At 64.5% G+C, this 57,671-nt stretch carries 50 protein-coding genes (1 of these 50 only partly in view); 27 read left to right on the top strand and 23 right to left on the bottom strand.

The genetic code is table 11. The features are described 5' to 3' along the window. Positions 1-379, top strand: the end of a protein-coding gene (locus OCL88_RS03065; protein WP_264961578.1) for a DUF4192 domain-containing protein. 941 nt of this gene lie to the left of the window's left edge; the window shows 379 of its 1,320 coding nt (coding positions 942-1,320); its start codon lies off the left edge, out of view; it ends in the stop codon at positions 377-379. A 267-nt stretch (positions 380-646) separates the two neighbouring features. After that, positions 647-1,957 carry an RNA polymerase sigma factor gene (locus tag OCL88_RS03060; RefSeq protein WP_021473126.1) on the top strand — a complete coding sequence of 437 codons (1,311 nt, stop codon included), beginning with the start codon at positions 647-649 and terminating at the stop codon, positions 1,955-1,957. A 289-nt stretch (positions 1,958-2,246) separates the two neighbouring features. Here the strand turns inward: OCL88_RS03060 and OCL88_RS03055 are convergent, their stop codons facing one another. Next, entirely contained in the window at positions 2,247-2,468 is a 222-nt protein-coding gene (locus OCL88_RS03055; protein WP_021473125.1) for a hypothetical protein, read from the bottom strand. 255 nt (positions 2,469-2,723) lie between these two features. Between OCL88_RS03055 and OCL88_RS03050 the strand changes: the two genes are divergently transcribed. Then, entirely contained in the window at positions 2,724-4,832 is a 2,109-nt protein-coding gene (locus tag OCL88_RS03050) for a DNA gyrase/topoisomerase IV subunit B (protein WP_264961577.1), read from the top strand. Between the two features lie 18 nt (positions 4,833-4,850). Here the strand turns inward: OCL88_RS03050 and OCL88_RS03045 are convergent, their stop codons facing one another. Both OCL88_RS03045 and OCL88_RS03040 read right to left on the bottom strand, forming a co-directional pair. Next, positions 4,851-5,849 (bottom strand): M56 family metallopeptidase, encoded by a 999-nt coding sequence (locus OCL88_RS03045; RefSeq protein WP_264961576.1) that lies wholly within the window; start codon positions 5,847-5,849, stop codon positions 4,851-4,853. 11 nt (positions 5,850-5,860) lie between these two features. Then, complete coding sequence (locus tag OCL88_RS03040) at positions 5,861-6,241, bottom strand: BlaI/MecI/CopY family transcriptional regulator (protein WP_031216740.1); 381 nt, start codon at positions 6,239-6,241, stop codon at positions 5,861-5,863. Positions 6,242-6,515: 274 nt separating this feature from the next. On the opposite strand from OCL88_RS03040, the gene OCL88_RS03035 reads away from it, so the two are divergent. Genes OCL88_RS03035 through OCL88_RS03020 form a run of 4 tightly spaced genes read left to right on the top strand, consistent with a single transcriptional unit; the run spans position 6,516 to position 13,701 of the window. Further along, positions 6,516-8,120: a cytochrome ubiquinol oxidase subunit I gene (locus OCL88_RS03035; RefSeq protein ID WP_264961575.1), complete on the top strand. Its 1,605-nt coding sequence runs from the start codon at positions 6,516-6,518 to the stop codon at positions 8,118-8,120. Between the two features lie 15 nt (positions 8,121-8,135). Beyond that, the gene (gene cydB, locus OCL88_RS03030) at positions 8,136-9,212 is read left to right on the top strand and encodes a cytochrome d ubiquinol oxidase subunit II (RefSeq protein ID WP_264961574.1); all 1,077 of its coding nucleotides are present in this window, start codon (positions 8,136-8,138) and stop codon (positions 9,210-9,212) included. Between the two features lie 7 nt (positions 9,213-9,219). Continuing rightward, entirely contained in the window at positions 9,220-12,651 is a 3,432-nt protein-coding gene (cydD, locus tag OCL88_RS03025) for a thiol reductant ABC exporter subunit CydD (RefSeq protein WP_264961573.1), read from the top strand. A gap of 9 nt (positions 12,652-12,660) precedes the next feature. Continuing rightward, positions 12,661-13,701, top strand: coding sequence for a GNAT family N-acetyltransferase (locus OCL88_RS03020; protein WP_264961572.1), 1,041 nt, complete (start codon positions 12,661-12,663; stop codon positions 13,699-13,701). 4 nt (positions 13,702-13,705) lie between these two features. On the opposite strand, the gene OCL88_RS03015 is transcribed toward OCL88_RS03020, so the two are convergent. Then, positions 13,706-14,224: a DinB family protein gene (locus OCL88_RS03015; RefSeq protein ID WP_264961571.1), complete on the bottom strand. Its 519-nt coding sequence runs from the start codon at positions 14,222-14,224 to the stop codon at positions 13,706-13,708. 128 nt (positions 14,225-14,352) lie between these two features. Here OCL88_RS03015 and OCL88_RS03010 point away from each other — a divergent pair, with 128 nt between their 5' ends. Next, the gene (locus OCL88_RS03010) at positions 14,353-14,736 is read left to right on the top strand and encodes a VOC family protein (protein ID WP_021473116.1); all 384 of its coding nucleotides are present in this window, start codon (positions 14,353-14,355) and stop codon (positions 14,734-14,736) included. 59 nt (positions 14,737-14,795) lie between these two features. On the opposite strand, the gene OCL88_RS03005 is transcribed toward OCL88_RS03010, so the two are convergent. Continuing rightward, a complete protein-coding gene (locus tag OCL88_RS03005; protein ID WP_264961570.1) occupies positions 14,796-17,315 on the bottom strand; it encodes a DNA topoisomerase (ATP-hydrolyzing) subunit A in 2,520 nt (839 codons plus the stop codon). Between the two features lie 54 nt (positions 17,316-17,369). On the opposite strand from OCL88_RS03005, the gene OCL88_RS03000 reads away from it, so the two are divergent. From OCL88_RS03000 to OCL88_RS02985, 4 genes are all read left to right on the top strand, one after another. Further along, entirely contained in the window at positions 17,370-20,057 is a 2,688-nt protein-coding gene (locus tag OCL88_RS03000) for a bifunctional GNAT family N-acetyltransferase/acetate--CoA ligase family protein (protein ID WP_264961569.1), read from the top strand. 89 nt (positions 20,058-20,146) lie between these two features. After that, positions 20,147-20,872 (top strand): DUF5998 family protein, encoded by a 726-nt coding sequence (locus OCL88_RS02995; RefSeq protein WP_021473113.1) that lies wholly within the window; start codon positions 20,147-20,149, stop codon positions 20,870-20,872. Next, the gene (locus tag OCL88_RS02990) at positions 20,869-22,080 is read left to right on the top strand and encodes an alkaline phosphatase family protein (protein WP_201434711.1); all 1,212 of its coding nucleotides are present in this window, start codon (positions 20,869-20,871) and stop codon (positions 22,078-22,080) included. Before OCL88_RS02995 ends, OCL88_RS02990 begins: the two co-directional genes overlap by 4 nt. Beyond that, a complete protein-coding gene (locus OCL88_RS02985; RefSeq protein ID WP_166186167.1) occupies positions 22,073-22,777 on the top strand; it encodes a thymidine kinase in 705 nt (234 codons plus the stop codon). Before OCL88_RS02990 ends, OCL88_RS02985 begins: the two co-directional genes overlap by 8 nt. Positions 22,778-22,786: 9 nt before the next feature. Here the strand turns inward: OCL88_RS02985 and sepH are convergent, their stop codons facing one another. Beyond that, positions 22,787-24,154: a septation protein SepH gene (gene sepH / locus OCL88_RS02980; protein WP_264961568.1), complete on the bottom strand. Its 1,368-nt coding sequence runs from the start codon at positions 24,152-24,154 to the stop codon at positions 22,787-22,789. A gap of 332 nt (positions 24,155-24,486) precedes the next feature. Here sepH and OCL88_RS02975 point away from each other — a divergent pair, with 332 nt between their 5' ends. Then, positions 24,487-24,786, top strand: a complete 300-nt coding sequence (locus OCL88_RS02975) for a DUF4193 domain-containing protein (RefSeq protein WP_021473108.1) — start codon at positions 24,487-24,489, stop codon at positions 24,784-24,786. On the opposite strand, the gene OCL88_RS02970 is transcribed toward OCL88_RS02975, so the two are convergent. Continuing rightward, positions 24,783-25,280 carry a DUF3093 domain-containing protein gene (locus OCL88_RS02970; RefSeq protein WP_264961587.1) on the bottom strand — a complete coding sequence of 166 codons (498 nt, stop codon included), beginning with the start codon at positions 25,278-25,280 and terminating at the stop codon, positions 24,783-24,785. The two genes, OCL88_RS02975 and OCL88_RS02970, sit on opposite strands and share 4 nt — an antisense overlap. A 73-nt stretch (positions 25,281-25,353) precedes the next feature. On the opposite strand from OCL88_RS02970, the gene dut reads away from it, so the two are divergent. From dut to OCL88_RS02950, 4 genes are all read left to right on the top strand, one after another. Continuing rightward, positions 25,354-25,890 (top strand): dUTP diphosphatase, encoded by a 537-nt coding sequence (dut, locus tag OCL88_RS02965; RefSeq protein ID WP_264961567.1) that lies wholly within the window; start codon positions 25,354-25,356, stop codon positions 25,888-25,890. 125 nt (positions 25,891-26,015) lie between these two features. Beyond that, positions 26,016-26,738 carry a DUF3710 domain-containing protein gene (locus tag OCL88_RS02960; RefSeq protein ID WP_021473105.1) on the top strand — a complete coding sequence of 241 codons (723 nt, stop codon included), beginning with the start codon at positions 26,016-26,018 and terminating at the stop codon, positions 26,736-26,738. After that, positions 26,731-27,111 (top strand): hypothetical protein, encoded by a 381-nt coding sequence (locus OCL88_RS02955; protein ID WP_227471383.1) that lies wholly within the window; start codon positions 26,731-26,733, stop codon positions 27,109-27,111. Before OCL88_RS02960 ends, OCL88_RS02955 begins: the two co-directional genes overlap by 8 nt. Further along, positions 27,108-27,911, top strand: coding sequence for a DUF3159 domain-containing protein (locus OCL88_RS02950; RefSeq protein WP_264961566.1), 804 nt, complete (start codon positions 27,108-27,110; stop codon positions 27,909-27,911). Before OCL88_RS02955 ends, OCL88_RS02950 begins: the two co-directional genes overlap by 4 nt. Here the strand turns inward: OCL88_RS02950 and OCL88_RS02945 are convergent. Continuing rightward, positions 27,878-28,615, bottom strand: a complete 738-nt coding sequence (locus OCL88_RS02945) for a potassium channel family protein (RefSeq protein ID WP_062096184.1) — start codon at positions 28,613-28,615, stop codon at positions 27,878-27,880. The two genes, OCL88_RS02950 and OCL88_RS02945, sit on opposite strands and share 34 nt — an antisense overlap. Continuing rightward, complete coding sequence (locus tag OCL88_RS02940; protein ID WP_021473101.1) at positions 28,615-29,286, bottom strand: potassium channel family protein; 672 nt, start codon at positions 29,284-29,286, stop codon at positions 28,615-28,617. Before OCL88_RS02940 ends, OCL88_RS02945 begins: the two co-directional genes overlap by 1 nt. A 136-nt stretch (positions 29,287-29,422) precedes the next feature. Between OCL88_RS02940 and OCL88_RS02935 the strand changes: the two genes are divergently transcribed. From OCL88_RS02935 to OCL88_RS02900, 8 genes are all read left to right on the top strand, one after another. After that, positions 29,423-31,399: an APC family permease gene (locus tag OCL88_RS02935; protein ID WP_264961565.1), complete on the top strand. Its 1,977-nt coding sequence runs from the start codon at positions 29,423-29,425 to the stop codon at positions 31,397-31,399. Then, entirely contained in the window at positions 31,396-32,760 is a 1,365-nt protein-coding gene (locus OCL88_RS02930) for a class I SAM-dependent RNA methyltransferase (protein WP_264961564.1), read from the top strand. The genes OCL88_RS02935 and OCL88_RS02930 overlap by 4 nt, the downstream gene beginning before the upstream one ends. A gap of 218 nt (positions 32,761-32,978) precedes the next feature. After that, positions 32,979-35,786 carry an aconitate hydratase AcnA gene (acnA, locus tag OCL88_RS02925; RefSeq protein ID WP_264961563.1) on the top strand — a complete coding sequence of 936 codons (2,808 nt, stop codon included), beginning with the start codon at positions 32,979-32,981 and terminating at the stop codon, positions 35,784-35,786. Positions 35,787-35,971: 185 nt separating this feature from the next. Continuing rightward, entirely contained in the window at positions 35,972-37,945 is a 1,974-nt protein-coding gene (gene dxs / locus OCL88_RS02920) for a 1-deoxy-D-xylulose-5-phosphate synthase (protein WP_062096186.1), read from the top strand. Continuing rightward, on the top strand, positions 37,942-38,511 hold the full coding sequence (locus OCL88_RS02915) for a YgaC family protein (RefSeq protein ID WP_264961562.1): 570 nt from the start codon (positions 37,942-37,944) through the stop codon (positions 38,509-38,511). Before dxs ends, OCL88_RS02915 begins: the two co-directional genes overlap by 4 nt. Continuing rightward, entirely contained in the window at positions 38,508-39,068 is a 561-nt protein-coding gene (locus OCL88_RS02910) for a hypothetical protein (protein WP_021473095.1), read from the top strand. Before OCL88_RS02915 ends, OCL88_RS02910 begins: the two co-directional genes overlap by 4 nt. A 32-nt stretch (positions 39,069-39,100) precedes the next feature. Beyond that, positions 39,101-39,328, top strand: a complete 228-nt coding sequence (locus OCL88_RS02905) for a hypothetical protein (protein ID WP_021473094.1) — start codon at positions 39,101-39,103, stop codon at positions 39,326-39,328. A gap of 42 nt (positions 39,329-39,370) precedes the next feature. After that, positions 39,371-40,348: an aldo/keto reductase gene (locus OCL88_RS02900; RefSeq protein WP_264961561.1), complete on the top strand. Its 978-nt coding sequence runs from the start codon at positions 39,371-39,373 to the stop codon at positions 40,346-40,348. Positions 40,349-40,451: 103 nt separating this feature from the next. Here OCL88_RS02900 and OCL88_RS02895 read toward each other — a convergent pair whose 3' ends face one another. The 8 genes from OCL88_RS02895 to OCL88_RS02860 form a co-directional block, all read right to left on the bottom strand. Then, positions 40,452-42,596 carry a 3-hydroxyacyl-CoA dehydrogenase NAD-binding domain-containing protein gene (locus tag OCL88_RS02895; RefSeq protein ID WP_264961560.1) on the bottom strand — a complete coding sequence of 715 codons (2,145 nt, stop codon included), beginning with the start codon at positions 42,594-42,596 and terminating at the stop codon, positions 40,452-40,454. After that, a complete protein-coding gene (locus OCL88_RS02890; protein WP_264961559.1) occupies positions 42,593-43,858 on the bottom strand; it encodes a thiolase family protein in 1,266 nt (421 codons plus the stop codon). The genes OCL88_RS02895 and OCL88_RS02890 overlap by 4 nt, the downstream gene beginning before the upstream one ends. Positions 43,859-44,015: 157 nt before the next feature. Then, positions 44,016-45,341, bottom strand: coding sequence for an HRDC domain-containing protein (locus OCL88_RS02885; protein WP_264961558.1), 1,326 nt, complete (start codon positions 45,339-45,341; stop codon positions 44,016-44,018). Positions 45,342-45,400: 59 nt separating this feature from the next. Next, a complete protein-coding gene (locus OCL88_RS02880; protein WP_264961557.1) occupies positions 45,401-46,060 on the bottom strand; it encodes a DUF3000 domain-containing protein in 660 nt (219 codons plus the stop codon). Positions 46,061-46,120: 60 nt separating this feature from the next. Continuing rightward, on the bottom strand, positions 46,121-47,200 hold the full coding sequence (locus OCL88_RS02875) for a threonine aldolase family protein (RefSeq protein WP_264961586.1): 1,080 nt from the start codon (positions 47,198-47,200) through the stop codon (positions 46,121-46,123). Positions 47,201-47,273: 73 nt separating this feature from the next. After that, positions 47,274-48,641, bottom strand: a complete 1,368-nt coding sequence (locus OCL88_RS02870; RefSeq protein WP_264961556.1) for a DUF6421 family protein — start codon at positions 48,639-48,641, stop codon at positions 47,274-47,276. A gap of 187 nt (positions 48,642-48,828) precedes the next feature. Beyond that, a complete protein-coding gene (gene msrB, locus OCL88_RS02865; RefSeq protein WP_264961555.1) occupies positions 48,829-49,269 on the bottom strand; it encodes a peptide-methionine (R)-S-oxide reductase MsrB in 441 nt (146 codons plus the stop codon). Positions 49,270-49,283: 14 nt separating this feature from the next. Further along, positions 49,284-49,775, bottom strand: a complete 492-nt coding sequence (locus OCL88_RS02860; RefSeq protein WP_166186181.1) for a hypothetical protein — start codon at positions 49,773-49,775, stop codon at positions 49,284-49,286. Between the two features lie 89 nt (positions 49,776-49,864). On the opposite strand from OCL88_RS02860, the gene OCL88_RS02855 reads away from it, so the two are divergent. Next, positions 49,865-51,154 (top strand): alpha/beta hydrolase family protein, encoded by a 1,290-nt coding sequence (locus tag OCL88_RS02855; RefSeq protein WP_062096198.1) that lies wholly within the window; start codon positions 49,865-49,867, stop codon positions 51,152-51,154. Here OCL88_RS02855 and ybaK read toward each other — a convergent pair. Genes ybaK through OCL88_RS02840 form a run of 3 tightly spaced genes read right to left on the bottom strand, consistent with a single transcriptional unit; the run spans position 51,151 to position 53,074 of the window. Then, entirely contained in the window at positions 51,151-51,648 is a 498-nt protein-coding gene (ybaK, locus tag OCL88_RS02850) for a Cys-tRNA(Pro) deacylase (protein WP_264961554.1), read from the bottom strand. The two genes, OCL88_RS02855 and ybaK, sit on opposite strands and share 4 nt — an antisense overlap. A gap of 2 nt (positions 51,649-51,650) precedes the next feature. After that, positions 51,651-52,109, bottom strand: coding sequence for a SufE family protein (locus OCL88_RS02845; protein ID WP_264961553.1), 459 nt, complete (start codon positions 52,107-52,109; stop codon positions 51,651-51,653). A 38-nt stretch (positions 52,110-52,147) separates the two neighbouring features. Continuing rightward, positions 52,148-53,074, bottom strand: a complete 927-nt coding sequence (locus OCL88_RS02840) for a sulfurtransferase (protein ID WP_264961552.1) — start codon at positions 53,072-53,074, stop codon at positions 52,148-52,150. 210 nt (positions 53,075-53,284) lie between these two features. Between OCL88_RS02840 and zapE the strand changes: the two genes are divergently transcribed. Next, positions 53,285-54,322, top strand: coding sequence for a cell division protein ZapE (zapE, locus tag OCL88_RS02835; RefSeq protein WP_166186190.1), 1,038 nt, complete (start codon positions 53,285-53,287; stop codon positions 54,320-54,322). Here the strand turns inward: zapE and OCL88_RS02830 are convergent. The 3 genes from OCL88_RS02830 to OCL88_RS02820 all read right to left on the bottom strand — a co-directional run bounded on the left by OCL88_RS02830 (position 54,279) and on the right by OCL88_RS02820 (position 57,443). Beyond that, positions 54,279-55,523, bottom strand: a complete 1,245-nt coding sequence (locus tag OCL88_RS02830; protein WP_264961551.1) for a benzoate/H(+) symporter BenE family transporter — start codon at positions 55,521-55,523, stop codon at positions 54,279-54,281. The genes zapE and OCL88_RS02830 overlap by 44 nt on opposite strands. A gap of 147 nt (positions 55,524-55,670) precedes the next feature. Continuing rightward, entirely contained in the window at positions 55,671-55,904 is a 234-nt protein-coding gene (locus tag OCL88_RS02825) for an antitoxin (RefSeq protein ID WP_021473078.1), read from the bottom strand. 84 nt (positions 55,905-55,988) lie between these two features. After that, the gene (locus OCL88_RS02820; RefSeq protein ID WP_264961550.1) at positions 55,989-57,443 is read right to left on the bottom strand and encodes an amino acid permease; all 1,455 of its coding nucleotides are present in this window, start codon (positions 57,441-57,443) and stop codon (positions 55,989-55,991) included. Between the last annotated feature and the right edge of the window lie 228 nt (positions 57,444-57,671).

Below are 57,671 nucleotides of genomic sequence, written 5' to 3'. Positions count from 1 at the left end.
CCGCAGTCCCGAAGAGTCCGGAGCTACCTTGTTGGACGGGATGTCAGGGCTGCCTTCTTACGGCGGAGTCCTGCTCGGCGAGGAACCTGAAATACCTGACTGGCGCCTGTTGGACTCCTTGGGAAGGATCCTGTCCGCCCTGTCCTACGACGATGAGGAGGGTGGCCTCGCAGCGGCGGCACTCACGCTCCAGGGGTGGGTCGCGTGGGCCAAAGGAAACGGGTCGCTCGCCCATGCCAGCCTGCTCCGTGCCGCTGCGGCGCATCCGGGCTACCGGTTGGCTGACTTGCTGGACGATGTATTGGGGCAAGGTACCATCTGCGGCTGGGCGCGGCGGCCTGAGTCGGCATGGGGCACCTACAAAGCCTCGCGCAACTAGTCGCTCCGTACGGTGGCTGACGCTTTCGCTCTCCACAAAGGCGTACGATTCGCAAATCCGTGAGACAATGGATGCCGAGACCCGGTTGGGTCCGCGTTTGAATGCCCGTATTGCCCCCTTAATCAGGGAACAATACGGCGGCGCCGGCAGTTGTACCTAGAGACTCTGCAGGCGGCGATTGCGTTTGAAATTAATCGCGGACTTGACAGGGTCATAGTGGTGTTGCCCACATGGTGATTCCACAGACCGCCGCTAGAAAGGTTTTCTGTGACCCCGTCTTCCGTCGAGAAGGAACCCGCCGCCCAGGCCGAACTGTCCGCTGAGGAAAAGAAGGCGGCACCGGCCAAGCGTGCGGCGACACGCGCTGCCAGCAAAGCTTCAGAGGGTGACTCCGGCAAGCCGGCCCCCAAGAAGCGCGGGCCCAAGCCCGGTGGCAAGGCCGCGGCCGAGGCCGCCGGCAAGTCCCCGGATACCGAAGAGGACGCCGAAGAGTCGGTTGAGGACGAGGAATTCGATCCCTCGGCTGCTGAAGAAGTGGAAGTCGGCGACGACGACGTGGAAGAGGTCGCCTCTTCCAAGGACAAGCCTGCGCCCTCAGGCTCCGGTTTTGTCTACTCCGACGCCGATGATGACGACGCCCCCGTCCAGCAGGTCATGTCAGCCGGTGCCACTGCGGACCCCGTCAAGGACTACCTCAAGCAGATCGGCAAGGTAGCGCTCCTCAACGCTGAGCAGGAAGTCGATCTCGCCCTGCGGATCGAAGCCGGCTTGTTTGCCGAAGAAAAGATCGCTGCCGACGACGGTTCCATGGACCCCAAGCTCAAGCGCGAACTTGAGTTCATCATCCACGATGGCAAGAGGGCCAAGAACCACCTGCTGGAGGCAAACCTCCGCCTTGTGGTCTCCCTGGCCAAGCGCTACACGGGCCGTGGCATGCTGTTCCTGGACCTCATCCAGGAAGGCAACCTCGGCCTCATCCGTGCAGTCGAGAAGTTCGACTACACCAAGGGCTTCAAGTTCTCCACGTACGCCACATGGTGGATCCGCCAGGCCATTACCCGTGCAATGGCCGACCAGGCCCGCACTATCCGTATTCCGGTGCACATGGTCGAAGTCATCAACAAGCTCGCACGTGTCCAGCGCCAGATGTTGCAGGACCTCGGCCGCGAACCCACGCCGGAAGAGCTCGCCCTCGAACTGGACATGACGCCTGAGAAGGTCGTGGAAGTCCAGAAGTACGGTCGCGAGCCCATCTCCCTCCACACCCCGTTGGGCGAGGATGGAGACTCCGAGTTCGGTGACCTCATTGAGGATTCCGAAGCCGTGGTACCCGCGGATGCCGTGAGCTTCACCCTCCTGCAGGAACAGCTCCACTCCGTCCTGGACACGCTTTCCGAGCGTGAAGCAGGCGTGGTCGCCATGCGCTTCGGGCTCACTGATGGCCAGCCGAAGACTTTAGACGAAATCGGCAAGGTCTACGGAGTCACGCGCGAACGTATCCGCCAGATCGAATCCAAGACGATGTCCAAGCTGCGGCACCCCTCCCGCTCGCAGGTCCTCAGGGACTACCTGGACTAAGTCCGTATGCACGGTCATCAGCCCGGCAGGAATTTCCTGCCGGGCTAATGTCGTTCCAGGCACTGCCTCATCGCATCACTACCCGCCCCACGCGCCCCCGGCTACGGGTGCGGTCGGCGCGTAGGGGTGCGGTGTCGACGTGGAGTGGGTGCGGTTGGCGGGTAGGGGTGCGGTGCCGGCCCCGAGCCCAAGAGCCGGGCAGTGTTTAACGAAGCAAGGCCCCTCCCGCCGGGAGGGGCCTTGCTCTTTCATCTGCTCAACTCATCTGCGCAACCAAGGCGTGGTGCCCTCAGTCGACCGGAACAGGTGCCTTCTCGTTGAGGCGCTCGGTCTCGTCGTGCCAATCGGAGGTCAGGGGCCGGAGCGTGGCCTCGACTGCGCGGGCGTGGTGGCCGCAGAAAAGCAGCTCACCGCCGGAGGACTCGAGTACAACGCGGACATATGCTTGAGCCCCGCAACGATCGCATCGGTCAGCTGCGTTTAGCGTGCGGTCTGCAACTGCTGTTGTCATGTCGGCCTCCTTAGTAGTTCTGTACATCCATATAACCAGCATTCGAGGCAGAACCATGGCAAGGATGGGTCACTTTCGCTGTCCGCGTATCACATGTGCGTAACGTAACTTGGCTCTCGACGCCCGTTCGGGTGTGGCGGGCGGGTCCGGCAGCCACGCGCGACTAACCTAGTATGGGCAGTGTTTGCCTTGACCAACGTTGGCTTACAGCTGCTGGAAACACCCTGAGCTATACCCCGAAGGAGCACACCGCGAGTGGCACCGAGTTCTGAATACAACGCCCGGCATCTTTCCGTCCTGGAAGGGCTGGAAGCGGTCCGCAAGCGTCCGGGTATGTACATCGGTTCCACTGACTCCCGGGGACTCATGCACTGCCTCTGGGAAATCATCGACAACGCGGTGGATGAGGCACTGGCCGGGTTTGGCCACGACATCAAGGTGATCCTGCACGCGGACAACTCCGTGGAGATCCACGACGACGGCCGCGGCATTCCGGTGGACGTTGAACCGAAGACGGGCCTGACCGGCGTCGAGGTCGTGTTTACCAAGCTGCACGCCGGCGGTAAGTTCGGCGGCGGTTCCTACACCGCTTCGGGCGGCCTGCACGGCGTAGGCGCTTCCGTTGTCAACGCGCTCTCGAGCCGCCTCGACGTGCAAGTGGACCGCGGCAGCAAGACGTACCAGATGTCCTTCAGGCGCGGTGAGCCGGGACGCTTCCAGGACTCCGGCAGCAAGACCGGTCCCGACTCGCCGTTCGAACCGTTCGTCGAAGGATCCGTCCTTGACGTCGTCGGCAAGGCCAAGCGAGGGGTGACCGGAACCCGCGTGCGTTATTGGGCGGACCGCCAGATCTTCACTCCGGACGCGAAGTTCTCCTACGACGACCTCGTGGCGCGGGCGCGGCAGACTTCCTTCCTGGTGCCGGGCCTGCGGATTACCGTCCGGGATGAACGCAAGCTGGCGGGAACACCCGGTGAGAACGGCGTGCACGAGGAGGTCTTCCACCACGACGGCGGTATCTCCGAGTTCGTTGAATTCCTCGCCTCGGACTCCGGGGTAACGGACGTCTGGCGTTTGCATGGCTCCGGCAAGTTCAAGGAAACCGTTCCGGTCCTGGACGAGAACGGCCACAGCAAGATCGCCGAAGTCGAGCGCGATTGCGAGGTGGACATCGCCCTGCGCTGGGGGATCGGCTACGAGACCACTGTCCGCAGCTTCGTCAACATCATTGCAACGCCCAAGGGCGGGACGCACCAGGCCGGATTCGAGGCTGCCCTGCTGAAAACCTTCCGCAAGACCGTGGAAGCGAACGCAAGGAAGCTCAAGGCAGGCAATGACAAGATCGAAAAGGACGATGTCCTTGCCGGACTGACTGCCGTGCTGACGGTGAGGTTGGCCGAGCCCCAATTCGAGGGCCAGACCAAGGAAATCCTGGGCACCTCGGCAGTCCGCGCGATCGTCGCCAAGGTGGTAGAGGAGGAAATCTCCGCGAAGCTCGGCTCGGCGAACCGCAATGACAAGGCGCAGTCTGCTTTGCTGCTGGAAAAGATCGTCAGCGAGATGAAGTCGCGCATTTCGGCCCGCGTCCACAAGGAGACGCAGCGGCGAAAGAATGCGCTGGAGACGTCGTCAATGCCTACCAAGCTCGCCGATTGCAGGACCGACGATGTTGCCCGTTCCGAACTCTTCATCGTGGAAGGCGACTCCGCGCTGGGCACCGCGAAGCTGGCGCGCTCCTCCGATTTCCAGGCCCTGTTGCCGATCCGCGGAAAGATCCTGAACGTCCAGAAAGCCTCCGTGGGAGACATGCTGTCAAACGCCGAGTGTGCTGCCTTGATCCAGGTGGTGGGTGCGGGCTCGGGCCGCAGCTTCGACCTGGACGCTGCCCGCTACGGCAAGGTGATCCTCATGACCGACGCTGACGTCGACGGCGCCCACATCCGTACCCTGCTGCTGACGCTCTTCTTCCGCTACATGAGGCCGATGGTTGAAGCCGGCAGGGTCTTCGCTGCGGTTCCGCCGCTTCACCGCGTGGAGGTCATCAACCCGGGCCAGAAGGCCAACGAGATGATCTATACCTACTCCGAGGCGGAGCTCCATGTGCTGTTGTCCAAGCTCGCCAAGGAAGGGAAACGCTACAAGGAGCCCATCCAGCGTTACAAGGGCCTCGGCGAGATGGATGCCCAGCAGTTGGCTGAGACCACCATGGATCCCAGGCACCGCACCCTCCGCAAAGTGGGGATCGAAAGCGCCCAGCGGGCCGAGGAAGTGTTCGACCTCCTGATGGGATCGGACGTGGCGCCGCGCAAGGAGTTCATCATCGCCGGTGCTGCCACGCTGGACCGCGAGCGGATCGACGCGTAGGGAGCCGGGTCGGCGGAGCTAGCCGAGAAGTCCGGGGACGATCAGCAGGGCTGTCGGGACGGCCAGGAGAAGCGCGGACGCCACCAGGACGAGGCTTCGCAATGCTTTGCTGAGGGGAGGCTCCGGTGAGAGGAGGCGGCTGACGCGTGACGCCGTCGTGCGTGGCGAGTCCGCTCCACCGGTGGCACTGACCCGGCCGCCCTCGAGGATGGCACTTCCGGTGTGGAGTGCGTCGGCATTGAGGGCGGACCCTGGAGCCGGAGCGGTTGAGCCGCTGGAGACGATGGCGATGGCCTTGATGAGGGTGCTTTTACTTTCGGTCCTGAGGGCGACGTCGTCGGCGAGCATCTCGATCAGGGAGTTCACTGCTGTTTGGGCGAGCTTGGTGGTGGGGAACCATGGAAGCGCCTGGCGCCAGGCGGCGAACGCCCATAGCAACAGGTCGTGGCGCTGGGAAAGATGGGCCTTCTCGTGAATGACCACGGCCCGGAGTTCGTCCGGTTCCAAGGCCGCCATCAGCCCGTCGGAGAGGACCGTGACCGAGCGGGCGCCGCCGGGAAGGCAGTACGCGACGGGGGAATCGTGGTTGATGACCATGGTGGCTGACCCATCGGATGACGGTGAGGCAAGGAGCGCCAGGAGTTCCCTGTGGCGCCGGCGCTGCCGTTCGATCTTGTAATAGGTCAGCAACAGGGTGAAGACCAAATGGGCAGTAAGCAGCGCAGCTGCGGACAAAGCGAACAGGTGCCAAAATCCCAGCGCAGTGGTGGGCTCGTCGTTCAGGACCATCCCGGCAAGGCTTTTGAGCCCGGCCAGGAGGTTGTTGCCGATGGGTTCCAGGCCGTAGACCAGCATTGCGCCGATCATGGACAGGCCACCTGCCAGGGCGATGGCCTGCCACAGCACCATGGCCGTGAAGGGCGAGCGTGCCGGCCAGTGTGCCCGCGACAGCAGGACGGGCACAGGCCACGCCAGTATCAATGCCAGGACCGCCAGGAAGTATGAGGTCCAGAACATAGTGGCTAAGTTTAGCCGAGCATCTTGCGCAGGGCAGCAGCTTCGCTTTCCGAGACGGAACCGATGAAGCGGGCGAGGACGGCTTCGCGGTCCGGTGCCGAACCGAGAACCTCGTGCATCAGCTCCGCGGTGTGGTCAGCACGGCTGGATACGGCCTGGTAGCGGTGCGGGCGGGTGCCGCGTTCGCGCTCCACGAGGCCCTTCTTTTCCAGACGGGAGAGAACGGTCAGCACGGTGGTGACCGCCAGGTCCTTGCCTTGGTGGCCTGCCGAACCGTCCCCGGCTTCGGAGTCCTTGGCGAGCAAATCACGCAGTGTGTTCGCGGTAGCCGCCTCTTGGCCCGCCCAGAGCAGGTCCATTACTGCCCGTTCCAGTTCCCCAAGACTCGCCATGTGTACGTCCCTACCTTCCGCGCCCCGCTCATCTTTCGACGGGGAGCGATGATCCAACATTCCACGATAAATTTACCGCTTTTCAGTCTTTCATTCTACGCGAAGTAGAACTATCGGCGTGCCACGGTGCCGACCCGGCCCCTTGCGGGTGTGCAACGCCACTTGAACAATTGGACTGAGGCGCCCCCAGTTGTTCTACACTTTGTAGAAGTTAGTTTTCTACGAGACGTAGAACTATGCAGGCCCCCGAAGGGCCGCCGTACGAAGGACAGCCATGGAAGCTTTGGAAATTGCACGCTGGCAATTCGGAATCACCACCGTCTATCACTTCATGATGGTGCCCCTCACCATCGGTCTCGGCCTGGTGGTGGCCATCATTCAGACACTCTGGTACCGCACGGGCAAGCCGGAATACCTTCGGATGACCAAGTTCTGGGGCAAGCTGTTCCTGATCAACTTCATCATGGGCGTGGCCACCGGAATCGTTCAGGAATTCCAGTTCGGCATGGCGTGGAGCGAGTACAGCAGGTTCGTCGGAGACGTATTCGGCGCACCGTTGGCCCTCGAGGCCCTGCTTGCCTTCTTCGTCGAATCCACCTTCCTGGGCCTGTGGATCTTCGGATGGAAGCAGCTCAAGCGCGGCGTACACCTGGCATGCTTGTGGATCGCGGTGATCGGTTCAGTGTTCTCGGCCTACTTCATCATTGTGGCCAACTCGTGGATGCAGCACCCGGTCGGCGTGGAAATGGTGGACGGGCGTCCCGTCATGACCGACGCGTGGGCCGTCTTCACCAACAACACCGCGCTGGTCGCCGTCCCCCACACGCTCTTCGGCGCACTCGGCGTAGCCGGCGCATTCCTGCTGGGCATTGCCTGGTACCACCTCTGGCGCCGCCGCCATGACGGCATCGACGTCGTCCGCGCGGACGGCACCATGGTTCCCGGAGAGGCCGCCATCGCCGGCCGCGACAAGACCGACTACACGGTATGGATGCGTTCGCTCCGCATCGGCGCCGTGGTGGCCATGGTGTCCTTCGCGGGTACCGCGATCACCGGTGACCTGCAGGGAAAACTGATGTTTGAGCAGCAGCCCATGAAGATGGCGGCCGCGGAGGCTGCCTGCCACGACGGAACTGGTTTTTCGGTGCTGAGCGTGGGCAACCTCGGTGCCAGCAACTGCGATGACATTGTTGCCGTCATTGAAGTTCCGGGCATCCTTTCCTTCCTCGCCAAGGGCGATTTCACCACCGAAGTCAAAGGCGTCAACAGCCTCCTTGGCGAGTACAAGGAGAAGTACGGTACGCACCTCCCGGACAACCCCCTCTACGGCGAGCGGGCCGGCCAGGAAATCCAGTACGTACCGGTCATGGAAGTGACCTACTGGGGCTTCCGCATGATGATCGGCTTTGGTGGTATCGCCGCACTGGCTGCCCTCCTTGCCCTGTGGGTGACCCGCAAGGGCGTGGTGCCCGAATCCAAGTGGCTCATGCGCCTGGCGGTCTTCGGGATTTTGGCACCCTTCGGGGCGAACGCGGCCGGGTGGATCTTCACCGAGATGGGCCGCCAACCCTTCGTCGTGGCGCCCAACCCGGATATGAACGGGATCGACCAGGTGTTCATGTTCACCGCAGCGGCCGTCTCGCCCGGTGTCACAGCCGGCGAACTGATGACGTCCCTGGTGGTCCTGACTGCCATCTACGCCGTCCTGCTGGTGGTCGAGGTCAAGCTGCTCGTGAAGTACGTCCGGGGCGGCGTCGCCTCCGCCATGCCGGAGCTCACGCACGCGGCAAAGACAAAGAACGACGATCCGGATTCCGGCAAGGGCGACGGCGGCTCCGGCCCGGACACGTCCGACGACGTCCTGGCATTTGCCTACTAGAACGGGAGACCTGACATGGAACTGTTGCCCACCATCTGGTTCGTGGCCATCGCGGTCTTGTGGACCGGATACCTCTTCCTCGAGGGATTCGACCTTGGCGTAGGCATGCTCATGAAGCTCTTCGCCCGCAACAACACCGATCGCCGCGTCCTGCTCAACACGATCGGGCCGGTCTGGGACGGGAACGAGGTCTGGCTGCTCACGGCGGCGGGCGCTACGTTCGCAGCTTTCCCCCTCTGGTACGCCTCTCTGTTCTCCACGCTCTATGTACCGCTCCTCCTGGTGCTGGTGGCGTTGATCTTCCGCGCCGTGGCCTTCGAATACCGCGGGAAGGTGGACACGGAGAAGTGGCGCAATAACTGGGACTGGGCAATAGCCATAGGATCCTTCGTTGCAGCCTTCGGCATCGGCGCCGCCCTGGCGTTGACCACCACCGGCCTGCCGATCGATGCCAACGGCGACAGGAGCGGCGGGCCGCTGTCCTGGTTCAGCTGGCACGCCCTGCTGGGCGGATTCGGGGTAGTCGCTTTTGCGCTCGTCCACGCCCTGGCGTTCCTGGCGTTGAAGACCGACGGCGACGTGCGGCACCGTGCCCGCAGCTGGTTTGTGCGGTTGCTTCCCTTCGCGGTCCTTCCCATGCTGGGCTGGATGGTGGCTGTACAGTTCCTCAGCGGGAAGCCGTGGACGTGGGTCCTCGTCGCAGCGGCTGCGGTCGCCGTCGGAATCGCGTGGCGTGCGGCGAAAGCCGGCTCGGAGGGCATGGCGTTCGGGGCAACAGGTGCGTTCGTCCTCTGCGCCACGGCGTCGATCTTCGGGGCAGCCTTCCCGGTGGTCATCCCGTCCACGATCGACCCCGCTTTCGATCTGACCATTTCCAACGCTTCGTCCTCGGACTACACCCTGGGGCTGATGAGCATCGTTGCGGCCTTCGGACTGCCGCTGGTGATCGCCTACCAGGCGTGGACCTATTGGGTCTTCCGCCGCAGGGTCAGTGCCGCCCACATCCCTGAAGCCCACGGTTTCCTTCCGGCCATCGCCTCAAAGGTGCTTGCCGGAGACAAGGGACCCGGGTCCCCGCGGAGCGGGGCGTAGGAAGCCAATGAAACCCGCTTTTCCCTCCGGCCAGGCAACCCGGTCAGCCCTGTATGGCATAGGACTGCTTGCTGCCCTCAAAGCCCTCGCGTTGGTCCTCATGGCCCAGGCCGTGGCCGGGATGCTGGCCGGCCTCGCCGGCGGCGGTGCCGACTGGCGGAATGGCCTGGCACTGGGGGCGGCGGGCGCGGTGCTCCGGTCGCTCGCCGTCTGGGGTCAAGGTATCGCCTCGCGCCGGGCGGCCCTGGGAGTCAAAGAGGAACTGCGGGCGCAGCTGATCGATCGGGCACTGTCCGACGGCGGGTCCACCACGGGCAGCCTCAACGACGGCGGCCTGGCCATCCTGGCGACCAGGGGACTGGACGCCTTGGACAACTACTACACGCAGTACCTGCCCGCCTTGGTGAACTGCGCAGCCATACCCCTGCTGGTGGGCACCAGGATCCTCTTCGCGGACTGGGTCAGCGCAGTGGTCATCGTCCTGACCGTCCCCCTGGTTCCGCTGTTCATGGTCCTCATCGGCCGGCATACCGAGGACCATGTCAAGGACGCCCAAAGCACGCTCCGCAGATTGTCCGGGCACATCCTCGAACTCGCCAAGGGACTGCCCGTCCTGGTTGGCCTGGGCCGGGCAAGCGAGCAACGCGCAGCACTGGAAGAAATCTCCGAACAGTACCGCAACCGGACCATGGTGACGCTGCGGACGGCGTTCCTCTCCGCGCTCGCCCTTGAACTCATCGCAACCATTTCCGTTGCCGTGGTAGCCGTCTTCATCGGCGTACGCCTGGTGGGCGGTGACATGGCCCTCGAAGCAGGCCTCCTTGCCCTGATCCTGGCCCCCGACTGCTACCTGCCCCTCCGGGAACTGGGAACAGCGCACCACGCCAGCGACGACGGCCGTGAAGCGTTGCAAACGACCACCGAAGTCCTGTCCGCGCCCCGGTCCACACGAATCTCCGATGCCCCCGCCCACAGCGCGGCACCCGGCGAGGTTGTGGTCAGCGACCTCTCCGTACGCTTCGCGGGACGGAACGTTGCCGCCGTCGGGCCCTTGTCCTTTACGGCCCCTGCACGGATGGTGACCGCCTTGGACGGTGCCAGCGGCGCTGGAAAGAGCACCGTGCTGGGCGTGCTCGCGGGACTGGTGGGGGATGGGGCCACAGCCGGCGTGCAGGGCACAGTGGCCGGCGCAGGTCCCTGCGACGTCGCCCTGGTGCCACAGCATCCGGTGATCGCCTGCGATTCCGTGCAGGAGGAAATCGAGCTGTACCTGGGCGCGAGCGACGACGACGCCGTCGCCGGGATCCTCGAAGCGGTGGCCGCCGGCCATCTGGCGGCCAAGCATCCCGCCGAACTCAGCCCCGGTGAGTTGCGGCGCGTCGCGCTGGCGCGCGGACTGGCCCGGCTCCGGTCCGGCGCTTCCATCCTGCTGCTGGACGAGCCAACGGCCCACCTGGACCCCCTGACCGCTTCGGTAGTGCGCACCACCATAGAGTCCTTACGCGGGTCAGCGACTGTGATCCTTGTTGCCCACGACGCCGCAACCAAGGCACTTGCCGACACAACGGTGCATCTGGGGTCGTCCGGGCAAACCGGCGGTGAGCGTGGGACGGAGAACATCGGCGCCACGCACGCCGGTGGCCTGCCGGTTGCCCCAGCAGAGTTGCCGCGCCCAGCCATCGACGACGCCCCCGCCGCCCCGGCTCTTGACGCGGGTGGTTCCGGACGCTTCGCCGCAACCACAGCGCTCGCAGCCGTCCTGAAGCCGGTCGGCTGGAAGTTCACCGCCGCGGCCGCGGTAGGTGTCCTCGCCGCGCTCTTCGCAGTCGCCCTCTCCGGCCTCTCCGGCTGGCTGATCATCCGGGCCAGCCAGCAGCCCCCCATCCTCTACCTGCTGGGCGCCATTGTGGGAGTGCGGTTCTTCGGCATCGGCAGGGCCGTCCTTCGCTATTGCGAACGTTTGCTGACCCACGACGCAATCTTCGCAGCCATGACGACGCTGCGGGGTTCTCTCTGGGGAACGCTGTCCCGCCGGGCACTTGCCCTCCGCCGCCTGCTGCAGGGAGGCAACGTCCTGGGCGCCATCGTTGACGACGTCGACACGCTGCGGGACCTCCTGCCCCGCGTGGTCCTCCCGCCACTGACCGCAATCGGAGTCGGCGCGGCCGCCGTCATTGCAACCTCCATAGTGCTGCCGGGTGCGCTGCCGGCCACCATCCTTGCCGTGCTCTGCGGCCTGTTGGCAGCCCCGGCCCTGTCCCTTCTGGCAGACAGGAACGCCGCAAAAGCCGAGCAGAGGCTGCGGTCACAAGTGCTTGGTGGCGTGGCCGCCGCACTTGACGCCCGTGCCGACCTGACGGCCAACCGGGTAGCCGGACCGCTGCTCAAGGTTCTCCGCGACAAGGACCGGGCCGCCACCACAGCAGCGCAGCGATCCGCCTGGGCCGAGGGACTGGGACAGGCGGTCACCGTCCTCGGATGCTCCCTTGCCGCGCTGTGGACCGGCACCCTTGCCACCGGAACAGCAGTCCCGCCCGAACTTGTGGCAGTGATCGTCCTGATGCAGTTGGCGCTTGTTGAGCCCTATGCCGGGGTGGTGTCGGCCGTCCGGCAGGCCCCGGCACTTGCAGCCGTCCTTCAACGGGTCAGTGCCGCGGGGGCACTCGACGCCGCGGGAGGACTCGACAAGGAGCCGGAGGTCGGTACTGAACCGCGCACAGCAGCAGGGGAAGCGCACGACGACGGCAATGCGGTCGCGCCCGCACCACTTCCTCACGCCGGACTCCGGTTGGACGGCATTGCCGCCCGCTGGCCCGACGGGCCCACGGTGTTCTCCAACGTCTCGGCCGAAGCCAGGCCCGGACGGTGGCTTGCGGTCACCGGACCGTCGGGCTCGGGCAAATCCACGCTCCTGTCCGTGCTCCTCGGCTTCCTCCCTGTCACGGAAGGCACTGTCCGGCTGTCCGGGACCGTCGCATGGTGCCCCCAAGAGGCACATCTCTTCGACTCCACCATCCGCGGCAACCTTATGCTCGGCAGGCCCGCCGCCAACAAACCCGGCGAAGCGGAGATGTACAAGGCGCTGGCGGATTTTGGCCTGGATGCGCTCGTGGAGACCCTTCCCGGGAAACTCGATACGCGGATCGGGCCAGGTGGCGTGTTCCTCAGCGGCGGCGAACGGCAGCGGCTCGCCATGGCCCGGACACTCCTGACCGGTGCCCGGATCCTCCTGCTCGATGAGCCGACGGCCCACCTGGACGCCGGATCCGCGGAAACCATGATGACTGCCCTGCGCCGGGGTTTGAAGGACATCACCGTGGTTCTGGTGACCCATAACCCGGCCGACATCGATCCGGCCGACGCCCGCCTTGACCTGCCGGATCGGCAGACCCTCAGCGAAAGCGCGGCGGAACTGGTGGGACACCCGACTCGTCAGTAGCCTGTTTCCATGCCCGAGGAGACCCCGCCCCAGACCGTCCCCAACCAACAGCTTGCCGCCGACGCCTTTCCGGACCCCGCCGCGACCGGGCTGCGCTGGGAGCCTGCTTCCGCCGCGCATCTGGAGACGTGGGCCGCGCTCATCGCCCGGACGGCCGCCGTCGAGCATCCCTCCTGGTTCGAAAAGCCCGGCGACCTGGTCCACATCCTGGAGTCCACCACCAACGAGGCCAGGACCCATACCTTGATCGGCCTCGACACCGAGGGCGTGGCAAGGGCATATGGCCGCATCACCAAGAACCCGGAAGGTGACAAGGCAGCCGGCATGGGCTGCGTTGACCCGGAGTGGCAGCGCCGCGGAATCGGTACGGCCGTGATCGCCTGGCAGGAGGCACAAACCCGGAAACGCTTTGACCGGGACAAGGCTGCCGGGCACGCCACTGGCCGCCCCCGCCTGCGGATCCGGACTGAGGAACAGCACAGCCACCAGGCGCGGCTCCTGGAGAGCCTGGGATACGGCACCGTCCGCTGGTTCAACGAGATGCACAGGCCCCTGTCGCAGCCTCTGCCCGACGTCCCCGTGCCCCCGGGCTTCGAGTTCAAGGTACTGGAACCGGCCCTCTTTGAGTCCGTCCGCCTGGCCCACAACGAGGCATTCCAGGACCACTGGGGAAGTGAGCCACGGGACAAGGAATCGTGGCATTTCACCATGCACGAGCCCACGGCACGGCATGACTGGAGCGGAGTGATCCTGGACGCCGCCACGGGCGAGGTGGCAGCCTACCAGTTGGCCAGTTACGACCCCGACGCCGCAAAGGACCGCGGCTTCAAGGAGGGGTACACGGAACTCCTGGGCGTGCGGCGTGCCTACCGCGGCAAGGGCCTGGCCCAGGCCTTGCTGGCTGAAGCCATGCGCCGCTTCACCGGGGCAGGCATGGACGTAGCCTCCCTTGACGTCGACTCCGCCAATCCGACGGGCGCGCTCGCCTTGTACACAGGGATGGGCTATGCCCCGGTGAACCGCAGCATGACGTGGGAAAAGCAGTTGTAGGTGCCTAGCCGTCCACGTCGTGAAGGTGATGGACGACGTCGTGCAGGAAGTATTGGGAGAACGTCAGGACCGTGAATACCGAACCGTTGCTCCGGGTTCCGGTTCGTTGCCATTCGTCCTGGGTGACCCGGGCGAATGCCTCCGCCGCCTGTTCCCCTTCCGAAACGAGTTCATCCGAAACCTGCGCGGGGTCGGCTGAGGCGTAGTCGCCGTCGAGGGCCGCTTGATCCTGGTCCCAATTGTCGAACGCCGCGCCGTCCTGGGTGAGCATGAGGTCAAGGCGATGGCTGAAGAGGCTGAAAACGTCCCGCACGTGGCAGGCGTATTCCACCGCGGACCAAGTGTGGTCGTCGGGACGGACCATGGCGTCGCCTCGCCGGAGGACGGCACGCCAGCGGGGGAGCATGTTCAGGACGCTCCCCGGGACGGTGGCAGGGGTGACCGTGGAGGGATCGAAGCCGCACTCGGGGCAGGGCTTTGACGTTACCCAGGTCCAGTCTTTTTCATCCGGAATGATCGGCATGCGGACAGTCTATGCGGCTTCCCCGCCCCGGGTGTTTCAGTGCGGAAAATTTCAAGCCCAATGCCGATTGCTTCGTGTGGCCGCAGGAGTAGAGTTCGTTCCGGGGGGAGAGCCGGAAAGAGAAAACCATGCTCAAGGATCAACAAGTTGCTGCCGTTCTCCCGGCACAGGATCTGAACCGGGCCCGCGCGTTCTACAGCGAGAAACTCGGTCTTGACCCCGACAACCCGGAGGCGGAGGACAACCTTCAGTACACGTGCGGCGGCGGAACCGGCTTCCTTGTTTATCAAACACCGAACGCCGGAACGGCCAAGAACACGCAAATAGGCTGGATGGTCAGCGACGTGGCGGCCACAGTGGCCGAGTTGCGTGATAAGGGAGTGGTCTTCGAAGACTACGATTTCCCTGGACTGAAAACGGAAAACGGCATAGCCACCATGCCCGACGGCAGCGCCGCGGCCTGGTTCCTGGACAGCGAGGGGAACATCCTTAGCATCAACCAAACCGGCTAGCCGGAAATGACTGTGGGACCGGCGATGTGCCGGCCCCACAGTCATGCATCCTTTGGGCCCTAGTGGGCGGCGTCCCCTGATTCAGCCCCGGCCATGCTCGGCCCGATTGCTTCCACCGGCTGGGACAGCGGGACTCCCGAACCGTCCCGGCGTCCGTGCTCCACCGGCAAGGCCCTGGCTACGCCTGCCGCCGAGGAAGCTTTCGCCGGACCATGCCCGGCCCACGCAAGCAGCAGGGTGTCTTCGCCCTTGAGGAACCGGTGCGCGCGGACGCCACCAGTGGCGCGGCCCTTCACCGGGTATTCCTCAAAAGCCGTCACCTTGGCGGTCCCCGGCGCGGTTCCCGGCAGGGCGCCGTTGGTGCCGGCAATGGTCACCACGACGGCGGCAGGATCGCCGGCGCGGACCGCGCCGAAGTGGATGACCTCGTCGCCGGCGGCAAGCTTGATGCCTGCCATGCCACCGGCAGTCCTGCCCTGCGGCCGGACGTTGGCGGCACTGAAGCGCAGGAGCTGGGCCTGCTTGGTGATGAAGACGAGGTCGGTGTCGTCCTCCGGCGCGGGCTCGACGGCGAGGACGGCATCTTTGTCCTTGAGGGAAATGATGTCCCAGTCTTCCCGGTTCAACGGGTAATCGGGCTGGACGCGCTTGACCACGCCCTGCACCGTGCCGATGGCCAGGACCGCATCCAGCGGGACGAACGCCACAAGCGTCTCGCCCTTGAGCAGGGTAATGAATTCCTTGGCCGGTACGCCCCCGGCGAGGTTGGGCAGCCCGTTGACAGGCGGCAGGACGGGCATGTCCATCACCTGGAGGCGCAGCATGCGGCCAAGGGACGTGACGGCACCGATTTCACCGCGGGCGGTGGTCTTGACCACTGAGCGGAACACATCATGCTTGGTGCGCGGACCGGCCTCGGCCAGGGGTTCCTGGTTGGAGGTCCGGGCGATCTGCCCGGAGACACTGAGCAGCGCCCAGCAGGGATCATCCGGTATCTCCAGGGGCAGTGCTGCTGCCTTGCCCTTGGGGCCGGGCGCAGCCATCGACGCCGCGACCGTGGGGGAGACCGCCTCGGATTCCAGGAGCACAGTCCTGCGGGGTGTCCCGTACTTATCGGCAACGTCGGCGAGCTCACCCGAGACGAGCTCACGCAGGAGCTGGTCGGAACCAAGAATGGCTTCCAAGGCCTCGATCTCCCGGCGCAGCTCCTCCTGTTCCTTTTCGAGCTCGATCCGTGAGTACTTGGTCAGCTGCCGCAGGCGCAGTTCAAGGATGTAGTTGGCCTGGATTTCCGTGAGGTCGTAAATGGACATCAAACGGTCCCGCGCGGCCGCGGCTTCGTCCGAAGAACGGATGACCTGGATGACTTCGTCGATGTCCACGATCGCAATGAGCAAGCCCTCCACCAAGTGGAGGCGGTCCTTTTTCTTGCCGAGCCGGAAACTGGTCCGGCGCCGCACGACGTCCAGGCGGTGGTCCACGTAGACCTGGAGGAGTTGCACCAACCCCAGCGTCTGGGGCTGTCCATCCACGAGGGTGACGTTGTTGATGCCGAACGAGTCTTCCATCGGCGAGTAGCGGTAGAGCTGCTGCAGCACGGCGTTGGGGTTGAATCCGTTCTTCAACTCGATAACCAGGCGGAGCCCGTGGTTACGGTCGGTCAGGTCCACCACATCACTGATGCCGGTCAGCTTCTTGGCATTGACGGCATCCTTGATCCGCTCGATCACCTTCTCCGGGCCCACCATGTAGGGGAGCTCCGTTACCACCAGGCCCGTGCGGCGGGCCGTGAGTTGCTCCACTTCCACCTTGGCCCGCGTCTTGAAGGAACCGCGGCCGGTGGCGTACGCATCACGAATGCCGTCCAGGCCAACAATGCGGCCGCCTGTGGGAAGGTCCGGGCCGGGAATGAACCGCATGATGTCATCGAGGGTGGCATCGGGATTGGCAATCAGGTGGCGGGCAGCCGCGATCACTTCCACCAGGTTGTGCGGGGCCATGTTGGTGGCCATGCCCACCGCGATGCCCGTGGTGCCGTTCACCAGCAGGTTGGGGAAGGCCGCCGGAAGAACTTCCGGCTGCGTCAGCTGGTTGTCGTAGTTGGGAACGAAGTCCACCACGTTCTCGTCGAGGTGGTCGGTCATGGTCAGGGCCGCAGCCGCGAGCCGGGCTTCCGTGTAGCGGGGAGCCGCCGGGCCGTCGTCGAGCGAGCCAAAGTTGCCGTGGCCGTCGATCAGGGGGAGCCGGAGCGAGAAGTCCTGCGCCATGCGCACCATGGCGTCGTAGATGGCCGCGTCGCCGTGCGGGTGCAGCTTGCCCATGACTTCACCCACCACGCGTGCGCTCTTGACGTGGCCGCGGTCGGGGCGGAGGCCCATGTCGGCCATCATGTAGAGGATGCGCCGCTGTACGGGCTTGAGTCCGTCGCGGGCGTCGGGAAGGGCCCGCGAGTAGATGACCGAGTAGGCGTACTCCAGGAAGGAGCCCTCCATCTCGGAAGTGACGTCAATGTCGACGATCGTCTCGGTGAAATCGCCGAGCGGCTCGCCTTTGCGTGCGGAAGTTTGGCTGCGGGCCATGGGGCAGGTGGATCCTTAAACGTGTACTGCGGATGTTTTAGCTAGGCTAAGCCTATGGTGGATCAGCCCGGGGCCGGCATTTATCCGGAATATTGGGAGGCCGATGTCGTCCTGCGCGACGGCGGAACCGCCCACCTTCGTCCTATTCGGCCCGAGGACGCGGATGCACTCCAGTCATTCCACGCCGGCCAGTCACAGGCCTCCATCTATATGAGGTTCTTCTCCTTCAAGCCCAAGCTCTCCGGCAAGGAAGTCCGGCGTTTCACCGAAGTCGACCACGTCAATCGTGTGGCATTCGTCATCACCATCGGTGGAGAAATCATGGGCGTGGGCCGCTACGACCGGCTCGATGATCCCGCAGAAGCGGAGGTGGCCTTCAACATCTCGGATAAGCACCAAGGCCGGGGAATTGGTTCCATCCTCCTGGAGCACCTTGCAGTGGCCGCACGGGAGAACGGCATCCGGCGGTTCACCGCCGAGGTCCTCCCGGAAAACCGGAAGATGCTCATGGTCTTCGCCGACGCCGGGTACGACCTCACGCGGCAGTTCGACGATGGCGTGGTCAGCGTCGAATTCAACATCGATCCGACCGAAAAATCCCGGGCCGTCATGGAGTCCCGCGAGCACCGCGCGGAGGCGCGCAGCGTCCGCGACTTGCTGGCGCCGTCGTCGGTGGCTGTCATCGGTGCCAGCCGCAAGTGGGGAACAGTCGGCTACCAACTGCTGGAGCACATCATCGAGGGCGGCTTCAAGGGCCCGGTTTATGCGGTGAACCCGGAAGCATTCGAACTGGCGGGCATGCTGTCATTCGGCAAGCTGTCCGAGATTCCCGACCCGGTGCAGCTGGCCATCATCGCCGTGCCCTACGAGGAAGTGCCCGCAGTGGTGGCGGATTGCGCTGCCGCCGGCGTCAAAGGGCTCGTCGTGGCCACGGCAGGCTTCGCCGACGACGGCGAACGGGGCCTCGCGCGGCAGCACGAGCTGGTCCGGCAGGCCAGGGCGAACGGCATGCGCGTGGTCGGTCCGGAATCCCTCGGAATGCTCAACACGAACCCGGACGTTTCCCTCAACGCGTCCATGGCGCCGTCCATGCCGCCAAGGGGCGGCTTGGGCCTGTTCACGCAGTCGGCCGCAGTCGGGGTGGCCGTGTACGCGGCGGCGAGCCGCAGGCGGCTCGGAATATCCTCCTTCCTTTCCGCGGGGAACCGCGCCGACGTCTCCGGCAATGACGCCATGCAGTACTGGGAAGACGATCCCGATACCTCCGCCGTCGGCTTGTACCTCGAGTCAATCGGCAATCCGCGCAAGTTTTCCCGGCTGGCCCGTCGGTTGTCCCGCAGCAAGCCGGTGATCGTCGCCAAGTCGGACGTCACCGGGCTCCGCCTCCCGCCGGGTCATGAGGTGCGTACGACGCAGGCGCCCTCGGCCGCGTTGGATGCCATGATGCGCCAGGCAGGCGTCATCCGGGTGGACACGATCGAACAGCTGATGGACATTGCCCAGGTGGTCTCCACGCAGCCCCTTCCCAACGGTCCCGGAGTGGCGGTCTTTTCCAACTCGGTTGCGCTGGCCACCGTGGTGGCCGATACCGCCGTTCCGGCCGGACTGGACATTGTCCGGACGGTGACGGACGTGGATCTCGACGCCGGAATGTCCGTTGCGCTGCCGGCTTTCCGGGAGCGGGTGCGGGAGGTCCTGGCGGACGACCACGTCAATGCCCTGGTGGCCGCGCTGCTGCCTGCGCGGGGATTAACGGTGGAAGCATTGGCCGGTGTCCTGGCGGAGTGCGCCGAAGAGGCAGGCAAACCTGTGGTCGCGGCGTTCTCCGGAATCCTTGACGCCTCCATCCATGTGGAAGGCTTGGTGGGCGGGCCCGGCAAGCCCCAGCTCCCTTGCTACTCCAATTCGGGCTCGGCTGTGGCAGCGCTGGCAGCCATCGTCGAATATGCCCAGTGGGTGGGCAGGGACCATGGCCTGTTCGCCGAGCCCGAGGGGTGCGATGCCGATGGGACCCGGGAAACACTGGCCGCGATGCTGTCAGGGGTCACAGGCGAAAAGCTGAGGAAGCTCGACGCCGGTGCTGCCGCGACGCTGCTTTCCGGCTACGGCATCAACGTTGTGCCCACATTCGGCTTTGGCACGCCGGAGGAGGCCGTGGCAGCAGCCGAATCGATCGGCTGGCCGGTGGTCCTCAAGACGACCGATCCGGCACTAAGGCACAGGCTGGACCTCGGCGGCGTCCGGTTGGACATCCAGGACGCTGCCTCGCTCCGCCAGAACATCGACCAGATGCACCGGGCTTTGAAGCCCTATGGATCGCCGTCCCTGGAACTACAGGCCATGGCGCCGGTCGGCCAGGCGTGCACCTTCCGGGCCATGGAAGATCCCTTGCTTGGTCCGGTGCTGTCTTTCGGATTGGCCGGTGATGCGGTGAACCTCCTGGAAGACTGGGCCCACCGGGTGCCCCCGTTGTCCGCCGCCGACCTCCATGACATCATCCGGTCCCCGCGGGCCTCCCGGAAACTCTTCGGCTACCAAGGCCTGCCCCCTGTGGACGTGGGCGCGTTGGAAGACATCGCCGCCCGCCTGGCCAAGCTGAAGGACGACCATCCCGGGATCGCGTTGGTTGAGCTCAACCCGGTACTTGCAGGCCCAACAGGTGCCACCATCCTCGGTGCCGATGTGTGGATCGCCAACGCGGCCCAACGCACTGACAGTGCCCGCCGGGCGATGCGGGGCTGACTGCTGCCTGATGCGCGGGTAGACGCGCGGGCCCAGGGGGGTGGGGACAACGGTTAGGAAGTCCTTAGGCGATCTGTGAAAATGGGGGAATGAGCACCCAGTCCCCGACGCCTCAGTCCCGTCCGTCCAATACCGGCCACCATTCCGGGCATAACCACAGCTCACAGGGACAAAGCCTGGACCAGGCGCTGCAGCAGGCGGGCTTCTACCCCCGCCTTGTGGCCGACGTCGTGAACGACGCCCTGGATGGCAGGGACTGCCTGTCCCACCTGGTGCACTTGGAAACCCATTTCGACCGTGCCGAGGTCAGGCGCCACATCACCGTTCTGGTGCTCACCGAGGACATGCTGGTCATCACCCATGTGGACGACCAGCAGCTGGACGAAGCCGGTGAGCAGATTGTTGCGCAGATTTCCACCGAGTCCGTGCCCGTGGCGCAAATCCGGTCCGTGGTGCTGAGCTACATCTACGCCCAGCCGCAGGACTACAAACCGTCGGACCCCGTGCGGGAACTGACCGTGTCCATCGCCTGGTCCGGCGGACAGCGATTGGACATGGGGCCGGCCAGTTGCGGTGATCCGCAGTGCGAAGCGGACCACGGCTACACGGGCACCATCGCCCAGGAGGACATTGTCTTGCGCATCAGTGCAGAGGCCGACGGGCTCCAGGCAGTCCAGGACGCGAAAGTTTTCGCGAGGGCTTTGCGCGCTGTCAATACAGGCCAGCAAACACCGGTTCCGCACGCCGGCATCCCCGCTCCGCGGCCACGCTCAGGTGTCTTCAGCAACCGGCTAAGCCGCGGGCACCAGCGTTGAGCGTGGCTGCCCAACCCGATCCCCTTGCGGCGCCCGATCTTCCCTCACCGCCCCTTTTTGGCAGTAAATCCATAGCGGAAGTCTTCACCAGCGCGGCGGCAAGCCTGGGCCTTCCGGGGTTCAGCAACCACCTCAAGCTTCCCGCGGCGGACCGGGTTTGCGTGGTCCTGGCGGACGGCTTGGGCCGCGGGCTCCTGAAACAGAAGGCTTCACACACGCCCTTCCTCCGCTCAGTCGTCGCGGGCGGCCAAGGGAGCGTCCCAACCTGGATTGACGCGGCCTTTCCCAGCACCACGGCAGCATCGCTGGCCAGCCTGGGCACAGGCAGGCCGGCGGGACACCACGGGATGGTTGGGTACGACGTCCTGGACCCGGCCCAGGACAAGGTTGTCAATTTGCTGGGCAACTGGGATGCCCTGGTTGATCCCGCTGTTTGGCAGCCGCACCGCACGGTTTTTGAGCAAGTGGCCAACGAGGTCGACGTCGTTACGGTGAGCCTGCCCCAGTTTGGCAACTCACCCATGACGCAGGCCGCTTTGCGGGGCAGCCGCTTCGTCGGCGGGACCACCTTGCATGCACGCACCGCGTCCGCAGGCGAGGCAATGTCCGGCAGCCCCCGCTCCCTGATGTATTTCTACGTCAATGAACTGGACAAGGCAGGCCACCGCTACGGCTGCCAGTCCGCACGGTGGGAACATCAGCTCGAAGAACTCGACGCCACCGTGAAGCGGCTGTCGGCGTCCCTGCCGGCCGGTACCACCATTGTGGTCACGGGAGACCACGGGATGCTTGACGTCCCGGAGTCGCAGCGCCTGGACTATTCCGCGGATCCCGCGCTGGTGGCAGGTGTCCGGCACACAGCCGGCGAACCCCGCATGGTCCATCTCTACCTCGAACCGGACGCCGGGAATACCGTAAAGGAAGACCTCATCGCTGCCTGGCGGAAGCGCTTCGGGGAGCGCGTATGGGTATTCACCCGCGAGCAGGCCATAGCGGCCGGGCTCTTCGGCGAGGTCCAGCCCCAGGTTGCTCCCCGGATCGGTGATGTCATGATCGCGGCCCGGGACACCCTCGCGCTTTACGATGCCCGGCGCGTGCGCCCTGCCGCCATGGAAGTCGTGGGCCAGCATGGTTCCCTGACCAAAGCCGAAAGGGAAGTCCCGTTCCTTTGCTTTACGGCGACCGGCAGAAAAGGCGCCCGTGGCTGAGCTGGTTTTCTTCTCCGGAACGATGGACTGCGGAAAATCCACGCTCGCCCTGCAAATGGATTACAACCACCGGGCCAGGGGCAGGGGAGGGGTGAGGTTCAGCTGCAATGACCGCGCCGGGGACTCCACCATCTCCAGCAGGCTCGGCCTGCAGACGGATGCCGTTGAAGTGCACGGCAGCACAGACTTCTGGGACGAGGTAGTAGTCCGCAGAACCAGCGGGCTGCGCGTCGACTACCTCATCTGTGATGAAGCCCAGTTCTATGCCCCCGCCCAAGTGGAGCAATTGGCGCGCCTCGTGGACGAGATGGACGTGGACGTCTTCGCGTTCGGCATCACCGCCGATTTCCGGACCAAGCTGTTTCCCGGGTCCCAGCGGCTGATCGAGCTTGCCGACAGGGTCCAGGTCCTGCAGGTAGAGGCTCTCTGCTGGTGCGGCCGCCGTGCTACCCAGAACGCCAGGACCGTCAACGGCATCATGGTGGTGGAAGGCGAACAGGTGATGGTAGGCGACGTCGCTTCCAGCGGGAGCGACGCGGAACCCGCTGGCCTGGTGGGGTACGAGACCCTGTGCCGGCGGCACTACATGCGGAGGGTTACGGCCCATGGTGCCAACCTCATGGCCGGCTCCGACCAGACGTTGCCGTTCGACGTCGACGCGTGCCTGTGGCCCGGCGCGGGCGACATACGGGCTTAGTCGCCACGCTTAGTCGCCGCGGGCACCAAACACGATCTCGTCCCAGCTGGGGATGCTGGAGCGCTTGGGGCGTGAGGGCTGCCGTTCCACGGGTGCTTCGTCGCCTTTTGCTCCAGGGCGTTCCTTCGCCTCGGTGTCCTGGTGCTCTGTTGCCGTCTGCACGCGTGAGGTCCGGCTTTCCGCAGAGGCCGATCCACCCAACAGCTCATCCAGGCCGGGGCGCTTCACCGGAGCAGCAGGCTTGCCACTGTCCTTGGCTTCCTCTTCAGGGTGCGGCTCGCTTGGGGTCTTGCGACCCTCCAAAGGGGCCACAGGACGAAGGGGGCCGGCAACCACGGTGATTTCGCGGGTTTCCGTACTGACGCCGTCGTGCAGCCGGAGGGAATCTTCGGCGTCGTCGGAGTCGGAATGCCGCGGTGCGAGGCTGAGCCTGCTCAGCATTGACTGGCGGTTGTCCTTATTTGCCGCGGGAGCGTCCGCGGGGATTTCGACGGCGGGGTCCTGGCCGGTGTCCTGCGCGGATCCGTCTGCTTCGGGCCGTGGATGGGCTGCGGGGACGTTGCTGAGCAGGGCGGCCAGGGCGTCGTCAGCGTCCTCGTCCACGCCCAGGCGTTGTCCCCGGCGGGAGCGCAACATTTCCAGGAGGTTGTCCGAGTCCTTGGCAGCGGCGCGGCTGGCTGCATGGGCATCGGCTTCGAAGTCGAAAGGACGGTCCGAAACCGCCGTCAGGCGACGGGCCGGGACGGGGCCATCAAGAGGCTCAAGCTCGCTGAGTTGCTGTGCCCAACGGTTGGCGTTTTGCAGTGCCTTCCGTTGTGGACTGAAAGTCCACATGGCCGGCGGTTCCTCGCCGATGCTGCCGGCCGCGGCCGGTACGGCTTCAAAGCGCGCGACGACGGTCCATGAGCCGTCTGCCCGGCGCCAGGAATCCCATTCAACGGTCGAGGGGTCGATGCCGTGTGCCGACAGCCGGTGTCCGACCATCTCTTCAAGGGTGGCGGGGTTGTCCCCGAAGGCAGTGCGGTAAGCGTCGTGGCCGGGTACCGGGGAAGCGACTTCAACCTTGCGGGCTTGCTGGGCCACGTAGTCACGCTCAGCGAGGACAGGGCCTTCGTACCGCTGGACGTTGGCCAGGGGGAGGCCGGAAAGTTCGGCGACCTCCGCTGCGGTGGCGCCGCTGCGGATCCGGGCCTGGATGTCCCGGGGCGACATGGCCACGGGAGTGATCGATGCCCGCGCGGCAACCTGGGCAGGGGTCCGGCTCGCCGCGGCACGCAAGGCCTCGTCGATCGGAAGCTGGAACATCGCACCGCCGGGTCCGCTAAGGAGCAGATGCCCGCCGTCGTCGTGGACGCCTACCAGCCGTAGATCCTGCATAACACCCTCCACCACATGGCATAACTGACATTCGAAACTCTGCCACCCGAGCAGGCCTTTTCCTGTTAGGAGAAAGGGCGTGCCGTGATATTGGCGCTCAAAGCGGTGATATTGGCGGCCCATGCGTCGATCTTGGCGGCGAAGTGCGCCGTTTTTCCGGGTGCTCGGACCGGTTGCGGACCCTATGGACAAAGCCTGCCGGGAGGAGGAAAATCTGGCCGATAATCGGGCACAAAAACGCGGTGCCCGGCGTTACATGTGAACATCCGGGCGTGCCGCCCAGCGAACCGCCCGGTCCAAACCACTGCCTGTATTAAGGACGAAGAAGGACCATGGCCACGGACTACGATGCCCCTCGGAAGACCGAGGAAGACGTCAGCGAGGACTCCATTGAGGAGCTCAAGACGCGTCAGCCGGGAAAACAATCCTCGGCGGTGGATGTCGACGAGACTGAACTGGCCGAGGGCTTCGAACTCCCCGGAGCGGACCTTTCCGGCGAAGAACTGCTCATCCAGGTGATGCCGCCGCAGGCGGACGAATTCACGTGCTTCAACTGCTTCTTGGTGAAGCACCGTTCACAGATTGCTGCGGAGCGCAACGGGCACCTCTACTGCACGGAGTGCGAGGGCTAAGGGCGCTGTTCCCGGGTTTCGGTCAGGGGCCCGGTTTCGGTCAGGGCAGCCACCAGTTCTTCCGGCCTGCGTGACGACGTGAGCCAATAGGGGGTCCGGTCGGCCGGATCGGTGATCTGGATCTTCACCACGGGATCGATCCAGCCCCGGAAGCACATAAAGGCGAGTCCGTTCAGGCGCGGGCCGCGCTCGGCGGTGGCTTCGGCGCCCCGGAAGGATTCAACGGTCCCGACGAACTTGCGCTCGATGCTGGCCCGCCCGACGCGCAGGTTGGTGCCGGACACGGTGATAGTGGGCGTCGACAGGATCAGCAGCGTGGTGATGATCGTGAGCAGGACCAGTGCGGCGATGATGCCGGCGGCAGCGCTGATGGGGGAGAACATCAGGATTCCCGCACCCGAAAGCCCCACGGAGATGACCCAGATCCATGGTGAGGGCCAGAGTTTTTCCTTGAAGAGGAACTCCGGCGCCGAAGAAGCGCTCCGGGCAGGCATGGAGGCGGACTGGTCAGGCGTAGGCATGCACCCAGCTTATCCGTCGGCGTGGACCCACGTAGAATGGACGACTGTGAGCAACGAGACCGCAGTATTCAGCACAGACGCCGGCGCAAGCGGGGCGGGAACCGACAACCATGGGACGTATGGAGCTCCTACGCTCGAGGTCCGGTTGAAGATGCTTGACGAAGGACTCGAAGCACCGTCCTACGCCCACCCCGGTGATGCCGGCGCCGACCTCCGCGCCCGTGAAGACGTATATCTTGCACCGGGGGAACGGAAGCTGGTTCCCACCGGCGTTTCCATTGCCCTGCCCGACGGCTTCGTGGCGCTGATCCACCCCCGTTCCGGATTGGCCACCAAGCACGGTCTGACCGTCGTCAACGCTCCCGGCACCGTGGACGCAGGCTACCGTGGCGAAATCGCCGTGACGCTCCTGAACACGGACCAGCACAAGGCCATCGAACTGAAGCGCGGCGATAGAATTGCCCAAATGGTGATCCAGCGCGTCGAGTACGCGCGCTTCGTGGCCGTCGACGAACTGAGCGGGTCGGCACGGGGTGCCGGTGGCTTCGGTTCCACCGGAGGCTTCGCCACGCCCGTCGCCTGATCCGGGGCAGGCGACCCGCCAAGGCATACATTTCACGCGTGAAAGAGCAGCCCCTCCGGCATTGCCGAACTTTGACGCGGTTGCGGTTTACTGGGGGATAGACCACTACTAAGGAGACAACCCACATGGTTTTTGGGCGCAAGAAGTCCAAGGCTGACCGGCCTGAATCCGCAGACTCCGAGCTGGAAAGCACCGGCGGCTCCGCAGCGGGAGAACCCGGCAAGGGCGACCTCCGCCAGAGCAAGGGCCCGTGGGACATCGACGAAGTGGAGGACCGCGACGGCTACGTAGACCTGGGCGCCCTCCTGATCGCTCCCACCGAAGGCCTGCAGTTGCGGCTCGAGGTGGAGGAAGCCACGCAGCGCGTGGTGGCAGTCACCATGGACCTGGGCGGTTCGAGCCTCCAGCTCCAGGCGTTTGCCGCGCCACGCTCCGAGGGCCTCTGGGAGGAGATCCGGGAGCAGATCAGCCAGTCCGTGGCCAGCCAGGGCGGTGAATCGGAAGAGATCGAAGGCGCTTTCGGAATCGAACTGGTCGCCAAGCTTCCCGCCGAAGCTGCCGATGGCAGCCGCGGATACCGTGCTGCCCGCTTCATGGGTGTGGACGGCCCGCGCTGGTTCCTTCGGGGCGTTCTTGGCGGAGCTGCGGCCCTGGAGCGCGAGGCTGCTGCCCCGCTGGAGGATCTCTTCCGCCAGGTGGTGGTGGTCCGCGGTGGAAACCCGATGCCGCCAAGGGAACTGCTCCAGTTGCGCCTGCCCAAGGATGCCGCGGCCCAACCGCCGGCGCCCCAGGGCGGACCCGGAGTCCAGCGTCCGGAACGGGGCCCGGAGATCACCCAGATTGGCTGAATCACCAGGGCTGCCCGCCCGGGAAGGCCGCTCCGGGCCTTCCGGTCAGGGCATTAAGGACTTGCCGGTCCGCGGCAGGGCCACCTGTACGGGCTTTATTGAGTCCGTCACCCATCAGCCGCCCAGCGAGCAACCGTTCTTCTCCGCAATCGTGGTTGATGCGCTGGAGCATGGCTCATTGTTGGCGGGCAGGGGCGGCAGTTCCCGGAAGTCCTACCAGCGGCTGCGCGTCGTGTGGTTGGGCCGCACCCGGGTGCCCGGCATCGAAGCCGGGGTCCAGCTGCGTTTGAACGGCATGGTGGCCCCGGTCGGCGGGCTTCCCACCATGTTCAACCCCCGGTACGAAATACTTTCCCGTCAGGAGAACCAATGACCGTGGCCAACGGATCCGATCCCAAAGACGGCAACCCGCCACAGCCGCCCTCCGAAGGCACTCCGGCCGGCCAGGCTGCAGATCATCGGCGGGTTGCCCCTGAACCCGGAACCGCAAATCCTACTGTGGCGGACCTTGCAGCGGGCTACGCCAAAAAAGCGGGCCTGCACCGCAACAGCGCCGGCCATGTTGACATGCTGAAGTCGGCCGGCGGAATCCAAGGAATTGCCGAAAGTATCCTGCCCGGCTTGGTCTTCCTGGTGGCTTTTACCATTACCCGGGACCTGACCCTCTCCTTGGTCGGCGCCCTTGCTGCTGCCGCCGTCTTCACGGTGGTGCGGTTGGTACAAAAGCGGCCGTTGACCCAAGCGCTGGCCGGCGTGGTCGGCGTCGGTATTTCCGCGTGGCTGGCCAACAGCACCGGCAAGGCCGAAGACTTCTATGTCCTGGGCTTCCTGACCAATGCCGCTTACATAGCGGGCATGGTCCTGTCCATCATCCTCAAATGGCCCCTCGCCGGGCTGCTGTTCGGCTTTGTCCGGAACGAAGGGCTGGACTGGCGCAAGGACCCCGAACGCCTGCGGGTCTATCAGCTGGGCACATGGATTGTGGTGGCCGTCCTGGCCCTGCGCCTTATAGTGCAGGTTCCGCTGTACCTCATGGGTGAGGAAGGGCTGACCGCGCTTGCCACCACGAGGCTCCTCATGGGCGCGCCGCTGTACATTTTGGGACTGTGGGTTGCCTGGCTGGTCACCAAGCCTGCGCCTCAGCCGTCGAACCCGTCATCCTCCACGGACTGATCCGGGACCGGAACTGCTCCCTCGCGATGGTCGCTGCCGTCCGTTGACCCCGGGGAGAGCAGCGCGCGCAGCCCGTCTTCAGCCGCGATCGTGGTGACGAAGAAGAGCTCGTCGCCGCCGTCCAGGACGTCGTCGCGGCTCGGCGTGATGGGGGCTTGATCGCGGAGGATGGCCACCAGGGTGGCATCCTCCGGCCATTCGATGTCTCCCACCGTGCTGCCGATGATGTGCGAGTCATGCGGCACGGTGAACTCGACGATCGACGCCACGCCCGTCTGCAGCGTCAGGAGCCGGACGATGTCCCCGATCTCCACGGCCTCTTCAACCAGCGCCGTCATCAATTGCGGAGTATTGACTGCGACGTCCACGCCCCAGGAGTCGTTGAACATCCAGTCGTTCTTGGGATTGTTGACCCGGCCGACGGTTCGTCCCACGCCGAATTCGGTCTTGGCGAGCAGGGAAACCACCAGGTTCACCTTGTCGTCGCCGGTGGCGGAAACCACGACGTCGGCGTCCTCCAGTTTGGCGTCCTGCAGGGTGCTGAGTTCGCAGGCATCGCCCACCAGCCATCGGGCACCGCGGAGTCCGCTGCGGCCGATGACCTCGGGTTTCAGGTCGATGAGGAGTATTTGGTGGTTGTGGGCCAGGAGTTCGCGCGCAATGGAGGATCCAACGCTACCGGCGCCGACGATGACAACTTTCACTACGACTCCTTGGCAGGTGCTTTGGCGAGGACACGGCTGATCTCGGTTGTCCTGTCAACGCTGATCATCGCGTGGACGGTGTCACCCTCCTGGTAGGACGTTCCGGGCCCGGGAAGGAGGCCTTCCCCGAACCGGGTGAGAAACGCGATCCGGATGCCGGCTGCAGCCTCAATGGCGGCGAGGTTCTGGCCTATCCAACCGTCGTGGAGGTCCACTTCGGCCAGCACCAGCCGGCCGGACGGTTCCCGGTAGTCACCGGCAAGGTGTTGCTCGGGGAGGATGCGGCGCAGGACCTGGTCCGCGCTCCACCGCACCGCCGCCACGGTGGGGATGCCAAGGCGCTGGTAGATTTCCGCGCGGCCGGGGTCGTAGATGCGGGCCACAACGTGCGCGACGTGGAACGTTTCCCGTGCCACGCGGGTGGCCAGGATGTTGGAGTTATCGCCGCTGGAAACGGCCGCGAATGCGTAGGCCTCTTCAACGCCGGCTTGCTTGAGGGTATCGCGGTCGAAGCCGACGCCCGTTACTTTGCGGCCGGTAAAAGTGTTGCGGAGGCGGCGGAAGGCCCGCTCGTCCTGGTCAATGATGGCCACCGAGTGGCCGGAGTCTTCCAAGGTGTGTGCCAAGGTTGCGCCAACACGGCCACAACCCATGATCACGAAGTGCGCCACCGTGTCTCCTTTTGATGTATCCGAACCGCTCCGTATGACTTTACCGGTGCGAACGTCGCGTTGACGTTACCGCAGTCATGACACCGCCGGGGTTTCCCGTCATGACATCGCCGGGGATTCAGAGTAGCTTTGCGGAGTGCTGACAATACTGAATGCGGCCAAGCGGGTATTGGTGGGTCGGCCGGTCCGGAATGACCGCTTGTCCCACACCTTGCTGCCCAAACGCATTGCGCTGCCGGTCTTCGCCTCGGATGCGCTTTCTTCCGTGGCCTACGCGCCGGATGAGATCCTTCTGACCCTCGCCCTGGCCGGGGTCAGTGCCGTTGCCTTTTCGCCGCTGGTGGGACTCGCCGTCATGGTGGTCTTGCTCACGGTGGTTGCTTCCTACCGGCAGAACGTCCACGCCTACCCGTCCGGTGGCGGCGACTACGAGATCGCCAATGTCAACCTGGGCAATTATGCGGGACTCACCGTGGCTTCGGCACTGTTGGTGGACTATGTCCTCACGGTTGCCGTGTCCATGTCATCGGCGGCCACTTACCTAACCACTGCCATCCCTTCACTGCACGGCCAGCAGGCCCTCATTGCGAGTGTCGGCGTCGTGGTCCTTGCCTTGGTGAACCTGCGCGGCGTCAAGGAGGCCGGCAGCGTCTTTGCCGTGCCGACCTACATCTTCATGGCCTCCATCCTGGGCATGACGGTGGTTGGCATCTTCCAGGCGCTGACCGGGCAGCTGGGCGAGGCTCCCTCAGCCAACTTCACGATTGTTCCGCAGCCCGGATTCGACGAAGGCCTGGTGGGCCTCGCCGGCGCCTTCCTGCTCCTGCGTGCGTTCTCCTCCGGTGCGGCTGCGCTGACCGGCGTCGAGGCCATCAGCAACGGCGTGCCCAACTTCCAGAAGCCAAAGAGCAAGAACGCAGCCACCACGCTGCTGTTGCTGGGGGCCATCGCAGCCGCCATGCTGGCCGGCATCCTTTATTTGGCCAATGCCACCAAGGTGCACATCGTCCTGGACCCTGCAACCGAGTTCCTGGTGGACGGCAAGCCCCTCCCTGAGGGATACATCCAGAACCCTGCCATCAGCCAGATCGCAGACACGATCTTCGGCGCCGGGTCGATTCCGTTCTACATTGTGGTTGCAGCCACCGGCATCATCCTGGTGTTTGCCTCCAATACCGCCTTCAACGGCTTTCCGGTCCTTGGTTCGATCCTCGCCCAGGACGGCTACCTCCCCAGGCAGCTCCGCACGCGCGGCGACAGGCTGGCGTTCAGCAACGGCGTCCTGGCATTGGCCGCGGGCGCGTTGGTGCTGATCCTTTCGTTCGATGCCGATGTCACCAAGCTCATCCAGTTGTACATCGTGGGCGTGTTCATCTCGTTTACGGCGAGCCAGCTGGGCATGGTCCGGCACTGGGGCCGCGAGTTGAAACTCGTCCGGGACAAAGCCCTGCGGCGGAGGATGATCAAATCACGCACCATCAACATGGTGGGCTTCGGCATGACCGCGCTGGTGCTGGTGATCGTGTTGATCACCAAGTTCGAACAGGGCGCGTGGATCGCCCTCCTGGCCATGTTCATCCTGTTCCTGATCATGTGGAGCATCCGGGCCCACTATGACAACGTCGCCAAGGAACTGGCCGTCGACGAAGACTCTTCGCCCCGAGCACTGCCCACACGGGTGCACGCAGTCCTGCTGGTCTCCCATGTCCGCAAACCGGTGCTTCGTGCGCTTGCCTATGCCCGTGCATCCCGTCCTTCCCGCCTGGACGCCATCACGGTGGACATCAACGCAGAAGAGACTGAGCATACGGTCCGGGATTGGGAGAAGCTGGAAATTCCCGTACCCTTGACTGTCCTCGCCAGTCCGTACCGCGAGACGGTAACGCCCATCATGGAATACATCAAGAACATGCGGAAAGACTCTCCGCGGGACCTGATCGTGGTGTACATCCCCGAATATGTGGTGGGCAAGTGGTGGGAACAGCTGGTCCATAACCAAACCGCACTGAGAATCAAGACGCGGCTCCACTTCGAACCCGGCGTCATGGTCGCCAGCGTTCCCTGGCAGCTGAAGTCCTCCGAAGAAGCAAAGGCACTGCAGGATAACCAATGACCCCCAAGGAAACTTCCACCCGGTCCCACGAAGCGGGCAACCAGGGCACTCCAGGTACAGAACTGGTGGTGGACATCGGTCCTATTGCCCACGGGGGCCACTTCGTGGCACGGCATGATGGGCGCGTCATCTTCGTCCGCCACGGGATACCCGGCGAAAAGGCACGTATCCGGCTTACCGACTCCGATGCGGAATCGCGTTTCTGGCGTGCCGACGTCGTCGACGTCCTGGAACCTTCACCCGACCGCGTGCCGCACATCTGGAAGAACGCCGATTCACCCTCCGCCTGGCGGCGCGGCGGTCCGCCCGTGGGCGGCGCTGAGCTCGGGCACATTGCCTTGGAGCGGCAACGCTCCCTCAAGTCCGAGGTTCTCGCCGAACAGTTGAAACGGTTGGCGGGAGTGGAACTGTCCGTGCCTGTCGAGGCTGTGGGAAACGACGACGACGGCGGCCTCGGCTGGCGTACGCGTGCCGCCTTTGCGGTCACGGACAACGGCCGGCTGGGTATGCACGCCCACCGTTCGGACGTTGTGGTTCCGGTGCGGGAGATGCCGCTGGCCCACCCCGGCATCAACCAGCTGCGGTTGTGGGAGGTGGACCTGACCGGGATCGAGCGCGTGGAAGTCGCCGCGCCTGCCAACGGTTCGAGGCCCCTGGTGCTCTTGGCTCCACGCGAAGGGACAAGCCCCAAGCGCCTGCACTCCATAGCGTCCGCCTTGCCGGAGGACGTGTCGGTTGCCGGCTTCGAACCCAACGGACAGGTGGTGCGGCTCCGCGGCAGGACCTGGGTGCAGGAATCGGCGGCGGGCCACGAATACCGGGTGACGGGGGAGGGGTTCTGGCAAATCCACAAGGATGCACCCGCCACGTTGGTCAATGCGGTCAGCGACTACCTCTCGGGCGGGGGCTACCTCCAGCCCGGTGCCGTCGTCGCGGACCTCTATGCCGGCGCGGGGCTGTTCACGGCACCCCTGGCTGATGCAGTGGGAATTACCGGTTCGGTGCTTTCGGTGGAGGGTTCGCCGGGAACGAGCCGCGACGCGAAGAAGAACCTCCATGGCCAAAGCCACGTGGAAATCGTGCAGGGGCGCGTCGAGCGCGTACTCCACCAACGGCAAAGGAACTTTGATGCCCTCGTCCTGGACCCGCCCCGGGCAGGGGCGGGCAAGGCGGTGGTTCGGCAGCTCATGGAGAGCGGCCCCCGTGCAATTGCCTATGTGTCATGCGATCCGGCATCGTTTGCGCGTGATTTGGGTTACTTCCAGCGGGGTGGCTGGCAGCTGGCGGAACTGCGGGCGTTCGACCTGTACCCGCACACCCATCACATGGAAACCGTGGGCTTGCTTATCCCCGGAGCATAGGTCCGGGGGCAACAGGCCCGCACAGTAGTGGGGCAATAGTGATTCGAGCCACTACGATTGCCTTTAAGTAGTCCCGCTCCGTTCAGTGCCGCGGTTGGATCCCGGCCCTCGGGCCGGGGTGATCAAGAGCACGTGCCGCGGGGCCAAGTTAGGGCTGCCTAACTGGCCTGCGGCCAACCACGCGACAAAGATGAAACTGTTGCGAGAGGAGTCCTGCCATGAGCACTGTGGACAGCTTCGGTTCCAAAGGCGTACTGAATGTAGCCGGCACCGATTATGAAATTTTCCGGTTGAACTCCGTAGAGGGCGCAGACAGCCTTCCGTTCAGCCTCAAGGTATTGCTTGAAAACCTCCTGCGGACCGAAGATGGCGCCAATATAACGGCTGACCACGTCCGCGCCCTGGCCGGTTGGGACCCCAATGCGGAGCCCGACACGGAAATCCAGTTCACCCCGGCCCGCGTCATCATGCAGGACTTCACCGGCGTTCCCTGCGTAGTGGACCTTGCCACCATGCGTGAAGCCGTGAAGGAACTCGGCGGCGACCCCAAGCGCGTCAACCCGCTGGCACCTGCCGAAATGGTCATCGACCACTCCGTCCAGATCGACGCCTTCGGCAACGCCGGCGCGCTGGAGCGCAACATGGAGATCGAATACCAGCGCAACGGTGAGCGTTACCAGTTCCTGCGCTGGGGACAAACCGCATTCGACGACTTCAAGGTTGTTCCCCCGGGAACCGGAATCGTCCACCAGGTCAACATCGAATACCTGGCACGCACCGTCATGACCCGTGAAGTGGACGGCGCGCTCCGCGCTTACCCTGACACTTGTGTTGGTACCGACTCGCACACCACCATGGTCAACGGCCTGGGCGTGCTGGGTTGGGGCGTCGGCGGCATCGAAGCCGAAGCAGCGATGCTCGGCCAGCCTGTTTCCATGCTCATCCCGCGCGTCGTTGGCTTCAAGCTCAGCGGCAGCATCCCCGCCGGTGCCACCGCTACCGACGTCGTCCTGACCATCACCGAAATGCTGCGCAAGCACGGTGTTGTGGGCAAGTTCGTTGAGTTCTACGGTGAAGGCGTGGCTGCAGTGCCGCTGGCCAACCGCGCCACCATCGGCAACATGAGCCCGGAATTCGGTTCCACCGCAGCCATGTTCCCGATCGACGACGTCACCCTCGACTACCTGCGCCTGACCGGCCGTTCCCAAGAGAACATTGCACTGGTTGAGGCTTACGCCAAGGAACAGGGCCTCTGGCACGATCCTTCCCGCGAACTCCGCTTCTCCGAGTTCCTGGAACTGGACCTCTCCACCGTGGTTCCCTCCATCTCCGGCCCGAAGCGTCCGCAGGACCGCATCGAGCTCAGCGATGCGAAGGAGCAGTTCCGCAAGGACATCCACAACTACGTCACCATCGAAGACGGCAGCGTGGATGAGGCGCTTGACGAGTCCTTCCCGGCCTCGGACGCTCCGTCCTTCACGCACGCGGACTCGCACACCACCGAGACCGCACGCGCTGCCTCCGCGGCCAACGGTGCGAACGGCCGCCCGTCGTCGCCCGTCCAGGTAAAGACAGCCGATGGCCGCGAGTTCGAGCTGGACCACGGCGCCGTGTCGATCGCGTCGATCACCTCCTGCACCAACACATCCAACCCTTCGGTCATGCTTGCTGCCGCCCTCCTGGCACGCAACGCCGTGGACAAGGGCCTGACGTCCAAGCCGTGGGTCAAGACTTCCGTCGCACCCGGCTCCAAGGTCGTCACGGACTACTACGAGAAGTCCGGCCTGACCCCGTACCTGGAGAAGCTCGGCTTCTACATCGTCGGTTACGGCTGCGCCACCTGCATCGGCAACTCCGGCCCGCTGGAGCCGGAAATCTCCGAGGCCGTCCAGGCCAATGACCTCTCCGTTACGGCTGTGCTGTCGGGTAACCGCAACTTCGAAGGCCGCATCAACCCTGACGTCAAGATGAACTACCTGGCCTCCCCGCCGCTGGTCATCGCGTACGCCCTGGCCGGCACCATGGACTTCGACTTCGAAACCGATGCCCTTGGCACGGACTCCGAAGGCAACGAGGTGTTCCTCAAGGACATCTGGCCGAACCCCATCGAGGTGCAGGAAGTCATCGACTCCTCCATCGACGAGGGCATGTTCGCCAAGGGCTACGAGGGTGTCTTCGAAGGTGACGAGCGCTGGAAGGCCCTCGATACCCCCGCCGGAGATACCTTCGCTTGGGCAGAGGACTCCACCTATGTGCGGAAGCCCCCGTACTTCGAAGGCATGAAGGCCCAGCCGGACCCCGTCCAGGACATCACTGGCGCCCGCGTCCTGCTGAAGCTCGGCGATTCGGTCACCACCGACCACATCTCCCCGGCCGGCTCCTTCAAGTCGGACACCCCTGCCGGCCAGTACCTGCTGGCAAACGGCGTGGAGCGCAAGGACTTCAACTCCTACGGCTCGCGCCGTGGCAACCACGAGGTCATGATCCGCGGTACGTTCGCCAACATCCGCATCAAGAACCAGCTTCTGGACGGCGTCGAAGGTGGCTTCACCCGCGACTTCACCCAGGACGGCGGTCCCCAGGCCTACGTCTACGACGCAGCCCAGAACTACCAGGCAGCCGGCACTCCGCTGGTTGTGCTGGCAGGCAAGGAATACGGTTCCGGTTCGTCCCGTGACTGGGCAGCCAAGGGCACCGCGCTCCTGGGTGTCAAGGCAGTCATCGCCGAAAGCTACGAGCGCATCCACCGCTCCAACCTGATCGGCATGGGCGTCCTTCCGTTGCAGTTCCCCGCAGGGGAGTCCGCTGCGACCCTCGGCCTGACCGGTACGGAGACCTTCTCCGTGGAGGGCGTGACCGAACTCAACAACGGCACCACGCCCAAGACGCTGAAGGTCACTGCAACGGCCGAGGACGGATCGTCCAAGTCCTTCGACGCAGTGCTTCGCATCGATACCCCGGGTGAAGCCGACTACTACCGCAACGGCGGTATCCTGCAGTACGTGCTGCGCCAGATCTCCGCATAAGGAATCGGCCGGCCTACCGCCGAATTACCCGCCAGGCAGCCCCTGCTGGTCCTCGACCGGCAGGGGCTGCCTGCTTTTTATTGCCGGTCCAGCCACGCACGATCATGGCGGCGGCGTCCATGGGCTTCAAGGGTGCGGGCAACGCGCTAAAGTTAACAAGCACGTCATTCACGTAAGGAGGGCCTTTGGGACTCTTGGAAACCATCAAGGATCCGCAGGACCTGGCCGGCCTGACCAGCTCCGAATTGGATCAGTTGGCCGGCGAGATCAGGGACTTCCTGATCACCAACGTAGCCGCAACCGGTGGTCACCTGGGGCCCAACCTTGGCGTTGTGGAACTGACCATGGCGGTGCACCGGACCTTCGAATCGCCACGGGACAGCATCGTCTTTGATACAGGCCACCAGTCCTACGTGCACAAACTGCTGACGGGCCGGCAGGATTTCAGCACGCTGCGGCAGCAAGGCGGTCTGTCCGGCTACCCGGACCGTGCCGAGTCCGAGCATGACATCGTCGAAAGCTCCCACGCATCCTCGTCCCTGTCCTGGGCGGATGGTATTTCCAGGGCCCGGCAGCTGACCGGCGAAGGCGACCGGTTCGTCGTTGCCGTCGTCGGCGATGGAGCGCTGACGGGTGGCATGACGTGGGAAGCCATCAACAACATCGCTGCCGATAAGCGCCGGCGCGTGGTGATTGTGGTCAACGACAACGGACGCTCCTATGCACCCACCGTTGGCGGCCTTGCAGACTACCTTGCCTCGCTGCGCCCCACCATCGATTCCCTCCGCACTGCTCCCGCCTACGAAGGCATGCTGGACTGGTGGAAGAAGCGCCTCCAGAACGGCGGGCCGGTAGGGCAGTTCACGTACAAGAGCCTGCACGCAATGAAGAAGGGCATCAAGGACTGGTGGGCGCCCCAAGGCATGTTCGAGGACCTTGGGATGAAGTACATCGGCCCTGTTGACGGTCATAACCTCCAGGCGCTGGAACACGCCCTGAGTACCGCCAAGGCGTACGGCGGTCCGGTGATCGTCCATGCCATGACGGAGAAGGGCCACGGCTACGCCCCGGCACTGGCCAACGAGGCCGACCAATTCCACGCAGTGGGGATCATCGACCCGGAGACCGGAGAGTCCACCGAGACCCCCGGCGCGCGCTCATGGACGTCGGTCTTTGCCGAAGAGATCGCGGATATCGCGGACGAACGCCAGGACATCGTCGGCATCACCGGGGCCATGTTGATCCCCGTGGGACTGCACAAGTTCGCCGAGCGCCACCCCGAACGCGTCATCGACGTCGGCATCGCCGAACAGCACGCGCTGACGTCTGCAGCTGGAATGGCCTACGGCGGTCTCCACCCCGTGGTGGCTGTGTACGCCACCTTCCTGAACCGCGCTTTCGACCAGTTGCTCATGGACGTGGCGCTCCATAAGGCCGGCGTCACGGTGGTCCTGGACCGCGCCGGCGTGACCGGTCCTGATGGTCCCAGCCACCACGGCATGTGGGACATGGCAATGGTGCAGATCGTCCCGGGCCTGCATCTGGCTGCGCCCCGCGATGCAACCCGGCTCCGCGAAGAACTCAGGGAAGCCGTGGCCATCAATGACGCTCCAACGGTGGTGCGTTTCTCCAAGGGCAGCGTCGGCAAGGAGGTCGAAGCGATCGAGCGGCTCAAGGACGGCGTCGACGTCCTGGCGCGCCGTCCGGAAGGGTCCACGGAAAACGACGTCCTGATCGTCAGCGTGGGAGCCATGTCCGAACTCGCCTTGGACGTGGCCGGCCGCTTGGGTGCCCAAGGCATCAGTTCCACGGTGGTGGATCCGCGCTGGGTCCTGCCGGTCCGGAAGTCGATCATTGCCCTCGCTGCCCGGCATCGCTTGGTGATCTGCATCGAGGACGGAGTCCGTGCCGGCGGTGTGGGCTCGCGGATCCGGCAGGAAATGCGTGCTGCTGGAGTGGACACGGCCCTCAACGAAGTCGGATTGCCGGTGGAGTTCCTCGTCCACGGATCCCGCAGCCAAGTGCTGGAGCGCGTCGGCCTGACGGCCCAACAGATAACCCACGACGTCGTTGCCCAGGTTTTGGGCACCAAGGTCCCCTTTGCGCGGCCCTTGCCAGGCCAGGCCCACCCCACCACCGGCAGCTTGCCCACGTTGTGAGCGGGGGACGCGAGCCGGGAGTGCTGCAGCCCGGCGACCTGGTGGTGGCACGGAACAGGAAGTGGGACGGGAGGGCCCACTGGGTAGTACCGGGAAGATACCTTGGCGAGGACATTCACGGATGGTGGATCTTCCAAGGCAAGGGTGAATTCTGTGCCCGCCCCGGAGCTGCCTTCTACACAGCCTCGGACGCCTTGCTGCTGGTGCCCCGAACAGGGGAGTACGTTGCCACGTTTTACGACGACACGTACCCCGGCGACTTCCGGATCTATGTGGACCTTGCCACCGCCCATGAATGGAAGACCATCCGCCCGGGCGTGACGGAGTTCCACTTGATCGACATGGACCTTGACGTGATCAGGTCGACCGTCCGTGGCGTCTTCGTCGACGATGAGGATGAGTTCGAAGAGCGCCGGATACACATGGGCTATCCCGGGGAAACTGTCTCAGCCATGCGCACTGAGTGCGCGGTTCTCCTGGCGGCAGTCAGCACCATGGAAGCACCCTTTGATGTTGCCTCACCAGGAAGCGTCAGCGCCGAATGGTTCACGAAAGGACGGGCATGAGCGGAATCATCCGCATGTACAAGCGCGATGAGGACGGAGTCCTGCATTTCCGCGAAGCATGGTTCGACGACGAGGACCGGCACTTTGTGGTCAACCACGGCGTGGTCGGGCACCAAAGCCGGACCGAAGAATCGGAAATCGGGGAGGACACCTCGGTGGACGGACTAATGGCTGCGTTCGCTGCGCAGTGCGAAGAGGACGGCTACGCGGAGATTCCTCCATCCGAACAGTTCTGGGTGGTGGCGCAGTTCGCGTTGAAGACCAAGGACGGTACCGAACGCGACCGCTACTTGGAACGGAACGCCAAAGCGGCACTCACCACGGAGCTCGCCTGGCGGGGCCTCGGGACGGTGGAACGCTCAGAGGTAGGGAACTCGCGGCTGAACATCTTTTGCCTGTGCCCGGACGTCAATAAGGCCGTCAACGCCATCAAAGTCTGTATCCGCAACGAGGACCTTGATTTCACCAAGCTCAGCATCGCAGCGGCACCGCATGGGGAACCGACCGGGTTTAAGTTGAAGCACTCGCCCCGGAAGGGTGCTGGCTTTACGCTCTAAGTACAAGCGACCGCACCAGGAGGGACCGTTCCATGCCACAGAAAAGCAACTGGCCCGGACATACGCCGCTGCCAAAGGGCCTCGCAGCTCCGGCCAGGCGGGCGTTGGCCCACGAGGGCATCGAAACCTTGGAACAGTTGGCAGCGTTCGGTGGGCTGGAGGCCTCGAAACTGCATGGATTGGGCCCCGTGGCCATAGCCCAGTTGGAGGATGCGATGGAAGAATCCGGCATCTCCTACGGAGCCGTCCGGGGGGACTGAGTCCCGCGCCGGTGCCCCGGCCGCACGTACTAGGCTGGGGCCATGACTGAATATCGACGCCTTGGCCGCTCCGGACTGACCGTCTCCGTCGTGGGGCTGGGCTGTAACAACCTCGGCCGCGCCAATACGCCTACGGAATCCCAGGAGGGCACGGACGCGGTGGTCCACGCCGCCCTCGACGCCGGGGTGACGTTCTTCGATGTTGCCGATGCGTATGGTCGGGAAGCCGGCCTCAGCGAGACGATGCTGGGGAAAGCCCTCAAGGGAAACCGCGGGGACGTGGTCATTGGCACCAAATTCGGCATGGACATGAAGGGCGCCAACGGCAAGGACTTCGGGGCACGGGGTTCCCGGCGGTACATTGTGCGGGCCGTGGAAGCTTCCCTGCGCCGTTTGGACACCGAATGGATCGACCTTTACCAGTACCACACCCCGGACCACGCAACACCGGTGGACGAGACCCTCGCGGCCCTGGATGATCTGGTGACCAGCGGCAAAGTCCGGTACATCGGGCACTCCAACTTTGCCGGATGGCAGGTGGCGGAAGCAGAGTACGTGGCACGCCAGCTTGGCGGATCCCGCTTCATCTCGACCCAGAACCACTACAACCTGCTGGACCGCCGTGCGGAACTGGAGATCCTTCCCGCGGCCGAAGCTTTCTCCTTGGGTGTGCTGCCGTACTTCCCGCTGGCCAACGGCCTCCTCACGGGCAAGTACTCGGCGGGGAAGGCCCCTGAAGGATCCCGCTTGAGCCACACCCGCACGCATCTGGTCCATGACGCGGATTGGGACCAGCTGGGCCGGTATGGACAGTTTGCCAAGGAGCGCGGCCTGACAGAGGTGGAGCTTGCCTTCTCGTGGCTGGCCGCCCAGCCGTGCGTGGCCAGCGTCATCGCAGGGGCCACCAGGCCGGAGCAGATCCGCCAAAACGCCGAAGCCGTGCGCTGGGTGCCCTCGCAGAGCGACCGGGACGAACTCGATGACATTTTCCCGAAAACTCCCAAGGTGGCACTCTTCTAGTTCTTGGGTAGACCAGAGGACGATGCCTACGCCAATGGCCGTGGACCACGGGTCCACGGCCATTGAGGTTGCTGCGGTTAAAGCGCCGCTGACGTTGCTGCGGTTAAAGCGCCGCTGAGGCGACACCCGGTGCGTGGAAACGCTTCCCGTTGACCCGCTCCGACGCCCCCACCCGGTCCAGGTATGGAGTGATTCCGCCGAGGAACATGGGCCATCCGGCACCGAGGATCATGCAGAGGTCGATGTCCTCAGGACCTGCCACGACGTTTTCGGCCAGCATGAGCCCGATCTCTTCGGCGAGGGCATCCTGGGTCCGACGCAGGACCTCTTCCCCGGTGGACGGACTCTGGCCGAAGGACAGAATGGCGAGCGTCTCTTCGGGGAGGACAGGCGCACCATCGGGGCCTGCAACCCACAGGGACTTCACGCCGTTGTCGATCAGCTTCTGCAGGTTCTGCGACACCGGGAAGCGGTCGCCAAAGGCCGCATGGAGTGACTCCTGGACATGTTGTGCCACGGGCAATCCCACCATGGCACTCAGGGTGAACGGCGTCATGGGCAGGCCCATGGGGCGCAGCGCCGTGTCGGCCACCTCTGCGGGAGTTCCCTCGTCGAACGCGGCAATGACTTCGCCCATCAACCTCAGGAGGATCCGGTTCACGACGAAGGCCGCAGCGTCCTTGACGAGGACTGCTGTCTTCTTGAGCCCCTTGGCGAGTTCGAAGGCCGTGGCGAGGACGGCGTCATCGGTCTTCGGTGCCCGCACTATTTCGAGCAGCGGCATGACTGCCACGGGGTTGAAGAAGTGGAAGCCCACCAGGCGCTCGGGATGCCGGAGGTCCTCGGCCATGGCTGTCACCGACAGGGATGACGTGTTCGTTGCCAGGATGCAATCGGGGGAGACGATCGCCTCCACTTCGGCGAAGACCTGCTTCTTGACGTTGAGTTCTTCGAAGACCGCCTCGATCACAAAGTCGGCGTCGCTGAAGGCCTCTTTGGACACCGACCCGGTGACCAGTGCCTTCGTCCTCTTCGCGGCATCGGGGCTGATGCGCTTCTTGCCGAGCAGCTTGTCTACTTCGGCGTGGACGTAGGCCACACCCTTGTCGACGCGGGACTGGTCAATGTCGGTCATGACCACGGGGACCTTCAGCTGCCGTGCGAAGAGGAGCGCCAGCTGGCTGGCCATGAGGCCTGCACCGACGACTCCCACTTTGGTAACCGGCCGGGCCAGCTTCCGGTCCGGCGCACCGGCCGGCCGCTTGGACCGCTTCTGGACGAGGTCCAGGAAAGCGTAGACCGTGGCGCGGAATTCGTCCGACTGCATCAGGTCCGCCAGCGTCCGGCACTCAAGGGCAGCCGATTCCGCCTGGGTCATGGTCCGGTTGGCCTCCATGATGTCCAGCACTTTGCCCGGGGCGGGCGCTGCGTTGGAGATTTTTGCTTCCACGAGATCCCTGCCTGCCGCCACAGCCGACGCCCAACGGTCGGCCACGGCGGGATCGGAAGGATCGACGGCGTTCTGCCGCTCGGGGGCGGTACGGCCGGAGATCACCTCTGCTGCCCAAGCCAGGGACTGCTCAAGGAAGTCGGCCGGTTCGAACATGGCATCGGCAATTCCCAGCTCGAAGGCTTGGGGGCCGGTCAATGTCTTGTTGTTGTTGAGGGCGTTCCCGATCATGACCTGCACGGCGTTTTCCGGGCCGATCAGTCTGGGGAGGATATAAACCCCGCCCCAACCCGGTACCAGGCCCAGGAACGCCTCGGGGAGCGCCAAGGCGCCTGCGCCGGTGGACACCGTCCGGTACGTGGACTGCAGCGCTATCTCCAGCCCGCCGCCGAGGGCGAGGCCGTTGATGAACGCGAAGCTGGGGACACCCAGGTTGGCGAGCGTGCCGTATACCTCGTGGCCGAGTTGGGCCATCCACAGGCCGTGTTCGCGCTCCTTGAGGGTCTTGACCGCGGAGAGGTCTGCACCCGCCACCAGGAAGTAGGGTTTTCCGGTGACGCCTACGCCCACGATCTCACCCTTGGCGGCCCGGTCCCGAAGGGCTTCCAGGACGCCGCCAAGTTCGACGAGGGTATTGGGCCCAAGGGTGGTCGGCTTGGAATGGTCCAGTCCGTTGTCCAGGGTGATGAGGGCGAAGGTCCCGGCCCCGTCGGGAAGTTCGATGTCCTGCACATAGGAGTGCGTCACCACTTCGTCCGGAAACAGGGCGGCAAGCTTCTGGAAATCGTTGGCGCTCATGCGGCGGCTCCTTCTTCGGAGGTGGAATCGGTGGTGGAGGTGGCTCCATAGTCTGCGTGGTGCGGGTTCTCCCAGATCACGGTGGCGCCCATGCCAAGGCCGATGCACATGGTGGTGATGCCGTACCGCACGGAAGGGTCCTGTTCGAACTGCCGCGCCAGCTGGGTCATCAGCCGGACACCGGAGGAAGCGAGGGGATGTCCGACAGCGATTGCGCCGCCATAGCGGTTCACCCGGGGATCGTCGTCCGCGATGCCAAAGTGGTCGAGGAAGCTCAGGACCTGGACTGCGAAGGCCTCATTGATTTCAAAGAGTCCGATGTCCGTGATGTCCAGGCCTGCATTCTTCAGCGCCCTTTCGGTGGCAGGGACCGGTCCGATTCCCATGACCTCCGGCTCCACGCCGGCAAAGGCATAGGACACCATGCGCATCTTTACGGGAAGGCCGAGTTCGCCCGCGGTGTCTTCGGCCGCGAGCAGGGCTACGGTGGCGCCGTCGTTCAATCCTGCCGCGTTGCCGGCGGTGACCCGGCCGTGGGCCCGGAACGGCGTCCTGAGTTCTGCAAGGTCCTCTACGGTGGTTCCCGGGCGCGGTGGTTCGTCAACGGAGTGCACGGTCCATCCCTGGCCCGGCTTCATGGTGGCCACCGGAACAAGGTCGCCTTGGATCCGGCCTTCGGCGTAGGCCGCCGCAAGTTTCGCCTGCGAGGACGCTGCGTAGGCGTCCGTGCGTTCCTTGGTGATGGCGGGGAACCGGTCGTGCAGGTTCTCGGCGGTGTTGCCCATGTTGAGTGCGGCCGGATCGACGAGGCGTTCGGACATGAAGCGCGGATTGGGATCAGCGCCGGCACCCATGGGGTGGTTGCCCATGTGTTCCACTCCACCGGCGATCACGACGTCGTAGGCGCCGAAGCCGATGCCGCTCGCCGTCGTCGTGACTGCTGTCATGGCGCCTGCGCACATGCGGTCGATCGCGAAGCCCGGAACGGTCCGGGGGAGCCCGGCCAGAAGCGCGGCCGTACGGCCGATGGTGAGGCCCTGGTCTCCGGTTTGCGTGGTTGCTGCGATGGCTACCTCGTCAACGCGTTCGGCCGGGAGGGAAGGATTCCGGCGCAGGAGTTCCCTGATGCACTTCACCACCAGGTCATCTGCACGCGTTCCGGCGTAGATGCCTTTGTCTCCGGCCTTGCCGAAGGGAGTGCGGACGCCGTCCACGAAGACGACGTCGCGGACGGTTCTTTGCGCGGTGCGTGATGGACTCATGTGAAACTCCTCGCTGAGACACGGTGCCGGAACCGCGGGGCGGAATCCGAAGGGCATTGCTGCAATGTTACTCACCAGTAACTTTGCGTGCAAGGCCTGCATACGGCAAAGGCCCGCATCAACGAACCGGGGTTCATGAACGCGGGCCTTCAGGTGGCTACGGAGAATCTTTGGGCTTGGGCTCCTTGGCCGGGAGCGGCTGTGGGTTCAGGCATGCCTCGACGATGATCGGGGCGGCGAACGAAATTTGCCATTCGCGGGCTCCCAGGCCGCGCAATTCGTCGGCGACCGTCTGGTGCGAGACTTCCGACGGCGGCCGCCACAGTACCCGCCGCAGGTAGTCCGGGGTCAGCAGGTTTTCCACGGGCAGCTTCAGTTCGTCCGCCTTTTCCTGGAGGGCCGGGCGGGCAGTGGCGAGGCGGGCGGCTGCTTCAGCATCGCGGTCTGCCCAGACGCGGGGCGGCGGCGGTGCGTTGGTGGGCAGATGCAGCGGGGGAAGCTCGGTCAGCATACGGGCCGCGGTGATGCAGCGGAGCCATCTGGGTGCTTCCCGTTGCGCGGACCTGCCGTGGAATCCCTTGGTGGCCAACAATTGGGGGACCGTGGTGGGCAGGGCTTTTGCGGCGGCAACCAGTGCGGAATCAGGGATGAGCCGTCCCGGTGCCACGTCCCGCTTCCGCGCCAGCTGGTCCCGCTCCAACCACAATTCCCGCACGGCTGCGAGTTGCCGGCGGTCCCTGATCTGGTGGAGGCCCGACGTCTTGCGCCAGGCATCCACGCGGGGAGGTGCGATCCCGGCGGCGAGGATACCGGCGAACTCCTGTTCGGCGAAGTCCAGTTTTCCGTCGGCTTCCAGGAGTTCGATGAGTTCCTCGCGCAACTCTGCGAGGACCTCGACGTCCAGTGCCGCGTACCGCAGCCATGGTTCAGGGAGCGGGCGGGTGGACCAGTCGGCGGCGGAGTGTTCCTTGGCCAGGCCGAAGCCAAGCAATTGCTCGATGACGGCTGCCAGGCCTACCCGGGGCAATCCGGCGAGGCGGGCGGCAAGTTCGGTGTCGAACAGTTTGTCCGGCCACATGCCGAGCTCGGACAGGCAGGGGAGGTCCTGCGTTGCCGCATGGAGGATCCATTCGACGCCGCGGAGGGCGTCATTGATGATGGCCAGGTTCTCAAACGGTTCAGGATCGATCAGCCACGTGCCGGATCCTTCCCGCCGGATCTGGACGAGGAAAGCTCGTTGGCCGTAACGGAAGCCCGAGGCGCGTTCGGCATCGACCCCTGCAGGCCCGGATCCGGCGGCAATCGCTGCGGCGCAGCGCTCCAGTCCGGCCATGGTGTCGATGACCCGAGGGACGCCTTCGCGCGGTGAATCCAGTTCGATGATTTCGGGAACGTGGCTGTCGAAGCCGTCCACCTTGATGTGGGTTGTGGGATCAGCAACCGGGTCGCCGGTTGTGGTTTTTTCCAGTTTTTCAGGGGTCATGATTGCTTAAGCTTACCGAGTCCGGCGCGCCGGGGCCGGATCGGGGGTGCATTGCGGCTTCAGTTGAGCCTCCTGTTGGGCAGTCCCGTGACTCCCGGCGGCAGGGGCGGGAGGCCGGCGAAGGTGCACACCATGTCCGACCAGGCTTCCAGGTGCGCCTGTACATCGGAGGAGGCCGGTGTCCATGAGGCCCGCAGTTCTATGTCAATGGTGTCCGGCCGGTCAGCCAGCGTCCCAAAACTCTCGGAAAGGATCCGCGTGGCCGTGCCACCGGCAGCTTTGTACTGCGCTTTGTGGTTTTCCAAGGCTTCCACCAGCCAGGTCCACGCCACTGAGCCGAGCATTGCGTCGTTGCCCATGTCGGCGTCCAGTTGGGCCCGGATATAGGTGACGATCCGGAACTCACCTTCCCAGACCGTCGACCCTTCGGGATCGTAGAGGAGGATGAAGCGGCCTGTGGCGAGTTCGTCGTCTTCGTCGTCGCCGGGGTGCTGTCCTTGTTTCTCGATGAAGGCCTTGGCCACGGGACCGTGCACCGGCACGCGGCGGGTGGCTGCAGTGGGCCGGAAGACTTCGGCTCCCAAAGCCACGGCGTACGGCGCGAGCCGTGCCGGGGCGGGGATCTCATCCAGCCGCAGTTCGCTGCGGCACTGTGCTTTTCGTAGCGTTCCCAGGGCTGAAAGGAAGTCCGCAGGAACCTGTGAGAGGGCGTTCACCATGGCAGATTATGCGTCCGGGGCGGCGTTTTTGTGCAGGCTCGCCGCCCCGGAACCCAGCCGTTATCCCGCAGCCACTTCCCGCCTGATGGCTGCCACGAACGCGTCGATGTCTTCCTCAGTGGTGTCAAAGGAACACATCCACCGCACCTCGCGCCGTGCAGCGTCCCAATCGTAGAAAGCGAACTGTGAGCGGAGGCGGTCGGCAACACCTTGCGGCAGGATGGCGAAGACGCCGTTGGACTCGGTTGCCTGGGTGGGCTCAACGCCGTCGATCTGATCAACGGCTGCCCGCAGCCGCGTTGCCATGGCGTTGGCATGCGCGGCTGACCGCAGCCAGAGGCCGTCGTCCAGCAGGGCTATGAACTGGGCGGAGATGAAGCGCATCTTCGAGGCCAGTTGCATGTTCATTTTCCGGAGGTACTTCAGGCCGTGGGCTGCCTCGGGGTTCAAGGCCACTACGACCTCACCGAAAAGCAGGCCGTTCTTGGTGCCGCCGAAGGAGAGAATGTCGACGCCGGCGTCGCGGGTGAAGGCCCGGAGCGGAAGGTCGAGGTGGGCGGCTGCGTTGGCAAGCCGTGCCCCGTCCATGTGGAGCTTCATGCCCTTGGCATGCACGTGGTCCGCGATCGCACGGACTTCCTCCGGGGTGTAGCAGGTGCCAAGCTCCGTGGTCTGCGTGATGGAGACCACCAGCGGCTGGGCCCTGTGTTCATCGCCCCAGCCCCAGGCCTCACGGTCGATCAACGCGGGAGTGAGTTTGCCGTCTTCGGTGGGCACCTGCAGGAGCTTCATGCCGCCGATCCGTTCGGGGGCACCGTTCTCGTCCATGTTGATGTGGGCCGTGGAAGCGCAGATGACAGCTCCCCAGCGGGGGAGCAATGACTGGAGGGACAGCACGTTGGCTCCCGTGCCGTTGAACACGGGGAAACATTCTATCCCGGTCCCGAACTGCTGCTCAAGGACTTCCTGGAGCCGGGCCGTGTAGATGTCCTCGCCATAGGAAACCTGGTGGCCGCCATTGGCTGCGGCCAGGGCAGCAAGGATTTCGGGATGCACGCCGGAGTAGTTGTCCGAGGCGAAGCCACGCACGGAGGGGTCATGCAGCCGGCTGTGATCCGTAGTGCTGCCGTCAAGGTGGATAGCCTGTGTAGTGCTCGTCACTTGTTCATTCACGCTTTCAAGTCTATTTCGCCGGCAGGATGCGTATGGGGCATCAGGCCGCGGTCGCGCCGGTGATGCCCGTGGTGGACTCGATGACGGGGCGCATCTTTTTCTCCAGGGCTTCATAGAACATGGACAGGGGGAACTCGTCGTCCAGGACCTGGTCTGTGAGGGCCCGCGGCGGTCCCGCCAACGGAAGGGCTTCGGGGCCCTTGGCCCACACCGACGCCGGATGCGGAGTGACGGTCTCGGAAATCAGCTGGTAGGCGGCCAGCCAGTGAGCCGTCTTGGGGCGGTCGATGGAACGCCAGTACAGTTCCTCGATGCGGGCGCCCAGTTCAACCACGACGTCGGCAGCTTCCGCCCAGTCGATGCTGAGTTTGCTGTCGGTCCAGTGCAGGACATGGTGCTGGTGCATCCAGGCGAACAGCAGCTGGCCGCCGAGGCCGTCGTAGTTGCGCACGCGGCTGCCGGTAATGGCGAAGCGGAAGATGCGGTCGAAGATGACCGCGTACTGCACGAGCTTCGCGTGCCGGCGGGCATCGGGGTCTGCTTCCTCGTCCTTTTCGATGCGCACGGCTTCACGGAACGCCGTCAGGTCGCAGCGGAGTTCCTCCAGGGAGTACAGGAAGAAGGGCATGCGCTGCTTGATCATGAACGGGTCGAACGGAAGGTCCCCGCGCATGTGCGTGCGGTCATGGATCAGGTCCCACATCACGAACGTGCGCTGGGTCAGCTCCTGGTCCTCCAGCAGCTCTGCGGCATCCTCCGGCAGTTCCAGTGACGTCGTTTCCGCGGCAGCCTTGAGGACGCGGCGGAAGCGTGCTGCCTCGCGGTCGGCGAAGATGGCGCCCCACGTGAACGTCGGGGTCTGGCGGACTGCCACTGTCTCAGGGAACAGGACTGCGGAGTTGGTGTCGTAGCCCGCGGTGAAATCGACGAAACGGATCGGGACGAACAGTTTGTTCGAGTACTCGCCGCCCTCCAGGCCGGCAATGAACTCGGGCCAGATGACCTCGATCAGCACGGCTTCCACGAGGCGGTTGGTGCTGCCGTTCTGCGTGTACATCGGGAAGACCACCAAGTGCTGGAGGCCGTCGACGCGCTGCTTCTGGGGTTGGAAGGCCTGCAGGGAGTCAAGGAAATCGGGAACGCCGAAGCCACCCTCTACCCAGCGCGCGAAGTCCGCCACCAGCAACTCGAGGTAGTCGGCGTCGTGGGGGAAGCTGGGCGCCAGGCGGGTGATTGCATCCTGGATGGTGGCAACGAGCCGTGCCGCTTCTGCGTGGGCGGCGGGATCGGCGATGGAGCCGTCCTGCTGCTGGTGTGCCTGCAGTGCTGTTGCTGCTGCCTTAAGGGACTTCCAATCCGCGTTGTCTGCAGTGACGAGCGGACGGGTGGAGGCGGCGATGGTTGTCATGTAATTCGGCCCTTTCGAAGGAGGTAATGCTTCTGAGGCGAGCGTAGCAACGCAGAAGTATCGCTAATTCAAAAAAGGGTCGAGCATAAGAAAGTCTTGGCCATGGCCCTGGAAGAGTGGCCCCAAGGTCCAGCGGAACGCGGACCTGGGCGCGGATTCCCTCCCGGAAACCCGCGCTTTCCAGCAGTTAGTCCGCGTCGGTTTCCACCAAGCGCAGGGAGATGGAGTTGATGCAGTAGCGCTGGTCGGTGGGAGTGTCGTACCCTTCGCCCTCGAAGACATGGCCCAAGTGCGAATCGCACTTGGCGCAACGAACCTCGATCCGCTCCATGCCCAGTGTGCGGTCATGGAGGTACCGCACGGTGCCCTCGGCCAACGGCGCCCAGAAGGACGGCCAGCCGCAGTGCGAATCGAACTTCTCCCGGCTGGTGAACAACCGGCTTCCGCAAGCACGGCACTGATAGACGCCCTCAGTGTGGGTGTCCCAGTACTCGCCCGTGTAAGGACGTTCCGTTCCGGCCTGCCGCAATACCCGGTACTCCTCCGGGGTCAATTCCTGGCGCCACTGGGCATCGGACTTTGCCACGGGCACCTCGGTAGCGGGGGTGGTGTTCTCAGATGAGCTCATGTTCTATGCAACGCTCACGAGTCGCCGATAAATCCCGAGCCCGCGTAAAGATGCAGCACGGGAAGGCCCAACTGGTCCTGCGCCTTGTTGGCCCAGTCTGTGTGGAAGGTATCGGCGATGGCATGCGGACGCGTGACGACGACGGCCTGGGCGGCACCGAGGTCGCGAACCTTGGCAACCAAGCCGGCCACGGCACCGCCGTCGACGATCTCTCCGGTCACGCCCCCGCCCAGGCCCTCCAGCGCCGCCAACGACGTCGCCAGCGTCTCAGACGCATGCGCCCGCTCCACCTCCGGGTCCGGGGACTTGGCACCAAGCTCCTTGAAGGCCTTGGCAATATCCAGCAAGGAGAGATTCTCCAGGAAATCAACCAAGAGATGCCGTTCCGTGTTCGCGGGCACCAGGACCACCACCGGAGCGTCACCGCCGTCGAGCAATTTGGCAATGTTGGCACGGTCGTCGGGGCCGAGGGGTTCTTCTGTCAGGATGACGATGGGATCGCTCATGGCTACAGCGTAGACCTGCGATCGCGCACAACGCAGGGTTTTGCCCGCAATTGCGGCATTGCGCCACGGCTACCAGCGAGAATGGAACCATGGCAACCAATTCCCGGTCAGCGAGCGACGCTGCAGACTCCACCCTCAGCCTGCGTACCAAATGGGCAATCGCCGGAATCCTCACGGGGACCTCATTGGCGGCCTTTGTGGGTGCCGGCTCCTCGGCGCTCGCCGTCTACTTCGCCAGGCGCGTCATTACGCCTTCTGCCAAGAACGCGGACCAGGAGGTCCTGGCAGTCATCCAGGGCGATGCGGGCCCGCAGGTCATTCTCGCCGCGACCCCGGACACAACCGTGGACGGTGTGTACAGCCTCTTCTTCGACAACGGCAAGGGGCATGCCAGGATCGGCCGGATCGTTTCCTACTCGCCAGCCGAGCAGACCGTACTGAGGGAGGTGGAAGAGGTCTACTCCGGGAACCTCTCCGAAGCCCGCCGGGGTTGGTGGAGCGGTGCCGCCTACCACCACCCGTCAGCCATAGGCGTGGCGGCTGACGACGTGGAGATCGAGGTGGAAGGCGGGACGGCGCCTGCGTGGTTGATCCGAGCCGAGGCAGCCGCAACCGCTCCTGTCTGGGCCATCATGGTCCACGGCCGCGGGGCCACCCGGATGGAATGCCTGCGTGCCGTCCGGACGGCAAAGGAACTTGGACTGGACAGCCTGCTGGTGTCCTACCGCAACGACGGCCTGGCCCCTTCGGCCCTGGATGGCCGTTACGGACTCGGCTCCACGGAGTGGCGGGACGTTGAGGCGGCCATCGGATATGCCCTGGACCACGGAGCCCGGGAAGTGGTTCTCTTCGGCTGGTCCATGGGAGGCGCCATCAGCCTGCAGGCAGCGGACCTTTCCAAGCACCGGCAACGGATCCGGGCCCTGGTGCTGGATGCACCCGTGATCAATTGGGTCAACGTCATGGCCCATCACGCGCAGGTCAACAGGATTCCCTACAACGTGGGACGTTATGGGCAGTTGATGCTCGGCCATCCTTTGGGACGCCGCTTGACCGGGCTGGCCGCCCCCGTGAACCTGAAGGCCATGGACTGGGAAGCCCGCGCCGTTGAACTGCGGACCCCCACCCTGTTGATCCACAGCGTTGATGACGAATACGTGCCGTTCGAACCTTCGGCAAGCCTGGCGGAGAAGAATCCGGACATGGTGACGTTCGAGGCGTTCCACGGGTCGCGGCACACCAAGGAATGGAACGTGGACCCGGAGAAATGGGAGCGGATGGTGCGTTCCTGGCTGCTGCAGCAGCTGGCTCCCCGGAACAACCCCGGAGGCACCGGCGCGGACGCCGAACCGGCAGGAGAGGCCGCAGGCCGTTCCTAGTCCTTGGCGGAGCCGATTGCGGCGGTCACCGCCCGGGTGAGCCGCACAAGATCGGCTGGAGCCACTTCGATGTCCAGGCCACGCCGGCCGCCGGAGACAAAGATGGTCTCGAACCCCAGTGCGGACTCGTCCAGGACGGTGGGAGAGGGCTGGCGTTGGCCAAGGGGAGAGATGCCGCCCAGGACATAGCCCGTGCGCCGTTCCGCCGCCTTTGGATCAGCCATGGATGCCTTCTTGGCACCCAGGGCACCGGCAACAGCCTTCAAGTCCAGGTTGCCGGACACCGGGACAACCCCCACAGCCAGGCGGCCCTCCACCTCCACCATGAGGGTCTTGAAGACCCGGGCGGGATCGATGCCCAGAACCTCGGCCGCTTCCAACCCGTAACTGGGAGCTGAGGGGTCATGAGCGTAGGGGTGGACGACGAAGGGAACGCCGGCCGCAGTCAGTGCTGCGGTAGCCGGCGTTCCCTGGGAAGCCATCTTCTTGGCCATGCTTAGCTTTCCAGCTTGTTGGCCGCTGCGACTTTCCTCTTGATACGTCCCAGCATGGCCGTCATCCCGCGCATACGCAGGGGAGTGATGGCACGGGTCAGACCCAGCAGCTCCGGCATGTCGTCCGGCACCGCAAGGATCTCCTCCGCGGTCAGTCCGTCCAGTCCCTCATGGAGGACTCCAGCGAAACCACGCGTGGTGGGTGCTTCCGGCGGGGCTTTGAAGAAGAGGCGGTAGGCGCTGGGGCCATCCGGTTTCCTCTCCGACTCAATGGTGAGGAACAGCGGCGATTGGCACTCCACCACCTGTTCCAGCAACTCCGGATGGTTCGTCAGCCGTTCCGGCAGTTCGGGCAGGCCACGCGAAAACTCCAGCAGCAGTTGCAGGCGTTCAGGCTCCGACAGTGCCTGGAAGTCGTCGACGATTTCCGCCAGTGCGGTGGGCAAAGTGTTGGTACTCATCACATCCCAGCTTACGCACTACGTAGCACGATGACGTGCTAGTTACGGACCAGGGAGGCCGGAACGGATCCGCGCTCGGCTCCCTTGACGATGGGAACGCGTACTGCATTGCCCCATTCGGTCCATGAGCCGTCGTAGTTGCGGACGGACTCAAAGCCCAGCAGGTACTTGAGGGCGAACCAGGTGTGGCTGGAACGCTCGCCGATGCGGCAGTACGCCACGACGTCGTCACCGGCCTTGAGGCCTGCTTCGCCAAGGTACAGGGCTTCGAGCTCTTCGCGCGAGCGGTAGGTGCCGTCCTCGGCAGCAGCCTTGGCCCAAGGAACAGAGGCAGCCGTGGGAATGTGGCCGCCGCGCAGCGCGCCCTCCTCGGGGTAAGCCGGCATATGCGTGCGCTGGCCGGTGTACTCCTCGGGGGAACGCACATCGATCAACGGCTTGCCCAGGTGTGCCAGGACGTCTTCCTTGAAGGCGCGGATGGGAGCATCGTTCCGCTCCACCTCGGGATAGTTGCCCCGGGCGGGAGCAGGGACGTCGGTGGTGAGTTCACGGCCTTCGGCAATCCACTTGTCGCGGCCGCCATCGAGGAGACGGACATCCTCATGACCGAACAGGGTGAAGACCCACAGCGCGTAGGCGGCCCACCAGTTGGACTTGTCGCCGTAGATGACCACGGTGCTGTCGCGGGAAATTCCCTTGGCGGAAGCCAGAGCGGCGAAAGCCGCGCCGTCGACGTAGTCGCGGGTGACTTCGTCATTCAGGTCGGTGTGCCAGTCGATCTTGACCGCGCCCGGGATGTGGCCGGTTTCGTAGAGGAGGACATCCTCATCGGACTCCACAACCACCAGCTTGCCGTCGGCAACGGCGCCATCGGCCAGCGCTGCCGCGAGCCACTCGGTGGATACGAGGCGTTCGGGGTTCGCATATGCTGCGAACTTTTCGTTCTGTTCAACGGGGTAGGACATGGTGGTGGCCTTTCACTGACAACGGACGGAGCCAGGCCCAACGTAGTTCCTGTTGCCGGCCCGGCATGCTCACAACACTAACTACCGTGCCGGGTTCGTGCTGTTCCGCCGGTCATACGGTGAAACATGGCTTTGGTCACGTGCGCCGTCCGGGCGCCCGCGTTGCCGGTATTCTTGCTGGGGACCCACTACCGGAAGAACGGACCACGCCTGGTGCACATCGAACAACTGACAGCCCGCACGCCGTCAGTCTCTGTGGAGGAACTCCTCAAGGGTTTCTACCCCTCTCCGCGATTTGGCGAGGTGTCGTTCGACAGTTACCGGCCCGACCCGTCGCAGCCGAGCCAGGCCAACGCCGTCAAGGTGCTGTCCTCCTTCGCGGACGCCGTGGGGGCTGAAGACAACGGCGGTCTCTTCAAGAAGCTGTTCGCCAAGAAGACCACCTCTCGGGCCGGCATCTACCTGGACGGTGGCTTCGGCGTCGGGAAAACCCACCTCCTGGCGTCCCTTTGGCACCGGTCGCCCGGTCCGAAGGCCTTCGGCACGTTCGTTGAGTACACCAACCTCGTGGGTGCCCTGTCTTTCCGCAAGACCGTTGACGCCCTCAGCAACTACAAGCTGGTCTGCATCGACGAATTCGAACTTGATGACCCCGGCGACACCGTCTTGATGTCGCGCCTCATGCGCGAATTGGCCGACGCGGGCGTCAAGCTGGCTGCAACGTCAAACACCCTGCCCGGTTCTTTGGGCGAAGGCCGCTTCGCAGCCGTGGACTTCCAGCGCGAAATCCAGGTCCTGGCGGACCAGTTCGATGTTGTGCGGATCGACGGCGAAGACTTCCGGCACCGCGGATTGCCTGCAGCTCCTGCACCCCTGAAGACCGAAGAGCTCAAGCATCGGATGCGCAGCGAGTTCAAAGGCCAGACTGTTGCCGTTGATGACTTCCGCACGCTGGTGGACCACCTCGCAGGCGTCCACCCGAGCCGCTACCGGCAGCTGATTTCCGGGATCGACGCCGTGGTGTGGCGTGACGTGGACACCATCACGGAGCAGGCTGTAGCCCTGCGCTTCGTGGTGCTGGCCGACCGCCTGTACGACAAGGACGTGCCGATCCTGGCCAGCGGTGTTCCGTTCGACAAACTGTTCACCGAAGAGATGATGGCCGGCGGCTACATGAAGAAGTACTTCCGTGCCGTTTCCAGGCTCACTGCCTTGGCGCGCGAGGCCCAGAACCACGAGCCTTCCTGACCAGCGGGCCGGGCTTCAGCAGCCACCGGACCAAAATGCCGCACGTCAGAGCCCAGAACGCTGCCCCGATGCCGCCGAAGCTGAGGCCCGAGGCTGCCAGCAGAAACGTAATGCAAGCCGGAACGCGTTCTTCTGCTTCGGCCAGCGCCGAGGAGATGGCGGCGGCCAAGGTCCCCAACAGCGCGAGGCCGGCAACAGCTTCCAGCAATCCAGGCGGAGCCGCCGCAACAACGGTGACCAAGGCGGCGGAAAACACGGCAAGAACCAGATAGGCGAGTCCTGACACGAAGGCGGCGCGCCACCTTTGGCCGGGGTTCCTGCCCGCTTCCTCCCCGGCAGCCAATGCAGCGCTGAGGGCCGCCAAGTTGATGGCATGGCCACCGAACGCCGCCCCCGCCATGGTGCCTGCTCCGGTCATCACCATGGAAGACCGCCATGGGGTGGTGAAACCGAACGACTTGAGGACGGCTACGCCGGGGATGTTCTGCGACGCCATGGTGACGATGAACAGCGGCAGGGCCAGCCCGACCGCAGCCTCCACACTGAAAGCCGGCGTTGTCCATTCAAGCCTGGGCACCAGCGCGTCAGAGGGAAGGTAGGTCCCGTTCACGCCAAGATGGATTCCAATCACCGCCAGTGCCACCACCAATGCTCCGGGTACTGCCCACCGGGGAGCAAGCTTCAGCAGGAGCAACCAGCACAAGGCAACAGGACCAACCAGCAGCGGCGCCGTTCCCAAGGACTTGAAAGGTGCCAGGCACAGGGGGAGCAGGACGCCCGCCAGCATGGCTTGGGCCAAAGCGGTGGGGATCCTTCCCATGAGCCTGCCCAGAACGGGGAGCAACCCGGTCAGCAGGATCAGCACCCCCACCAGCAGGAAGGCTCCTACGGCTGCCGGCCACCCGCCGTCGACCATTCCGGCAGAGGCGAGCAAGGCGGCGCCAGGCGTGGACCACGCCAAGGTCACCGGCATCTTGGAACGCCAGGACAGCCAGAGAATTGCCGCGCCGAACGTCAAAGTCAACGCCAAGAGTCCACTGGCTGCCTGGGATTGAGTGGCTCCCACGGACTGCAATCCTGCCAGGACTACGGCGAACGATGACGTGAAACCCACGAGTGCTGTGACGACGCCCGCTGCGATGGGCGGCCCGAGGCCCTCGCGCCGGGGAGGGTGCTGAATAACGGTGGGGGCGGAAGGCATAGTGACCAAGGTACCGGAAGGCCGCCAGCCTGCCCGCCCCGGGATAGCCAAGCGGATCTACTGGCTGATTAAACGCCAAGGGCACCGGCGGCGCCTCTCGGCGGGACCGGTGCCCCCTTGACGTATCTGTTGCGGCGGCTCAGGCAGCTAGGGCTGCTTTGGCTCATCCGTTGCGGGAGCCGGATCGGCTTCACCGTCGTTCTTGGCCACGAAGTTGGAAGCGGCGTTCTGGACTGCATCAACCTGTCCGGCGAACTTGCCGCCGGTCTTCTGGTCGACGAAGTCTCCGGCCTTTTCGATGCCATTCTTGATGGCTTCTTCGTTGCCCTGAATGAGACCCTGAGCCTTGCCCTTCAGGTCGTCAATTAATCCCACGGGCACCTCCCTTCCTTCGCGGAGCCAGTTCGCTCCTCCGCGTCCGACCCTAACACCAGATGGTGGGGGTGCCAAGGACCAGGTGGTTCTCTACGCCAAGGGCTTACTTGTCTCCAGGTGACGCGGGCTGTCCGGGTTCATGAGTGAGTGCTTCCGGCCGTAGAAGTAGTAGATCGCCAGGCCTATGACCAGCCACACGCCGAAGCGCACCCAGGTCTCCCAGTGCAACTGAACCATCAGGAAGGCCGAGGCCAGGACGCCGAATGCGGGGACGACCGGCATGAGTGGGAGCCGGAACGTGCGGGGCGCGTCGGGCTTGGTGTAGCGGAACATGATGACGGATACGCACACCACGACGAACGCCGCGAGGATGCCGATGTTCGTCAGGTCAGCAACTTCCTTGATGGGGAAGATGCCTGCCAGGAAGGCGGAGGCGACGCCGGCGATCCAGGTGACACGTTGGGGCGTACCGTGGCGGTCCGTTTTGGCGAACCAACCGGGGAGGAGGCCGTCACGGCTCATGGAGAACCACACGCGGGTGACACCCAGAAGGAAGGTGAGCATCACAGTGAGGATGGACAGCACTGCGAAAACGGAGATGATGGTGGCGATCACCGGCAGTCCGACGCCCGTGAATGCGGAGGCGAAGCCAGCGGCGGGGTCGATGTCCTTGTAGTTCTGCATGCCGGTCAGGACCAACGTCGCGGCAACGTAGAGCAGCATCGCGATGACAAGCGACAGGATGATGGCCTTGGGCATGTGCTTCTTGCCGTCCTTGGCCTCCTCTGCGGCTGTACTCATGGCGTCGTAGCCGAAGACGGCGAAGAAGACCGTGGCGGCACCCGCCAGGACCGGGCCGAAGCCGCTGGGCATGAACGGGTTGAAGTTCTCGGTATTGATGTAGAAAACGCCCAAACCGATGATGAACAGAATCAGGATCACCTTGATGGCGACGGCCACGAGTTCGAACCGGCCAAAGGTCTTGGTTCCACGGCTGAGGATCCAGGTCACCAGGAGGCAGACCAGGATTGCGGGAAGGTTGATAATGCCGCCCTTGCCCTCATCGGCTGTGGAGGTCATCAAGGTGGGCATGTGGATTCCGATGCCTGAGAGGAAAGCGTCAAAGTATCCGGAGATGCCGATCGCCACCACAGCCACGATGGCGATGTATTCGAGCAACAGATCCCACCCGATGAACCATCCAATGATCTCGCCGAGGGCAACATAGCCGTAGGTGTACGCGGAGCCGGCACGCGGAATCATGCCGGCGAATTCGGCATAGGAGAGGGCTGCCGCTCCGGATGCCAACCCTGCGATGAGGAACGAAATAAGCACCGCAGGGCCCACGCCGGGATTGCCCTCCGACCCATGCGCCACCAGGCCGGCAAGGGAAAAGATTCCGACGCCGATGATTCCGCCGACGCCGATGGCTGTCAGTTGCCAGAGACCAAGACTCTTGAACAGTCCGCTGTGCTTGCTTTCTTCCTCGATGTCGTCGATCGGCTTGCGCCGCATGACGGATTGGGAAGCCGTCTGTTGATTCATGGGGTGCTCCTGCCAGTGGCGTGGATTAGTGATGAACTCGCAGTACATTATGCGAGCCAAATCACATTAGATAAAGCGACTTTTTCTTAGCTATATCGGTTATGGCCACTGATGAATTGCAGAAACTGGTGTCGGGCACAAAAAAGCAGCTCCGAGGAGCTGCTTTTTTCTTGGAGCGGACGACGAGATTCGAACTCGCGACATCCACCTTGGCAAGGTGGTGCTCTA

Origin of the sequence: Paenarthrobacter sp. PAE-2 (assembly GCF_026013155.1) — a bacterium.
GTDB lineage: Bacteria > Actinomycetota > Actinomycetes > Actinomycetales > Micrococcaceae > Arthrobacter > Arthrobacter ureafaciens.
The sequence above is the reverse complement of the archived record's forward strand: the minus strand, read 5'-3'. Positions and strand labels throughout refer to the sequence as shown.

Bases quoted from the DNA above. Each gene is read 5' to 3' on its own strand.
- OCL88_RS03055 (WP_021473125.1), bottom strand. From the start codon at position 2,468: ATGACAACAGCAGTTGCAGACCGCACGCTAAACGCAGCTGACCGATGC.
- OCL88_RS03045 (WP_264961576.1), bottom strand. From the start codon at position 5,849: ATGTTCTGGACCTCATACTTCCTGGCGGTCCTGGCATTGATACTGGCG.
- OCL88_RS03040 (WP_031216740.1), bottom strand. From the start codon at position 6,241: ATGGCGAGTCTTGGGGAACTGGAACGGGCAGTAATGGACCTGCTCTGG.
- OCL88_RS03035 (WP_264961575.1), top strand. From the start codon at position 6,516: ATGGAAGCTTTGGAAATTGCACGCTGGCAATTCGGAATCACCACCGTC.
- cydB (WP_264961574.1), top strand. From the start codon at position 8,136: ATGGAACTGTTGCCCACCATCTGGTTCGTGGCCATCGCGGTCTTGTGG.
- cydD (WP_264961573.1), top strand. From the start codon at position 9,220: ATGAAACCCGCTTTTCCCTCCGGCCAGGCAACCCGGTCAGCCCTGTAT.
- OCL88_RS03020 (WP_264961572.1), top strand. From the start codon at position 12,661: ATGCCCGAGGAGACCCCGCCCCAGACCGTCCCCAACCAACAGCTTGCC.
- OCL88_RS03015 (WP_264961571.1), bottom strand. From the start codon at position 14,224: ATGCCGATCATTCCGGATGAAAAAGACTGGACCTGGGTAACGTCAAAG.
- OCL88_RS03010 (WP_021473116.1), top strand. From the start codon at position 14,353: ATGCTCAAGGATCAACAAGTTGCTGCCGTTCTCCCGGCACAGGATCTG.
- OCL88_RS03005 (WP_264961570.1), bottom strand. From the start codon at position 17,315: ATGGCCCGCAGCCAAACTTCCGCACGCAAAGGCGAGCCGCTCGGCGAT.
- OCL88_RS03000 (WP_264961569.1), top strand. From the start codon at position 17,370: ATGGTGGATCAGCCCGGGGCCGGCATTTATCCGGAATATTGGGAGGCC.
- OCL88_RS02995 (WP_021473113.1), top strand. From the start codon at position 20,147: ATGAGCACCCAGTCCCCGACGCCTCAGTCCCGTCCGTCCAATACCGGC.
- sepH (WP_264961568.1), bottom strand. From the start codon at position 24,154: ATGCAGGATCTACGGCTGGTAGGCGTCCACGACGACGGCGGGCATCTG.
- OCL88_RS02975 (WP_021473108.1), top strand. From the start codon at position 24,487: ATGGCCACGGACTACGATGCCCCTCGGAAGACCGAGGAAGACGTCAGC.
- OCL88_RS02970 (WP_264961587.1), bottom strand. From the start codon at position 25,280: ATGCCTGCCCGGAGCGCTTCTTCGGCGCCGGAGTTCCTCTTCAAGGAA.
- OCL88_RS02960 (WP_021473105.1), top strand. From the start codon at position 26,016: ATGGTTTTTGGGCGCAAGAAGTCCAAGGCTGACCGGCCTGAATCCGCA.
- OCL88_RS02950 (WP_264961566.1), top strand. From the start codon at position 27,108: ATGACCGTGGCCAACGGATCCGATCCCAAAGACGGCAACCCGCCACAG.
- OCL88_RS02930 (WP_264961564.1), top strand. From the start codon at position 31,396: ATGACCCCCAAGGAAACTTCCACCCGGTCCCACGAAGCGGGCAACCAG.
- acnA (WP_264961563.1), top strand. From the start codon at position 32,979: ATGAGCACTGTGGACAGCTTCGGTTCCAAAGGCGTACTGAATGTAGCC.
- OCL88_RS02910 (WP_021473095.1), top strand. From the start codon at position 38,508: ATGAGCGGAATCATCCGCATGTACAAGCGCGATGAGGACGGAGTCCTG.
- OCL88_RS02905 (WP_021473094.1), top strand. From the start codon at position 39,101: ATGCCACAGAAAAGCAACTGGCCCGGACATACGCCGCTGCCAAAGGGC.
- OCL88_RS02900 (WP_264961561.1), top strand. From the start codon at position 39,371: ATGACTGAATATCGACGCCTTGGCCGCTCCGGACTGACCGTCTCCGTC.
- OCL88_RS02895 (WP_264961560.1), bottom strand. From the start codon at position 42,596: ATGAGCGCCAACGATTTCCAGAAGCTTGCCGCCCTGTTTCCGGACGAA.
- OCL88_RS02890 (WP_264961559.1), bottom strand. From the start codon at position 43,858: ATGAGTCCATCACGCACCGCGCAAAGAACCGTCCGCGACGTCGTCTTC.
- OCL88_RS02885 (WP_264961558.1), bottom strand. From the start codon at position 45,341: ATGACCCCTGAAAAACTGGAAAAAACCACAACCGGCGACCCGGTTGCT.
- OCL88_RS02880 (WP_264961557.1), bottom strand. From the start codon at position 46,060: ATGGTGAACGCCCTCTCACAGGTTCCTGCGGACTTCCTTTCAGCCCTG.
- OCL88_RS02870 (WP_264961556.1), bottom strand. From the start codon at position 48,641: ATGACAACCATCGCCGCCTCCACCCGTCCGCTCGTCACTGCAGACAAC.
- msrB (WP_264961555.1), bottom strand. From the start codon at position 49,269: ATGAGCTCATCTGAGAACACCACCCCCGCTACCGAGGTGCCCGTGGCA.
- OCL88_RS02860 (WP_166186181.1), bottom strand. From the start codon at position 49,775: ATGAGCGATCCCATCGTCATCCTGACAGAAGAACCCCTCGGCCCCGAC.
- OCL88_RS02855 (WP_062096198.1), top strand. From the start codon at position 49,865: ATGGCAACCAATTCCCGGTCAGCGAGCGACGCTGCAGACTCCACCCTC.
- ybaK (WP_264961554.1), bottom strand. From the start codon at position 51,648: ATGGCCAAGAAGATGGCTTCCCAGGGAACGCCGGCTACCGCAGCACTG.
- OCL88_RS02845 (WP_264961553.1), bottom strand. From the start codon at position 52,109: ATGAGTACCAACACTTTGCCCACCGCACTGGCGGAAATCGTCGACGAC.
- OCL88_RS02840 (WP_264961552.1), bottom strand. From the start codon at position 53,074: ATGTCCTACCCCGTTGAACAGAACGAAAAGTTCGCAGCATATGCGAAC.
- OCL88_RS02830 (WP_264961551.1), bottom strand. From the start codon at position 55,523: ATGCCTTCCGCCCCCACCGTTATTCAGCACCCTCCCCGGCGCGAGGGC.
- OCL88_RS02820 (WP_264961550.1), bottom strand. From the start codon at position 57,443: ATGAATCAACAGACGGCTTCCCAATCCGTCATGCGGCGCAAGCCGATC.